The sequence below is a fragment of the Streptomyces sp. NPDC059718 genome, from assembly GCF_042733315.1.
In the GTDB taxonomy this organism is placed as follows: Bacteria; Actinomycetota; Actinomycetes; order Streptomycetales; family Streptomycetaceae; genus Actinacidiphila.
Genome location: NZ_JBHWGA010000003.1, coordinates 165962 through 223632 on the forward strand (window position 1 = coordinate 165962; position 57671 = coordinate 223632).

General features: G+C 72.6%; 47 protein-coding genes, 2 tRNA genes and 1 pseudogene. 28 read left to right on the forward strand and 22 right to left on the reverse strand.

Going from position 1 to position 57671, the window contains the following annotated elements; genetic code table 11:
- The 6 genes and pseudogenes from ACFV3E_RS05515 to obgE form a co-directional block, all read left to right on the forward strand.
- Nucleotides 1-628: pseudogene (locus ACFV3E_RS05515) on the forward strand (hypothetical protein); the annotation flags it as partial.
- Between the two features lie 101 nt (nucleotides 629-729).
- Nucleotides 730-1503, forward strand: coding sequence for a TIGR03936 family radical SAM-associated protein (locus ACFV3E_RS05520; RefSeq protein WP_500533497.1), 774 nt, complete (start codon nucleotides 730-732; stop codon nucleotides 1501-1503).
- Between the two features lie 218 nt (nucleotides 1504-1721).
- Nucleotides 1722-5855, forward strand: a complete 4134-nt coding sequence (locus ACFV3E_RS05525) for an Rne/Rng family ribonuclease (protein ID WP_500533498.1) — start codon at nucleotides 1722-1724, stop codon at nucleotides 5853-5855.
- Between the two features lie 232 nt (nucleotides 5856-6087).
- A complete protein-coding gene (rplU, locus tag ACFV3E_RS05530; RefSeq protein ID WP_018556584.1) occupies nucleotides 6088-6408 on the forward strand; it encodes a 50S ribosomal protein L21 in 321 nt (106 codons plus the stop codon).
- 14 nt (nucleotides 6409-6422) lie between these two features.
- Nucleotides 6423-6677 carry a 50S ribosomal protein L27 gene (gene rpmA, locus ACFV3E_RS05535; protein WP_449706282.1) on the forward strand — a complete coding sequence of 85 codons (255 nt, stop codon included), beginning with the start codon at nucleotides 6423-6425 and terminating at the stop codon, nucleotides 6675-6677.
- A gap of 115 nt (nucleotides 6678-6792) precedes the next feature.
- Nucleotides 6793-8232 carry a GTPase ObgE gene (gene obgE, locus ACFV3E_RS05540; RefSeq protein WP_500533499.1) on the forward strand — a complete coding sequence of 480 codons (1440 nt, stop codon included), beginning with the start codon at nucleotides 6793-6795 and terminating at the stop codon, nucleotides 8230-8232.
- Nucleotides 8233-8330: 98 nt separating this feature from the next.
- Here obgE and ACFV3E_RS05545 read toward each other — a convergent pair whose 3' ends face one another.
- Nucleotides 8331-9347, reverse strand: a complete 1017-nt coding sequence (locus tag ACFV3E_RS05545; protein WP_500533500.1) for a CDP-alcohol phosphatidyltransferase family protein — start codon at nucleotides 9345-9347, stop codon at nucleotides 8331-8333.
- A 480-nt stretch (nucleotides 9348-9827) separates the two neighbouring features.
- On the opposite strand from ACFV3E_RS05545, the gene ACFV3E_RS05550 reads away from it, so the two are divergent.
- Both ACFV3E_RS05550 and galE read left to right on the forward strand, forming a co-directional pair.
- A complete protein-coding gene (locus ACFV3E_RS05550) occupies nucleotides 9828-14225 on the forward strand; it encodes a glycosyltransferase (protein WP_500533501.1) in 4398 nt (1465 codons plus the stop codon).
- Nucleotides 14226-14263: 38 nt separating this feature from the next.
- Nucleotides 14264-15247: a UDP-glucose 4-epimerase GalE gene (gene galE, locus ACFV3E_RS05555; RefSeq protein WP_500533503.1), complete on the forward strand. Its 984-nt coding sequence runs from the start codon at nucleotides 14264-14266 to the stop codon at nucleotides 15245-15247.
- Nucleotides 15248-15325: 78 nt separating this feature from the next.
- Here galE and ACFV3E_RS05560 read toward each other — a convergent pair whose 3' ends face one another.
- Nucleotides 15326-17347 carry a hypothetical protein gene (locus tag ACFV3E_RS05560; RefSeq protein ID WP_500533504.1) on the reverse strand — a complete coding sequence of 674 codons (2022 nt, stop codon included), beginning with the start codon at nucleotides 17345-17347 and terminating at the stop codon, nucleotides 15326-15328.
- A gap of 382 nt (nucleotides 17348-17729) precedes the next feature.
- Between ACFV3E_RS05560 and proB the strand changes: the two genes are divergently transcribed.
- From proB to ACFV3E_RS05585, 5 genes are all read left to right on the forward strand, one after another.
- Nucleotides 17730-18848 (forward strand): glutamate 5-kinase, encoded by a 1119-nt coding sequence (gene proB, locus ACFV3E_RS05565; RefSeq protein WP_500372747.1) that lies wholly within the window; start codon nucleotides 17730-17732, stop codon nucleotides 18846-18848.
- 126 nt (nucleotides 18849-18974) lie between these two features.
- Nucleotides 18975-19421, forward strand: a complete 447-nt coding sequence (locus ACFV3E_RS05570; RefSeq protein WP_500533505.1) for a DUF8830 family protein — start codon at nucleotides 18975-18977, stop codon at nucleotides 19419-19421.
- Nucleotides 19422-19511: 90 nt separating this feature from the next.
- On the forward strand, nucleotides 19512-20837 hold the full coding sequence (locus ACFV3E_RS05575) for a glutamate-5-semialdehyde dehydrogenase (protein ID WP_500533506.1): 1326 nt from the start codon (nucleotides 19512-19514) through the stop codon (nucleotides 20835-20837).
- A 71-nt stretch (nucleotides 20838-20908) separates the two neighbouring features.
- Nucleotides 20909-21397 carry an SCO2584 family spore wall biosynthesis protein gene (locus ACFV3E_RS05580; protein ID WP_500533507.1) on the forward strand — a complete coding sequence of 163 codons (489 nt, stop codon included), beginning with the start codon at nucleotides 20909-20911 and terminating at the stop codon, nucleotides 21395-21397.
- A 65-nt stretch (nucleotides 21398-21462) separates the two neighbouring features.
- A complete protein-coding gene (locus ACFV3E_RS05585; protein WP_500533508.1) occupies nucleotides 21463-22605 on the forward strand; it encodes an SCO2583 family membrane protein in 1143 nt (380 codons plus the stop codon).
- On the opposite strand, the gene ACFV3E_RS05590 is transcribed toward ACFV3E_RS05585, so the two are convergent.
- The gene (locus tag ACFV3E_RS05590) at nucleotides 22526-23647 is read right to left on the reverse strand and encodes a M48 family metallopeptidase (RefSeq protein ID WP_500533510.1); all 1122 of its coding nucleotides are present in this window, start codon (nucleotides 23645-23647) and stop codon (nucleotides 22526-22528) included. The genes ACFV3E_RS05585 and ACFV3E_RS05590 overlap by 80 nt on opposite strands.
- 141 nt (nucleotides 23648-23788) lie before the next feature.
- Between ACFV3E_RS05590 and ACFV3E_RS05595 the strand changes: the two genes are divergently transcribed.
- The 6 genes from ACFV3E_RS05595 (at nucleotide 23789) to ACFV3E_RS05620 (ending at nucleotide 27710) form a co-directional block, all read left to right on the forward strand.
- On the forward strand, nucleotides 23789-23947 hold the full coding sequence (locus tag ACFV3E_RS05595) for a hypothetical protein (protein WP_018556595.1): 159 nt from the start codon (nucleotides 23789-23791) through the stop codon (nucleotides 23945-23947).
- A 34-nt stretch (nucleotides 23948-23981) separates the two neighbouring features.
- On the forward strand, nucleotides 23982-24563 hold the full coding sequence (gene nadD / locus ACFV3E_RS05600) for a nicotinate-nicotinamide nucleotide adenylyltransferase (protein WP_499511856.1): 582 nt from the start codon (nucleotides 23982-23984) through the stop codon (nucleotides 24561-24563).
- 37 nt (nucleotides 24564-24600) lie between these two features.
- Nucleotides 24601-26358 (forward strand): LCP family protein, encoded by a 1758-nt coding sequence (locus tag ACFV3E_RS05605; protein ID WP_500533511.1) that lies wholly within the window; start codon nucleotides 24601-24603, stop codon nucleotides 26356-26358.
- Between the two features lie 86 nt (nucleotides 26359-26444).
- Nucleotides 26445-26882 (forward strand): RsfS/YbeB/iojap family protein, encoded by a 438-nt coding sequence (gene rsfS / locus ACFV3E_RS05610; protein ID WP_499511854.1) that lies wholly within the window; start codon nucleotides 26445-26447, stop codon nucleotides 26880-26882.
- Nucleotides 26879-27532, forward strand: a complete 654-nt coding sequence (locus tag ACFV3E_RS05615) for a histidine phosphatase family protein (RefSeq protein WP_499516831.1) — start codon at nucleotides 26879-26881, stop codon at nucleotides 27530-27532. Before rsfS ends, ACFV3E_RS05615 begins: the two co-directional genes overlap by 4 nt.
- Before the next feature lie 105 nt (nucleotides 27533-27637).
- Nucleotides 27638-27710, forward strand: a tRNA-Ala gene (locus tag ACFV3E_RS05620).
- A gap of 152 nt (nucleotides 27711-27862) precedes the next feature.
- Here ACFV3E_RS05620 and ACFV3E_RS05625 read toward each other — a convergent pair.
- Nucleotides 27863-29137 (reverse strand): glycosyltransferase 87 family protein, encoded by a 1275-nt coding sequence (locus ACFV3E_RS05625; RefSeq protein WP_500533512.1) that lies wholly within the window; start codon nucleotides 29135-29137, stop codon nucleotides 27863-27865.
- Between the two features lie 149 nt (nucleotides 29138-29286).
- Here ACFV3E_RS05625 and ACFV3E_RS05630 point away from each other — a divergent pair.
- Nucleotides 29287-29359 (forward strand) — tRNA-Ala (locus tag ACFV3E_RS05630).
- Between the two features lie 74 nt (nucleotides 29360-29433).
- On the opposite strand, the gene ACFV3E_RS05635 is transcribed toward ACFV3E_RS05630, so the two are convergent.
- From ACFV3E_RS05635 to ACFV3E_RS05695, 13 genes are all read right to left on the reverse strand, one after another.
- The gene (locus ACFV3E_RS05635) at nucleotides 29434-30207 is read right to left on the reverse strand and encodes a dienelactone hydrolase family protein (RefSeq protein WP_500533513.1); all 774 of its coding nucleotides are present in this window, start codon (nucleotides 30205-30207) and stop codon (nucleotides 29434-29436) included.
- Between the two features lie 28 nt (nucleotides 30208-30235).
- A complete protein-coding gene (locus ACFV3E_RS05640) occupies nucleotides 30236-30610 on the reverse strand; it encodes a DUF4873 domain-containing protein (RefSeq protein WP_500533514.1) in 375 nt (124 codons plus the stop codon).
- On the reverse strand, nucleotides 30607-31530 hold the full coding sequence (locus ACFV3E_RS05645) for an AurF N-oxygenase family protein (protein WP_500369607.1): 924 nt from the start codon (nucleotides 31528-31530) through the stop codon (nucleotides 30607-30609). The genes ACFV3E_RS05640 and ACFV3E_RS05645 overlap by 4 nt, the downstream gene beginning before the upstream one ends.
- A gap of 9 nt (nucleotides 31531-31539) precedes the next feature.
- Nucleotides 31540-32397 (reverse strand): HesA/MoeB/ThiF family protein, encoded by an 858-nt coding sequence (locus ACFV3E_RS05650; RefSeq protein WP_500533515.1) that lies wholly within the window; start codon nucleotides 32395-32397, stop codon nucleotides 31540-31542.
- Nucleotides 32394-33311 (reverse strand): hypothetical protein, encoded by a 918-nt coding sequence (locus ACFV3E_RS05655; RefSeq protein ID WP_500533516.1) that lies wholly within the window; start codon nucleotides 33309-33311, stop codon nucleotides 32394-32396. Before ACFV3E_RS05655 ends, ACFV3E_RS05650 begins: the two co-directional genes overlap by 4 nt.
- Nucleotides 33312-33340: 29 nt before the next feature.
- Nucleotides 33341-34615 carry an acyl-CoA dehydrogenase family protein gene (locus ACFV3E_RS05660; protein ID WP_500533518.1) on the reverse strand — a complete coding sequence of 425 codons (1275 nt, stop codon included), beginning with the start codon at nucleotides 34613-34615 and terminating at the stop codon, nucleotides 33341-33343.
- A gap of 46 nt (nucleotides 34616-34661) precedes the next feature.
- The gene (locus tag ACFV3E_RS05665; RefSeq protein WP_500533519.1) at nucleotides 34662-35006 is read right to left on the reverse strand and encodes a hypothetical protein; all 345 of its coding nucleotides are present in this window, start codon (nucleotides 35004-35006) and stop codon (nucleotides 34662-34664) included.
- Nucleotides 35007-35038: 32 nt separating this feature from the next.
- Nucleotides 35039-36595 (reverse strand): GMC family oxidoreductase, encoded by a 1557-nt coding sequence (locus ACFV3E_RS05670; protein ID WP_500533520.1) that lies wholly within the window; start codon nucleotides 36593-36595, stop codon nucleotides 35039-35041.
- On the reverse strand, nucleotides 36592-37263 hold the full coding sequence (locus ACFV3E_RS05675) for an SGNH/GDSL hydrolase family protein (RefSeq protein ID WP_500533521.1): 672 nt from the start codon (nucleotides 37261-37263) through the stop codon (nucleotides 36592-36594). Before ACFV3E_RS05675 ends, ACFV3E_RS05670 begins: the two co-directional genes overlap by 4 nt.
- Nucleotides 37260-37523 (reverse strand): acyl carrier protein, encoded by a 264-nt coding sequence (locus tag ACFV3E_RS05680; RefSeq protein ID WP_500533522.1) that lies wholly within the window; start codon nucleotides 37521-37523, stop codon nucleotides 37260-37262. The genes ACFV3E_RS05675 and ACFV3E_RS05680 overlap by 4 nt, the downstream gene beginning before the upstream one ends.
- A gap of 39 nt (nucleotides 37524-37562) precedes the next feature.
- Nucleotides 37563-38600: a ribonucleotide-diphosphate reductase subunit beta gene (locus ACFV3E_RS05685; RefSeq protein ID WP_500533523.1), complete on the reverse strand. Its 1038-nt coding sequence runs from the start codon at nucleotides 38598-38600 to the stop codon at nucleotides 37563-37565.
- Between the two features lie 154 nt (nucleotides 38601-38754).
- Entirely contained in the window at nucleotides 38755-40446 is a 1692-nt protein-coding gene (locus ACFV3E_RS05690) for an AMP-binding protein (protein ID WP_500533524.1), read from the reverse strand.
- A 298-nt stretch (nucleotides 40447-40744) separates the two neighbouring features.
- A complete protein-coding gene (locus ACFV3E_RS05695; RefSeq protein ID WP_500533525.1) occupies nucleotides 40745-42196 on the reverse strand; it encodes an MFS transporter in 1452 nt (483 codons plus the stop codon).
- A 116-nt stretch (nucleotides 42197-42312) separates the two neighbouring features.
- Between ACFV3E_RS05695 and ACFV3E_RS05700 the strand changes: the two genes are divergently transcribed.
- Nucleotides 42313-42762, forward strand: a complete 450-nt coding sequence (locus ACFV3E_RS05700) for a MarR family winged helix-turn-helix transcriptional regulator (RefSeq protein ID WP_500533526.1) — start codon at nucleotides 42313-42315, stop codon at nucleotides 42760-42762.
- An 87-nt stretch (nucleotides 42763-42849) separates the two neighbouring features.
- Here the strand turns inward: ACFV3E_RS05700 and ACFV3E_RS05705 are convergent, their stop codons facing one another.
- A complete protein-coding gene (locus tag ACFV3E_RS05705) occupies nucleotides 42850-44430 on the reverse strand; it encodes an NADH-ubiquinone oxidoreductase-F iron-sulfur binding region domain-containing protein (protein WP_500533527.1) in 1581 nt (526 codons plus the stop codon).
- Nucleotides 44427-45575, reverse strand: a complete 1149-nt coding sequence (locus ACFV3E_RS05710; RefSeq protein WP_500533528.1) for a hypothetical protein — start codon at nucleotides 45573-45575, stop codon at nucleotides 44427-44429. The genes ACFV3E_RS05705 and ACFV3E_RS05710 overlap by 4 nt, the downstream gene beginning before the upstream one ends.
- Before the next feature lie 336 nt (nucleotides 45576-45911).
- Between ACFV3E_RS05710 and ACFV3E_RS05715 the strand changes: the two genes are divergently transcribed.
- From ACFV3E_RS05715 to ACFV3E_RS05745, 7 genes are all read left to right on the forward strand, one after another.
- Entirely contained in the window at nucleotides 45912-47873 is a 1962-nt protein-coding gene (locus ACFV3E_RS05715) for a S53 family peptidase (protein ID WP_500533529.1), read from the forward strand.
- A gap of 266 nt (nucleotides 47874-48139) precedes the next feature.
- Nucleotides 48140-50995: a leucine--tRNA ligase gene (leuS, locus tag ACFV3E_RS05720; RefSeq protein WP_500533530.1), complete on the forward strand. Its 2856-nt coding sequence runs from the start codon at nucleotides 48140-48142 to the stop codon at nucleotides 50993-50995.
- Between the two features lie 222 nt (nucleotides 50996-51217).
- A complete protein-coding gene (locus ACFV3E_RS05725) occupies nucleotides 51218-51862 on the forward strand; it encodes a hypothetical protein (protein WP_500533531.1) in 645 nt (214 codons plus the stop codon).
- Between the two features lie 102 nt (nucleotides 51863-51964).
- On the forward strand, nucleotides 51965-52810 hold the full coding sequence (locus ACFV3E_RS05730) for a DegV family protein (protein WP_500533532.1): 846 nt from the start codon (nucleotides 51965-51967) through the stop codon (nucleotides 52808-52810).
- A gap of 298 nt (nucleotides 52811-53108) precedes the next feature.
- A complete protein-coding gene (locus tag ACFV3E_RS05735) occupies nucleotides 53109-53843 on the forward strand; it encodes a ComEA family DNA-binding protein (protein WP_500533533.1) in 735 nt (244 codons plus the stop codon).
- Entirely contained in the window at nucleotides 53840-56110 is a 2271-nt protein-coding gene (locus tag ACFV3E_RS05740; RefSeq protein WP_500533534.1) for a ComEC/Rec2 family competence protein, read from the forward strand. The genes ACFV3E_RS05735 and ACFV3E_RS05740 overlap by 4 nt, the downstream gene beginning before the upstream one ends.
- Before the next feature lie 229 nt (nucleotides 56111-56339).
- Nucleotides 56340-56807 (forward strand): hypothetical protein, encoded by a 468-nt coding sequence (locus ACFV3E_RS05745; protein WP_500533535.1) that lies wholly within the window; start codon nucleotides 56340-56342, stop codon nucleotides 56805-56807.
- Between the two features lie 133 nt (nucleotides 56808-56940).
- On the opposite strand, the gene ACFV3E_RS05750 is transcribed toward ACFV3E_RS05745, so the two are convergent.
- From ACFV3E_RS05750 to ACFV3E_RS05760, 3 genes are read right to left on the reverse strand one after another with little or no spacing between them, the layout of a single operon-like run.
- Complete coding sequence (locus ACFV3E_RS05750) at nucleotides 56941-57117, reverse strand: hypothetical protein (RefSeq protein WP_500533536.1); 177 nt, start codon at nucleotides 57115-57117, stop codon at nucleotides 56941-56943.
- A complete protein-coding gene (locus tag ACFV3E_RS05755) occupies nucleotides 57114-57251 on the reverse strand; it encodes a hypothetical protein (RefSeq protein ID WP_500533537.1) in 138 nt (45 codons plus the stop codon). The genes ACFV3E_RS05750 and ACFV3E_RS05755 overlap by 4 nt, the downstream gene beginning before the upstream one ends.
- The gene (locus ACFV3E_RS05760) at nucleotides 57248-57589 is read right to left on the reverse strand and encodes a hypothetical protein (protein WP_500533538.1); all 342 of its coding nucleotides are present in this window, start codon (nucleotides 57587-57589) and stop codon (nucleotides 57248-57250) included. The genes ACFV3E_RS05755 and ACFV3E_RS05760 overlap by 4 nt, the downstream gene beginning before the upstream one ends.
- Nucleotides 57590-57671: the final 82 nt, after the last annotated feature.

Sequence of the window (57671 nt, forward strand, 5' to 3'; positions counted from 1 at the left end):
GGTGGCGCTGTGGCGGTACGTGCTCGTCCCGCTGGGGCGGGCGGCCGGCGCGGGGGCGGTGTGGGCGGTACGGGTGCTGCTGGTGGTGCCCTTGGCGGCGCTGTACGCCCATGTCCTGGTGCCGTTGGCCGCCGGGGCGGCGTGGCTGGCCCGGTGGGCGGTCCGGGTCCTCGTGGTGGTTCCGGTGGTCGCGGTGTACCGCCATGTCCTGGTGCCGCTGGCCGTGGCGGTGGGATGGCTGGTGCGGTGGGTGGTCGTGGCCCCGTTGCGCTTCCTGTGGGGCAGGGTGCTCGTGCCGGTCGCCCGGGAGGTCCGGGACGCCCTGCTGGTGGGCTGGCGTGTGGCGGGGTACGTCTCGCGGGCCGTGGGGCGGGCGCTGAAGTGGCTGGTCACCGTGGTTCTGGTGGTTCCGGCCGGCTGGGTGTGGCGCACCCTCGTGCTGCCCGTGTGGCGACCGGTGCGGCGGGCGGCGGCCGAGGCGGGCCGGGTGGTGCGCGACGCGCTGGCCACCGTGCGGGAGACCGTGCGCGGGGTGCGCGCCGATCTGCGGAGGGCGTTGACCGGCGCGCCGCGACCGGTGGAGCGTGGCGGGCGCCGTGGGGAACCGGAAGGCCGGAACCCCCAGTAATCTGGAAGACACAAGCAACCCCGTCCGGGGTGACCAGACGTACGAGGGACTGAACGACACTGGGCAAGCGACAGCCCGAAGGCCCGCCGCCCGCACCCGCGGTGCAGCGCATCCGACTGCGCTACACCAAGCGCGGCCGCCTCCGGTTCACCAGCCACCGCGACTTCCAGCGCGCATTCGAGCGGGCGCTGCGGCGCGCCGAGGTGCCCATGGCGTACTCGGCGGGCTTCACCCCGCACCCGAAGGTGTCGTACGCCAACGCCGCACCCACCGGCGTCGCGAGCGAGGCCGAGTACCTGGAGATCGCGCTCTCCGAGGCCCGTGAGCCGGAGAAGCTGCGCCTGCTGCTGGACGAGTCGCTGCCGGACGGACTCGACGTGGTCGAGGCCGTGGAGGCCCGTGCCTCGGGGCTCGCCGAGCGGCTGGAGGCGTCCGTGTGGCAGCTGCGGCTGGACGGTGTGGAGCACGTCGCGGCCGAGCGGGCCGTGGCCGCTTTCCTGGCCGCGGGGACCGTCGAGGTCCAGCGCATGACGAAGAACGGCGTGCGGACTTTCGACGCGCGCGAGGCCGTCACCCGGCTCGAAGCGGTCGATCCGCAGGTGGCCGGGGCCCAGGACGGTATGTTCGAACAGGGTGCCGATAGGCCGACGCCAGGAGCTTGTGCGATACTGCGGCTGGTTGTTCGGCATGTGACACCCGCCGTACGACCCGACGACGTCCTGTCCGGCCTCCGTGCGGTGGCCGACCTCGCGCCGCCGGTCCCCGCTGCGGTGACCAGGCTGGCGCAGGGGCCGCTCGACGAGGAGACCGGCACGGTGACCGATCCGCTCGCGCCCGACCGCGATGCCGCGACGGTGCCGGAGGGTTCCGCCTAGGACCGTCGTCGTTGTGCGGCCGATGTATCTGGGGAGACCCGGGTCCGGCAGCACGCATCAGACGAGACTTTCGTCGGCCCGTTAGGGCGGTGCCGACGAGCTACACGACAGCTCCCGTGTGGCGCCCGCGCCCCCGGGCGGCGGAACCGCGAGGACGCGGACCGCCGCGAACCGGACCAGGACGCGGCGCCCGGGAGCGTGACGGGAGAAATGCCCGCATGCTCGAGCACAACGAGCCGAACGAGGCGCCGGAGAACGGCGCCACCGAAGCCGCCTCCGGCGGCACCGACACCGAGGCGACGGTCGCTCCGCGCCGCCGTCGCCGCGCGGCCAGCCGCCCCGCGGGACCGCCCGCGGCCGGCGAGGCCGGTCAGGACGTGACGTCCGGCGCCCCCGCCGGGGCCGCCGAGCCGCCGGCCATACCGGCCGAGGCCCCATCCGCCGATTCCGAGGCCGAACCCGCCCCCGCGCGTACCCGGCGCCGGGCGACCCGCAAGTCCGCCGCCCCGGAGCCGCAGCCTGCCGGGTCCGCCGAGGAGGAGGCGGCCGAGGCCGCCCCCGCTCCGGCGCGTCGCCGCGCGACGCGGAAGGCCACCGCTCCTGCGGCCGCCCCTGAGGCCCCCGCCGCGGAGACCCCTGCCACCGAGACCCCTGCCACCGAGACCCCGGGGACCGAGCAGGCCGAGCAGCCTGCGGCTCCGGCCCGTACCCGGCGCCGTGCCACGCGCAAGGTGACCAGCCCCGAGCCGGTCGCGGGCGGCGAGGAGACGGCCGGCCCCGCGGCCGCCGCCGACACGCAGGCGAAGGAGCTCCAGGCCGACCTGCCGCTGCACGCCGAGGCCGCCCCCGGGGCGGAGCAGGCCGAGCAGCCTGCGGCTCCGGCCCGTGGCCGGCGCCGTGCCACGCGCAAGGTGACCACCCCCGAGCCGGCCCCGGCCGAGGACGTGGCCGCGGCCGCCGCCGACGCGCCCGCGAAGGCCCTGCAGGAGGAGCCCGCGGAGAAGCCGAAGCGGGGCAGGGCCGAGAAGCCCCAGGCCGAGAAGTCCAGGACCACCCGTTCGCGGCGGCGTACCGCTCCGGCCGCCTCCTTCCTCGCCGCCGACGACGGCTCCCGCCGTCTGAAGCCGGGCGCTCTCGCGCCGCGTGACGAGGCGGGGGCCCGGGCCGGGGACGAGGCCGCCGAGGGCGCCGCCCCTGAGCGGCGCACCTACACCGCCAAGGCCGTCCCGGACGGTTCCGGCTGGGCCGTCGAGGTCGAGGACGCCTACGAGATCCGCGGCTACGGCGACACCGTCGAGGAGGCCCGCGTCGCCGCGGTCGCGGCCGTCGCGGAGGCGTTCGGCGTCCCCGCGGACACGATCGTCATCGAGGTCCAGGAGGCGCAGGGCGTCGAGCCCGCCGCGGTCCCCGAGGCCGAGGCCGCCCCTGAGGTCGAGCCCGAGGCGGAGCCCGCCCCGGCGCGAGGCCGTCGCAGGGTCGTGCGGCCGCCCATGGCCGTGTTCCAAGCACCGGTGTTCCAGGCCCCCGCCCAGGCGCAGGCCGGGCAGCCGGCGGAGCCCGTGGAGACCGAGGAGCAGGAGGAGCCCGAGGCCGGGGCCGAGGCCGAGGAGTACGCCGGCGGCACCGCCGGGCGCCGTCGCCGCCGTCGTCGCCGTGGCGAGCCCGCGGAGCCCGCGGAGGCCGTGGAGGCCGCGCAGACGGCCGTGACGGAGCACGCCGACGAGGAGCCCGAGCCCGCCCACGAGGACGAGGCGGAGGCCGAGGCGGAGGAGTCCGAGGCCGACGAGCACGAGGAGGGCGAGCGGACGTCCCGCCGTCGCCGTCGCGGTGGCCGTCGTCGTCGTCGCGGCGAGGCCGCCGAGGACGAGGAGACCTCCGACGAGGACGAGGAGTCCGGGGACGAGTCCGACGAGGACGAGGACCAGGACGCCGAGAGCAGCAGCACCAGCCGCCGCCGTCGCCGTCGTCGCCGCCGTGGTGGCGAGGGGACGGCCGAGGAGGGCCTGGGCGAGGACGCCCCGGAGCGCACGGTCGTCAAGATCCGTGAGCCTCGCAAGGCGGCGGAGCCGGTCGACGAGGTGCAGTCCATCAAGGGCTCCACCCGTCTGGAGGCCAAGAAGCAGCGGCGCCGCGAGGGCCGCGAGCAGGGCCGCCGCCGTGTGCCGATCATCACCGAGGCCGAGTTCCTGGCCCGCCGGGAGGCGGTCGAGCGCGTCATGGTCGTCCGTGAGAACGGCGACCGGACGCAGATCGGCGTGCTGGAGGACGGCGTCCTCGTCGAGCACTACGTCAACAAGGAGCAGGCCACCTCGTACGTCGGCAACGTCTACCTGGGCAAGGTCCAGAACGTGCTGCCGTCCATGGAGGCCGCGTTCGTCGACATCGGCAAGGGCCGCAACGCGGTGCTGTACGCCGGTGAGGTCAACTTCGAGGCGCTGGGCATGGGCAACGGCCCGCGGCGCATCGAGGCGGCCCTCAAGTCCGGCCAGTCGGTGCTCGTCCAGGTCACGAAGGACCCGATCGGCCACAAGGGCGCCCGCCTGACCAGCCAGGTCTCGCTGCCCGGCCGCTACCTGGTCTACGTGCCCGAGGGCTCGATGACCGGCATCAGCCGCAAGCTGCCCGACACCGAGCGCGCCCGGCTGAAGCAGATCCTCAAGAAGATCGTCCCCGAGGACGCGGGCGTCATCGTGCGCACCGCCGCCGAGGGCGCGAGCGAGGACGAGCTGCGCCGTGACGTCGAGCGGCTGCAGTCGCAGTGGGAGGACATCCAGAAGAAGGCCAAGAGCGGCAACGCCCCGTCGCTGCTCTACGGCGAGCCGGACATGACCGTCCGGGTCGTCCGCGACATCTTCAACGAGGACTTCGGCAAGGTCATCGTCAGCGGCGACACCGCCTGGGAGACCATCCACGGCTACGTCTCGCACGTCGCGCCGGACCTGGCCGAGCGGCTGGGCCGCTGGACCTCCGAGGTCGACGTCTTCGCCACGTACCGGATCGACGAGCAGCTGCTGAAGGCGCTGGACCGCAAGGTCTGGCTGCCGAGCGGCGGTTCGCTGGTGATCGACCGGACCGAGGCGATGGTCGTCATCGACGTCAACACCGGCAAGTTCACCGGCCAGGGCGGCAACCTTGAGGAGACGGTCACCAGGAACAACCTGGAGGCGGCCGAGGAGATCGTGCGCCAGCTGCGGCTGCGCGACCTGGGCGGCATCATCGTGATCGACTTCATCGACATGGTGCTGGAGTCCAACCGCGACCTCGTCATGCGCCGGCTGCTGGAGTGCCTGGGCCGGGACCGCACCAAGCACCAGGTGGCCGAGGTCACCTCGCTGGGCCTGGTGCAGATGACCCGCAAGCGGGTCGGCCAGGGCCTGCTGGAGTCCTTCTCCGAGACCTGCGTGCACTGCAACGGCCGCGGCGTCATCGTCCACATGGACCAGGCCACGGCGGCCGGTGGCGGCGGCAAGCGCAAGCGCCGTCGCGGCGGCGCGGCGGAGGAGCCGGCGGTCGCGGAGACCGCCGCCCTCACCGAGGCCGAGGAGGCCGCGGAGGAGGCTCCGGAGCTGGAGCCGGTCGCGGTCACCGAGGCCGAGCTGGTCCCTGCCGTCGGCGGGGACGAGGACTGGTACGGCAGCCCGGCCGAGGCCGAGGCGGCGGCGGGCCGGCGTTCCCGGCGGCGCGCCTCGCGGCGGGTCACCGCCCCGGTGAGCTCTCCGGACGCCACGGCCGAGATCGTCACCGTCGTCCCGGCGGTCGCCCCGGTCACCGAGCCCCAGGCGGCGGAGGCCGCGACGGCCACCGCCCCCGAGGCGCCCGCCGTCGTGGACACCGGCGAGGCGGCGCAGGAGCCCGCCGCACCGGTCCGCGGCCGGCGCCGGGCGACCCGCAAGGCCACCGCGCCGAGCGCCCCCGCCGGTGAGGCCGCCACCGTGGTCGTCCCCGCTGCGGAGACGGCCGTTCCGGCCCCGGCCCCCGAGCCGGAGCCGGTGGCGGAGGTCCAGGCGCCGGCCGCGCCGGTGCGCCGTCGTGCCACGCGCAGGGTGTCCGCCCCCGCGGGTGCGCCGTCCGCCGGCGAGGAGGCCGCGGTCGTGGTCGTCCCCGGCACCGAGGCGCAGCCGCAGGAGACCCCGGCGGCCGAGGCGGGGACGGAGGCCGTCGAGGCCGGGCAGGCGGAGCCGAAGAAGCGGGCCGCGCGCAAGACGGCCGCGAAGAAGGCACCGGCGAAGAAGGCCGCCGCGAAGAAGACGGTCGCCAAGAAGACCGCCACCAAGAAGACGGTGGCCAAGAAGACGACGGCGAAGAAGGCCGCCGCCAAGGCCACGGCCGAGGCGCCCACCGAGGCGCCCTGACCCCGGGTCACCGTCCGCGGGCCGTTCCCCACCGGGGGACGGCCCGCGGCGCGTACGGGGTCGCGCAGGCCCCGGTTTGACCCCATCGGGGACGCCCCGTAACCTTGACCTTCGGCGTTTTGACGCCCATTCCTGAGCATCTTCCTACCGGCCACGGCCGGCAGAGGCCCCCCAGCACCGCAGGGACGGCTGGCGTCAGGAGTGACGATCCGAGCGAGAGAGTGAGTTCCGCGTGTACGCAATCGTGCGCAGCGGTGGCCGCCAGCACAAGGTGGCCGTCGGCGACATCGTCGAGGTTGACAAGATTTCCACTGGCAAGGTTGGCGACGCGGTCGAGCTCTCGACGCTCCTCGTCGTCGACGGCGACGCTGTCACCAGCGACCCGTGGGTGCTGGCCGGGATCAAGGTCCAGGCCGAGATCGTGGACCACCACAAGGGCCAGAAGATCGACATCCTGCGGTACAAGAACAAGACCGGCTACCGCCGTCGTCAGGGTCACCGTCAGCAGTACACGGCGCTGAAGATCACCGGCATCCCCGCCGCTGCGAAGTAAGGGACTGAGGAGAGATGGCACACAAGAAGGGCGCATCGTCCACCCGGAACGGTCGCGACTCCAACGCCCAGCGGCTCGGCGTCAAGCGCTTCGGCGGCCAGGTCGTGAACGCCGGTGAGATCATCGTCCGCCAGCGCGGCACCCACTTCCACCCCGGCTCGGGCGTCGGCCGTGGCAAGGACGACACGCTGTTCGCCCTCGCCGCCGGTGCGGTCGAGTTCGGCACCAGCCGTGGTCGCAAGGTCGTGAACATCGTCCCGGTCGCCTGATCGGCCGCGATACGACTTCACCGAGGGCGGACCCTGTTTCCCGGACCGGGAAGCAGGTCCGCCCTCGGCGCGTTAACCCACAGACATTCCCGTACGCATCTGGAGGAACATCCGCATGACCACCTTCGTGGACCGCGTCGAGCTGCACGTCGCCGCGGGTAACGGGGGCCATGGCTGCGCCTCCGTGCACCGGGAGAAGTTCAAGCCGCTGGGCGGCCCGGACGGCGGCAACGGCGGCCGTGGCGGCGATGTGACGCTGGTCGTCGACCAGTCGGTCACCACGCTCATCGAGTACCACCACCACCCGCACCGCAAGGCCACCAACGGCAAGCCCGGCGAGGGCGGCAACCGTTCCGGCAAGGAGGGCACGGACCTGGTCCTGCCCGTCCCGGACGGCACCGTCGTCATGGACGGGCACGGCAACGTGCTCGCGGACCTCGTCGGCCACGGCACCACCTTCATCGCGGGCCAGGGCGGCCGCGGCGGCCTCGGCAACGCGGCGCTGGCCTCGGCGCGCCGCAAGGCCCCGGGGTTCGCGCTGCTGGGTGAGCCCGGTCAGAGCCGGGACCTCGTCCTGGAGCTGAAGACGGTCGCCGACGTGGCGCTGGTCGGTTACCCGAGCGCGGGCAAGTCCTCGCTCATCTCCGTGCTCTCGGCGGCCAAGCCGAAGATCGCGGACTACCCCTTCACCACGCTCGTCCCCAACCTGGGCGTGGTCACGGCCGGTTCGACCGTCTTCACCGTCGCCGACGTCCCCGGGCTCATCCCGGGCGCCAGCGAGGGACGCGGCCTAGGCCTGGAGTTCCTGCGGCACGTCGAGCGGTGCAGCGTCCTGGTGCACGTCCTGGACACGGCCACCCTGGAGTCCGAGCGTGACCCGCTGAGCGACCTCGACGTCATCGAGGCGGAACTGCGGGCGTACGGCGGTCTCGAGGACCGTCCGCGGATCGTCGTCCTCAACAAGGTCGACATCCCCGACGGCCAGGACCTCGCCGACATGGTCCGCCCCGACCTCGAGGCGCGCGGCTACCGGGTCTTCGAGGTGTCCGCGGTGGCCCACAAGGGCCTCAACGAGCTGTCCTACGCCCTCGCCGGCATCGTGGCCGAGGCGCGCGCGGCCCAGCCGGTCCAGGAGGCCACCCGCATCGTCATCCGGCCCAAGGCCGTGGACGACGCCGGCTTCACCGTCACCGCCGAGGACGGCTTCTACCGCGTCCGCGGCGAGAAGCCCGAACGCTGGGTGCGCCAGACCGACTTCGCCAACGACGAGGCCGTCGGGTACCTCGCCGACCGGCTCGCCCGCCTCGGTGTCGAGGAGCAACTGGTCAAGGCCGGCGCCCGCGAGGGCGACGAGGTCGTCATCGGCGACGAGGACGACGCCGTGGTCTTCGACTGGGAGCCGACGGTGGCGGCCGGCGCGGAGATGCTCGGACGGCGCGGCGAGGACCACCGGTTCGACGCGCCCCGCCCCGCCGCCCAGCGCCGCAAGGACCGCGACGCCGAACGCGACGACGCACAGGAGGAGTTCGAGGGCTTCGACCCCTTCGAATCCTGAGCCCCGGCGACAACGCACAAGGGCCGGTCCCCCTCATCGAGGGGGACCGGCCCTTGTCGTGTGCGTCCGGCCTCCGAGGGGCCGGCAGGCGGGTGGGGTCAGCTCATGGACGCGTGCAGGGGCGCGGTTCCGTCGTTACCGGCGTTCGACCGGGCGTCCTCGTCGAGGCGGGCCATCAAACGCTCGAAGTCGCGGGTGGAGAGCAGCAGCTTGTAGATGATGGCGAACTCGAAGAGCAGCAGCAGCACGGCCGCGGCGATGGTGGTGCCGATGACGGCGCCGGTCAGCGGCGCGATGATGAACACCGCCATCTGGAACTCGATGCCGCTGATGAGGTGCGGCCGCACGCGGTGCCGGATCAGGAAGTCGCGGAAGGCCCCGTAGGAGGCGAAGCGCTTCTTGAAGCTCTGCTGGAGGTCGACGACCGGTGCCTGACCGTCGGCGGGCTCGCCCTGGGCGCCCGCGTCGGCCGTCACCGTCTGGGTGGTGGCGGGCACGGCAGCGCGCTGGGCGGGGACGACGCCCTTCGGCGTCTCGTCGCCGGCCTCCTCCTCGCGGAGCAGGTCCTCCATGAACCGCAGGGACTGCTTCGAGTGCACCTCGGACTGGCGCAGCTCGAGCTTCTTCCGCATGTTGGCGCGGACCTTGAAGATCTGCAGGGCGTCGAGGTACCGCAGCGCGTCGAGGAAGATGACGGCGAGGGCGAGCCACATGTAGATGGAGTCACCGGTGCGGTAGAACTGGCCGCCCATGAGGGCGGCGGCGCAGCACACCACGCGCACGCGGTCGAAGATGTAGTCCAGCCAGCCGCCGAACTCCGAGCCCCTGCCGGTGAGGCGCGCCAGCTTCCCGTCCATGCAGTCGAGGATGAAGCTGAAGTGGTAAAGGACCGCGCCCAGGATCAGCCACTTCCAGTCGGCCAGCGCGAAGCAGGCCGCCGCCCCGAGGCCCAGCAGGAGCGCGCCCCAGGTGATCTGGTTCGGGGTGAGACGGGTCCGCATGGCCGTCCAGCGCACCAAGGGCGTCGCCACCGGGTCGACCAGGAATACGGTCCACCAGGCGTCCCGCTTTTTCTCGGTGAGGCGACGTACTTCCGCGAGGGGCGGTATTTCCATGAAAGAGGACCCTTTCGAGGCGAATTGGGCATCCAGGCGCTTCCGCGGCCTGATCACTTTGACGGCTGACGCAGTAGCGCCGTTGCTGTCGCCGGTGGGGCTGTCGCACCCGCGGTCCCGGCTGATCCAAGGCATCCGCCTGAAATACCATACAGCCTGCGGGCAATGGGAACGCGGGGCCGCCCCTGGCAATGGTCCCTTGGGGGGCTTGAATCGCCGCGATCCGCCGATGTCAAGATGCGTGCACGACCCAGCGGATGTGGCGTAGGACACAGTCCGATTTGTACCGTTGTGCACTTAGGATGGGATGGCCCTGAGGGGTGGCAGGCTATTGTATGTGGTTCGGGGGTCCGCCGGTCCTCCTGTCACCCACTGTTCATGTGGCAGGTGTGAACTCGTCTCCAACGGTTTGGGATGTCACGAGCTTCCAAAGCAGGGGCCAGCCGTGTCCCGGTGAGAAGTTCCTGAAATGGAGGCTTGATGTCCCCGCGCGACGCTCATCCATTGATCACGGTGATCGTGCCCGCATATAACGCGGCGGAGACCGTCGGACGGACCCTGGACTCATTGGCGGTCCAGACATTCCAGGATTTCGAGGTCGTCGTCGTCGACGACGCCTCCGGTGACCCCACCTGTGACGTGGTGGAGGACTACGCCGATCGCGTCCCGGGACTCCGCCTGATCCGCCGGGAGAGCAACAGCGGCGGGGTGGGCGCACCGCGCAACGACGGCATCCGGGCCGCCCGCGGCACCTACGTCATGTTCCTCGACTCCGACGACGAGATCCCCGCCACGGCGTGCGAGCTGCTCCTCGCCGGTGCCGAGCGGACCGGGGCGGACATCACCGCCGGGCGTGCGGAGCGGGTGAACCTCGGGCGCGGCACCATGACGACCTGGCAGCCCGCCCTCTACACCTCGGACCGCCACGTGGCAAGCGTCACGGAATGGCCCGAGCTGCTGAACGACCCCATTGCCGCGGCCAAGCTCTACCGCCGTGAATTCCTGGTGGACAACGAGGTCTTCTTTCCGGAGGGCGTGTTCTACGAGGACACATATTTCTCGGTGAAGTCCTACCACCGGGCCAGGGGGATATCCGTTCTCGCGGAGCCGGTTTACCACTGGATCTGGGAGGACAAGGCGACCGATACGGGCGACGCGGCTTCCATCACGAATAGGCGTGGTGAGATCCGGAGCATATCCGACCGTGTTCGTGTGCACCGCATGGCGGACGCCTATTTGCTGGAGAACGACGCCCGGGAGCTGAAGCTCTACAAGGACGCGAAGTTCATCAGCCACGACGTCCGGCTCTACATGAAGGAACTGCGCCAGGCAGACGAGACCTACCTGGCGGAGTTCGGCCGGCTGGTCTCGGGCTACCTCGGCGGCATCGACGAGGAGGCCTACGGCCTGTGCGCGCCGCTGGACCGGGTGAGGGCCTTCTACCTGCGCCACACGATGATCCCCGAGGCGCTCACCGTCGCCGACTTCGAGCAGCGCCGCGGTGTCGTCTCCACGGACCTGCACACGGAGGGCGGGCGCGTCTACTGGTCGGGCAGCCACCTCTCCCTGCCGGGCGCCCGTACCTTCCTCGACGTGACCGAGCTGGGACTGGAGAACGAGAGGTTCGAGAGTTCCCGGATGTTCAACCAGGCCGTCTCGCTGGACCTGACGGGGCGCACCCTCGCCTTCTCCGGTGAGATCGTCAACCAGTTCGGCCGCGTGGCCGCGGGCGACAAGCTGGAGCTGGTCCTGTTCAGCCGCTCCAAGGAACTGGGGAAGAAGACGATCGGCCGGGTGGCCGACGTCCGTGTGACCCCCTCGACGATCGGCTACACGGCGTCGCTGACCCTCGACGAGCTGGTCGGTGAGTTCCCCGCAGAGGGAACCGTGAACGTGATGTGCCAGCTCGTCTGGAAGGACCGCAAGCACACCACCGCCGTGTGCGTCCGCGGCCGGGACCTCGGCGCCCTCAACCGGACGCTGAGCGAGAACGGGTTCGAGGCGTACACGACGGCCAGCGGCAACCTCGCCCTGCGTCGCTTCACCGGCCTCGACGGAGCGGGCTTCGCCCGTCTGCGCGTGCACGAGGCGGACTGGGGCTGGTGGCGCGAGCGCCCGGCTCCGGCCGCAGCGGTGGCACCGCAGTCCCCGTCCGTCACGGTGGTCGTCCCGGCCGGCGAGGAGCCGGAGGCGCTGCGCGCCTGCCTGAGCTCGGTCGTCCTCCAGGACGAGTTCCCCCGGGCGCAGGTGCTGGTCGTGGGCACCGGAGCCGGGGCCGTCGCGGACGTCGTGGCGGCGCACGGCAACGTGAGCGTCGTCGACGGCGCGGCGGGCAGTTCCGCGGAAACGGTCCTGGAGCAGGCGACCGCCCCCTACGTGATCTTCCTCGACGGTTCCGGTGTCCTCGCCGAGGGCGCACTCGGCCGGCTGGTCGCCGTCGCCGCGCGGCACTCGGCGGACGTCGTGCTCGGTGACCTCGACCGGGGCCCCCGCGCCGAGGACACCGCCCCCGAAGTGGCCTGGAAGCAGTACTTCGGCACGGGCCAGGAGGTGTTCGAGGGAGCCGCCGCCGCCCCGGAGCTGGTCTTCGCCACGGATCTCGCCAACAAGCTGTTCAGCGCCGGGACGCTGCGCGGCCTGACGGCCGACCTGGGCCCCGACGGGCGGTCGGACCGGGTCCGCCTCGGTGTCTCCGCCCTCCTGCGGGCCGAGCGGATCGCGCTCGTCGACGCCCATGTGTACGGCACCGCCGCGGCCGTGTCCGGGGACGAGGCGGCCCCGGTGATCCGTGACCGGCTCTCCGAGGCCCGGCAGCTGCTGACGCTGTGCACGTCCCTGCTGTCCGACCCGCTGCCGGCCGACGCGGGCAGCCGCGCGCTGCTGCAGCGTTTCGTCGCGGGTTCCTTCGAGGCGTGCATGACCACGCTGCCCAAGATGCTGAACCGGGCGGGCCTGGCCGAGATCTACGCGGACGTCCGCGCGTTGTACAAGGACATCCCGGACGACGTGATCCTCGACTACGCAGTGACCGAGCGCTCCCGGCTGCTGCACCACGCCGTGAAGTCGGGCAGCCTGTCGGTCTTCTGCGCACCCGGCGACGCGCCGGTGTACGTGCCGCGGCTGTTCATCACCGGCGAGGCGGTGCACCGCCGGCTCGAGGGGGACATCGAGCCCTCCACGATCCTCCAGGTCGAGGGGCGGGCCGCCCTTCTGGAGTCGATCCGGCCGGTCGACGGCGACCTGCAGGTCGAGGGTCTGCTGCAGCTGAGCGGCGTCGACCTCACCCCGCTCCTGGAGAACGAGCTCACGCTGGACCTGGAGACCGCCTCGCACCGTGTGTCGGTGCCGGTGGTCCAGGTCTACCGGAGGGACCGCTGGCACGCCCGCAAGCGCCAGGACCTCCACGGCGGCTGGCGCGCGGTGCTGACCCCCGCGGACCTGTCCGCGCTGAAGGGCGGCTCCTACTCGCTCACCCTCCGGGTGCACGACGGCGACGCCTCCGTGGGCATCCCTTTGACGGCGCGCCCCGTGGCGCACCGTACCAAGGGCACCGAGCGGATCGGCCGCTTCCGTTACGAGGTCGGCATCGGCGCGGACAACACGCCGAGCCTTAAGGTGGCCCGCGCCGGGTCCGTCCGGCGGATCGGCCACTCCCTGAACCGCCTGTGGTCCGAGACGGCAGACGTCCTCGCGCGCCGGCCCGGGTGGCTGCTGCGGCTGCTCTACTGGATCAGCCGCCCCGTCCTCGGCCGCAGGGACATCTGGGTGGTCGGGGAGCGCCACGACACCGCCCAGGACAACGGCTACCACTTCTTCCGGTACATGCGGGAGAACCACGCGCGGCGGAACGTCTACTACGTGATCGACGCCAAGGCGGCGGACCGCGCCAAGGTCGCGCCCTTCGGCAACGTCGTGGCCCGCGGCACGCTGCGGCACCGTCTGTACCTCCTCAACGCGACGCGGCTGATCTCGCCGTACGACCTCGAGGCCTACCTCGCGCCCCCCAACATCTCCAAGCCGGAGTTCCTGCGCCGCTTCGGCGACCTGCTCCACTACCGCCGGGTGTTCCTGCAGCACGGAGTGACGTACAACGACGTGTCGCAGTCGGCGCACCGTCAGTTCACCAACGTGGACCTCTTCGTGGCCGTGGCGGAGAGCGAGGCCGACTACATCTCCCGCGAGATGGGTTACGGCAAGGACGAGGTCGTCGCGCTCGGCTTCCCGCGCTTCGACAAGCTGGAGCCCGCGGAGGCGGACCGTCTGACGATCCTGCTGATGCCGACCTGGCGGCGTGACATCGTGGTGCCCTCCTACAACCGCAGTCGGCGCCCGACGGTGCAGTTCGCGGCCTCCGAGTACTTCCGCTTCTACTCGCGGCTGCTCGCCGACGAGCGACTGCGCGGGGCGCTCGAGCGCTCCGGCGTGCGGCTGGAGTTCTACCCGCACTACGAGATCCGCCCCTACCTGCGGCACTTCCAGGTGGACCACCCGAGCATCGAGGTCGCCGACCAGACCAAGCGCGGTGTCCAGGAGGCCATGAGGGAGTGCTCCCTCCTGGTCACGGACTACTCGTCGGTCTTCTTCGACGTCGCCTACATGGGCAAGCCCGTGGTCTACGTGCCCTACGACGAGGAAGAGTTCTACACCCAGCACTACCGGCGCGGTTACTACAACCTCACCGAGGACGGCTTCGGCCCCGTCTGCCACACGGTCGACGACGCGGTCGACGAGATCATCGCCGCCATCGACGGTCGGTTCGAGGTGAGCAGTCCGTACCGCGAGCGGGTGAACTCGTTCTTCGTCCACCGGGACAGGGACAACTGTGCCCGCGTGTACGACGCGGTGAACCGGCTCGGCGCGAAGGCCGGCCGCTCCTGACGGACGGTCCTGAAGGGCCTGTGGAGAGGATGAGAACGATGACGTGGCTGATCACCGGCGGCGCCGGCTACATCGGCTCGCACGTGGTGAAGGCGATGGTCGACGGCGGCGAGCAGGTCGTGGTCGTGGACGATCTGAGCACCGGCGACCCGCAGCGGCTGCCCGCCGGCGTGCACCTGGAGAAGGGCTCCGTACTCGACGCGGAGCTGCTCGACCGGGTGCTGCGGGAGCACTCGGTGCGCGGCATCGTGCACATCGCGGCGAAGAAGCAGGTCGGGGAGTCGGTGGAGCGTCCGCTCTACTACTACCGGGAGAACGTCCAGGGCCTGCAGACCGTCCTGGAGGCCGCGGTGCGCGCGGGGGTGACCAGCTTCCTGTTCTCGTCCTCCGCCGCGGTCTACGGGATGCCCGACGTCGACCTGGTGACCGAGGAGACCCCGTGCGCGCCCATGAGCCCGTACGGGGAGACCAAGCTCGTCGGCGAGTGGATGGTCCGGGCGACGGGTGCTGCCCACGGCATCGCCACCGCCTGCCTGCGCTACTTCAACGTGGCCGGCGCGGCCACCCCCGAGCTGGGTGACGCCGGGATCTTCAACCTCGTGCCGATGGTCTTCGAGCGGCTTTCCCAGGACAAGCCGCCGCTGATCTTCGGTGACGACTACGAGACCGCCGACGGCACCTGCATCCGTGACTTCATCCACGTCGAGGACATCGCGTCGGCCCACGTCGCCGCCGCGCGCCGGCTGGCGGAGGACCCGACCGCCGCCCTGGTGCTGAACATCGGCCGTGGCGAGGGCGTCTCGGTCGCCGAGATGGTGGGCATCATCGGCTCGGTCACCGGCCGCACCGACGCGACGCCTCAGGTCATCGAGCGCCGCCCCGGCGACCCTGCCCGTGTCGTCGCCTCCGCCTCGCGGATCGAGGAGGAGCTGGGCTGGACGGCCCGCCACGAGGTGCGCGAGATGGTCGCGTCCGCCTGGGCGGGCTGGTGCCTGCGCCACCCGGAGTCGGCCCGGGGCTGACCCCGCGACCTGACGGACGGGGCCTCCGGCCGAGCGGCAGCGCTCGGCCGGAGGCCCCGTCCGTTGCGTCGCCACTGCTCACAGGGCGTTGGCGCGCTGCTTCGGTACCGCCTGCGCGGTGCCGCCGGCCGTCCTGGCGCGTCGTTCGTCGGCCCGGGCGGCGAGCGCCTGCACCGCGTCCCGGAAGCGCTCGGAGGAAGGCGGCGCGGCCGGGCCCAGCAGGTGCCCCTTCAGGTCCAGACGGGCCGCTGCCAGGGTGTCCTCCGCCTTGCCGCGCACGACGGCCAGCAGTTCGCCGAGACCCGCCGCGTCGGGGGTGAGCACGGTCCCGGCCCGGACGGTGGGGAACGCCTTGCGGAACCCGGCCTCGGTCAGGTCGGTGGTGTTGGTCACGGCGTAGGGCTTGCCGCTCATCAGGAACTCGGAGATCACGCTCGACACGTCGGTGATCAGCACGTCGCAGTGGTTGAAGCAGGAGTAGAGGCCGGGGCGCTCATCGACGATCACCTGGTGCTCCTCGGCGGGGTGCACCGACCAGTACGCCGTCTCCCACGAGAGGGTCGCCCGCTGCACGGCCTCGGCGATGCTCCCGTCCTGCGTCCTGCCGCGGTCCGCCATGCGCTCCAGGTCGTCGGCGTCGGTCAGCGACCAGGCGTCGGTCAGCCGGCCCAGCTCGCGCTCCATGCGGTGGAGCAGCTCGCGCTGCGCGGGCAGGGGCGGGGCCGGGGGACGCTCGTGGTTGGCCTTCTCGATCAGCGCGACGATCCGCCGGTGGGCGGCACCCGCCCGCGGGTCCACGGTGCCGGTGAGCGGATGCGGCCGGTAGACCAGGCGGACGCCGGGTTCGGCCAGCAGCCGGCTGACGAGGGCTTCCCCGGCCAGCACGATCGAGGTGTTGCCCGGGTCCTCGGTCCAGCCCTCCCAGGTCGGCGCGTAGAGCACCGTGACCGGGTCACCGGGCGCGGGCGGCCCACCGTACGGCAGGATGCCCGCCAGCTGGGGACGGCCGACCTCCGTGACGTCCTCGTCCGCCACGCCGACCGAGGCCAGGGCGTAGCGCTCGCGGGCCGCGGGGCCGGCCACCCAGACCTCGTCGTAGGCCTTGGCGTACGGGTTGCAGCTGGACAGCTTGTCGCTCTCGCCGTGGTTGACGAAGGCGTGCATGATCGTCGGGATGCGCAGCACCTGGGAGGTCTTGGCCGCGTTGGCCGGGTGGATCATCACCTTGAGGCTGGAGTCGTTCAGCCGCAGCAGGTGGGCGACCTTCGGGAGGCACACGATGGGGACGTCGGTGGGGCCGATGCGCTGCACCATCGTCCGCTCGCGCAGCACGATGACCGGCCGGCCGTCCATCTGGGCCAGGGCGGACAGCCACATGTTGGCCTGATACGCGGAGTTGGCGCTGCCGGAGAAGTACATGCCGACCGTGGGCTGGTAGCGCTCCAGCCAGCGGTCGAACCACTCGAGGACCTCGTCCTGCCGCGGCGGGCGCCGGCCCGGCAGCAGGGACCGGCCGAGCACCGCGAGGGCCACGGAGGCCAGGACCGCGGACAGCAGGATTCCGTCGGCGGCGAAGACGTTGGTGCCGGTCGCCGCGGTGACGGTGAGCCCGGTGGTCGCGGGGAGCCCGATGAGCAGCAGCCGCAGTCCGGGCTGACGGGTGATCAGGGCCGGGGGCGGTGCGGGCAGCGGCAGTTCGGAGGTGTCGATGTTCCGGGTGATGACGGGCAGCCGCCGGGCGCGCTGCACCAGGATCGTTCCCGCCTGGAGCCCGATGTGCGCGCCGTGGACGTACAGCAGGCCGGCCAGGCACACGAGGTGGAACCACGTCGACGCCGGGTGGTCCAGGCGCAGCAGTCCGATGACGAGCAGCAGGTCGCGCAGTGACTGACGGGTGATCGCCTCCGCCTGGAGCAGGCCGAGGACCCGGGTCGGAGGTCGCTGCCCCGAGTACAGGCAGACGTCGGCGACGTAGCCCACCGCCGCGGCGCCGGCCAGCAGGTACGCGTTCGGCAGGACCACGCCCGCGGCCTGGGCGATCAAGGCGCAGGCCTGGACCAGCAGGAGGCCGAACTGGTGGACCTCCGGCCCGCTCCCCATGGCACGTTTCACAGCAGCAACTTCCCATCGTCGTACGTGCGCTGGCCCGACGGAACCGCAGCGGAGCGCAGGCGTGCACACTCCGTCCGGGGCCGCGGGCCGCCGTTCACGTGCACGCTGCCCCCTGTTCGATTCCAGTGGCAAATCGTTCCCATTGATCGGCGATGTCCGACCTGAACGATTACGAATCGAAGAGTCGTGTTATGGGAACTTCCTACCTCTCCGTCAGGCCCCGCGTACAGGTTTCCCACGCACCTGCCCCGGTCCGCGCGTCCCACTCCCGGTCCGGTGGGTGGAAGGCGGCGGCGCCGGGTCGCCCGACTGCCGTAGATTGCGAAGCCGGGAGAGGGAAGGGACGGACGTGGCGAGCGCGAGGCAGGACGTGGCGGAGGCCCGGCGGGTCGTGGTCAAGGTCGGGTCGTCGTCGCTGACGACGGCGGCCGGGGGCCTGGACGCCGACCGGGTGGACGCCCTCGTGGACGTGCTGGCCAAGGCGCGCGGGACCCAGGAGGGCGCGGCCGCCAAGGAGGTCGTCCTGGTCTCCTCCGGCGCCATCGCCGCCGGCCTGGCACCGCTCGGGCTCACCCGGCGGCCCCGGGACCTGGCGCGGCAGCAGGCCGCCGCCAGCGTCGGCCAGGGTCTGCTCGTCGCCCGCTACACGGCCTCCTTCGCCCGGTACGGCGTACGGGTCGGCCAGGTGCTGCTCACCTCCGACGACATGAGCCGCCGGGCGCACTACCGCAACGCCTACCGCACGCTGGACAAGCTGCTCGCCATGGGCGCCATGCCGATCGTGAACGAGAACGACACGGTGGCCACCGACGAGATCCGCTTCGGCGACAACGACCGCCTCGCCGCCCTCGTCGCCCACCTGGTCCGCGCCGACCTGCTCGTCCTGCTCTCCGACGTCGACGGGCTCTACGACGGCGACCCCGCCCTCCCGGGCACCTCGCGCATCGAGGAGGTGCACGGGCCGCGGGACCTGGAGGGCGTCTCCATCGGCAGCGCGGGCAAGGCCGGCGTCGGCACCGGGGGCATGGTCACCAAGGTCGAGGCCGCCCGGATCGCCGCCGGCGCCGGCATCCCGGTCGTCCTCACCTCCGCCTCGCAGGCCGCGGACGCCCTGGCCGGACGGCGGACCGGCACCGTCTTCCACGCCACGGGCAAGCGCTCCGCCGACCGGCTGCTGTGGCTGGCCCACGCCTCCACCCCGCTCGGCGCGCTGATCCTGGACGACGGCGCCGTGCAGGCGGTCGTCAAGCGCCGCACCTCACTGCTGCCGGCCGGCATCGCGGCGGTCGAGGGCCACTTCACCGCCGGCGACCCGGTCGAACTGCGCGACACCTCCGGCCACGCCGTCGCGCGGGGCCTGGTGAACTTCGACGCCAAGGAGCTGCCCCGGCTGCTCGGGCGCTCGACCCGCGAACTGGCGCGGGAGCTCGGCCCCGCCTACGAGCGCGAGGTCGTGCACCGGGACGACCTCGTACTCCTGCACCACTGAGGCGGACCTCCTTCGTGGTTACTTCGTGAAAACCGCCCCGCGCCCGCGCCCGGGCTGCTGGACTTTGAGGGCGGAGCACGGAATCCGGCCAGGGACGCGACGACAGGGACGACAGGGAGGCCGCCGGTGAGACGAGGGCGCCCAGGGGCATCGTCGTCCCGAGGGACGGCGGAGCGGACACTGGTGAGCGTGACGAGCGACGACACCGCCCCGCCGGCGCGGGAGCGCCCCGTGTCCCGGCTCTGGCACGTGACGCTCAGCGTCTCCGGGCCCGAGGCCCCGCTCGCCGAGGTGCGGCGCGCGCTGGAGCAGCTCGCGAACGACCACCCCTTCCTGCTGACCAGCCGGTACGCGGCCGACCACGCCGAGATCCGGTACTGGGAGGAGGCCCGCGACCTGCACGACGCCGCCGCGATCGCGCTGCGGCTGTGGGGCGAGCACCGCTCCTCCGCCAATCTGCCGCCCTGGGAGACGGTGGGCCTGGAGGTCATCGACCGCGGCACCTACCACCAGCGCCTCGCGGAGGGTTACGGACCGCCCCCGGCGGCGCCCGTCGGCGTGCACCCCTACTGAGCCGCACCGGCCCGGCCGCCGTGCGCGGCACGGTCTCACCCGCCGGAAAGCCGCCCCGCCGGCCGGCGCCCACGCCGTACCCTGGCCGCTATGAGCAGCCGCAGCCACAGCAACGACGACCTCGCCGCCTCCCTGCCCTCGCCGTGGCCGAAGAGCCCGGTGCTGCAGGCCGCCTACCGCGCCCGTGCGGCCGCCGAAGACCTCGCGCCGCTGCCGCGCTCGGTGAAGGACGACGCGCTGCTGGCCATCGCCGACGCCCTGGTCGTCCGCACGCGGGAGATCGTCGAGGCCAACGCCGAGGACGTCGCCCGCGCCCGTGGGGCGGGCACCGACGAGGCGATCGTGGACCGGCTGACACTGACCCCCGAGCGGGTCCGCGCCATCGCCTCCGACGTGCGGGACGTGGCCGGCCTGCCCGACCCGGTCGGCGAGGTGGTGCGCGGCTCCACGCTGCCCAACGGGCTGGACCTGCGCCAGATCCGCGTGCCGCTGGGCGTGGTCGGCATCATCTACGAGGCCCGGCCCAACGTCACCGTGGACGCGGCCTCGTTGTGCCTGAAGTCCGGCAACGCGGTGCTGCTGCGCGGCTCCTCCTCCGCGTTCCACTCCAACTCCGCGCTGGTGACGGTGGTGCGCGACGCGGTCGGCGGCGCCGGACTGCCCGCCGACGCCGTCCAGTTGGTGCCGGGGGAGAGCCGGGAGTCGGTGCGCGAGCTGATGCGCGCCCGCGGCATGGTCGACGTGCTCATCCCGCGCGGCGGCGCCTCCCTCATCAAGACGGTGGTCGAGGAGTCCATCGTCCCGGTGATCGAGACCGGCACCGGCAACTGCCATGTGTACGTGGACGCGCAGGCCGACCTCGACACGGCCGTCGCGGTCCTGCTCAACTCCAAGGCGCAGCGCCCGAGCGTGTGCAACGCCGCCGAGACGCTGCTGGTGCACCGGGACATCGCCGCCGACTTCCTGCCGCGCGCCCTGGACGCGCTGGCCGGGGCCGGGGTCACCGTGCACGCCGACGAGCGGGTGCGGGAACTGGCCGAGAAGAGCGGCACCAAGGCCACCGTCGTCCCGGCCACCGCGGAGGACTGGGAGACGGAGTACCTGAGCTACGACATCGCCGCCGCCGTGGTGGACTCGCTGGACGCCGCCGTGCAGCACATCCGGCTGTGGTCCTCCGGGCACACCGAGGCCATCGTCACCACCTCGCAGCCGGCCGCCCGCAGGTTCACCCGGTTGGTGGATTCCGCGGCCGTCGCCGTCAACGCCTCGACCCGGTTCACCGACGGCGGGCAGTTCGGCTTCGGCGCGGAGATCGGCATCTCCACCCAGAAGCTGCACGCCCGGGGGCCGATGGGCCTTCCGGAGCTGACCTCGACCAAGTACGTCTACACCGGGGACGGCCACGTCCGGGGCTGACCCGCCCCGGCGGACGGACGGAGTTTCCGAGCGGCCTGCCCAATCCGCGTCATCGGCCCTATTCTGGACGGGTGCCGGACGAACTGGGGGGCAAGCCGTTCCCGGACGGCGAGGACCACGGTGGCGCGGATGACGAATTCGCGTCCGTGGTGCTCGACGAGGCCTTCATACGGGCGGCCGCCTTCCATGAACCGAGCGCCCACGAGCGCATGCTCGCCGCCGCCACGGCACAGGCCGAGGCCGAGGCGTCCCGTCCACGTGTGCTGGGCGGGGAGGACGGCGGCGGTCCGTACGCCCGGGAGGAGGCCGAGCACTCCGCGGAGGACGAGGAGTACGAGGACCTCTACGCCCAGCGCCGCCCGTACCGGGGGCACGGCCGCTGGCACCGGACCGTGGCGTGGGTGCTCGCCGTGGTGATGGGCATCGGCGTCGTCGCCCTGACCTTCGCGGCGGTCTACCGGGGCGCCGGAGGGGCCCGCCAGCCCTCCGTACCGCCCTCCCCGACCGGCCGGATCGGAGCCCCGTCGCTACCCCCGGTGGCGGTCAGCCACACCCCCTGAACGCCTCTCGAACTTGTCTCGTACCAGGACGTTTTAAAGGGCCCTGACAGACCTACGCTTGTTGTATGGCCGGGCCTGGAGACCCACCGGAGGGGAACCCCGAGGGCTCCCCGGGAGGTGGTGAGGACGAGTACCGATCCGTCGTCTTCGACGAATCGTTCGTCCGCGCTGCCCGGATACAGGAGTTCTCCGCGCGGGAGCGGCTGGACGGATCGGCCCGCTCGGTGCGCACCCGCCGGCTCTGGGCCCGCGGCGGCGCCCCGCGCCAGGCCCTGGTCCTCGTCCTCCTGATCGCCGTGGCCTTCGGCACCGCCGTCTACCTGGGCATACGCAATCCCTACGACCAGCCCGCCCCTCCCGTGGCGCAGTCGCTGCAGATCACCCTGCTGCCGCTCGCCCCCACGGCCGCGGTGGCCGCCGTGGACCGGGCCCGGCCGTTCGCCGGGCAGCGCGCCGAGCACTACCGGGCCGGCGCGACCGGGTACGCGCTGCCGCCGGCGCGCCGCACCGCGCACTTCAGCGAGAGCCAGGTCATGCAGGCCCTGGTCTCCGCCAAGGACTACCTGGTCGCCTCCTCCGCCGATCCCGACGCGCTGACCGGCGGGGACATCCGCACGGTGCGCACCATGCTGGACCCCGGGCAGCTCGACCAGTTCGACCGCAGCCTGGAGCGGCCCGCCGACGACGGGCGCCACGCGGCGACCGGCTGGCTGGTGCGCTTCGACCCCACCCGCGTCGCCCTCGCCGATGACGAGGTCAAGGTGCGCGGAACCATGACCGTGGCCGAGGCGGGGGAGGGGGCCCTGGAGGTCGTCACGGACCACACCCTGGTCTACGCCGTGCAGGCCGCCACCGGGGGCAGCGGCCAGGCCTCGCTGTTCACCGTGCGGCGCGAGCTGCGGCTGCGCTTCGACCGCGCCGACCTGCGCGACAAGCACGTGGAACTGCTGCAGGCCGCCGTCGAGGCCGGGCCGCTGTCCTGCGTGACCGCCCCCGTGGCGCACTTCCTGCCGCTGCTGGCCGGGCAGCGGCCGCCGGTGCAGCCCGGGGTCGACCCCTACGACCACCACCACGAGATCAGCTCGGTGTGCGGGGTGCTCGCCCCGGCCCCGGCGGCCGGACCGGCGATCAGCCCTCCGGCGGCGGGTCCTGCGAGTCCTTCGGCGGGCGCCCCGACGGGCCGGAGCCCGAGCCCGGCGTCCCGGTGAAGCGGTCGCGCAGCCGGCCGCCGACGTCTCCGGCCCCCGACCCGATGTCGGAGAGCAGCTTCATGAGCGGGTCCTTGCTCGTCTTCACCGTTTCGGCGTAGTGGCTCGCGGATTCCTTGAACGAGTCGTAGACCGAGGTGTCCTTGTCCTCGCTGCGCCGCGGGTAGTGGCCGTCCATGATGCGCTGGTGGTCGCGGCTCGCGGCCCACTTCTTCAGCTCCGCGGCCCGCACCGTGGTGAACGGGTGGCTGCGCGGCAGGACGTTGAGGATCTTCAGCACGGAGTCGCGCAGGTCGCCGGACTCCTCGTACTCCTCGGCCTGCTTCAGGAAGGCGTCCACGTTCATCTCGTGCAGGTGGTTGCCGCCGGCGATCTTCATCAGGCCGCGCATCGAGGCCTGCAGGTCCTGGCCGACCAGGAGTCCGGCACGGTCCGCGGAGAGCTCCGACTTGCGGAACCACTCGCGCAGTGCGGTGACGATCGCCATGATCGCGAGGTTGCCGAGCGGTATCCACGCCACCCGCAGCGCCAGGCCGGTCAGGAAGAGCAGGATCGTGCGGTAGACGGAGTGGCCGGACAGCGCGTGGCCGACCTCGTGGCCCACGACGGCCCGCATCTCCTCCTCGTCCAGCAGCTCCACCAGCCCGGTGGTCACGACGATGATGGGCTCGTCCAGCCCGATGCACATCGCGTTGGGCTGCGGGTCCTGGGTCACGTACATCGCCGGGACCTTGGGCAGGTCGAGGATGTAGCAGGCGTCCCGCAGCATGTCGTTGAGGTGCGCGAACTGCTGGTCGCCGACGCGCACCGAGTCCGAGAGGAACAGCAGCCGCAGCGAGCGCTCCGGCAGCAGGCCGCTGAGCGCCTTGAAGACGGTGTCGAAGCCGCTCAGCTTGCGCAGTGCCACCAGGGCGGAACGGTCCGCCGGGTGTTCGTACGCGCGCGAGGAGATGCCCTCGAAGCGCCGCCGGTTGCGTCCGGGCAGCCGCTCCCCGTCGTTCGCGCCGCCGCTCGCACCACTCGAATCGTTCGGACCGGACATATGTCCCCGCCCCCCTGTTCGGCCGTTGGGTACCTAGTGAGGACGCGCGGAGCCACCGCGAAGTTCCACCCCGGCCGCCCGTACGATGTTGCCGAGTCCTCCGCCCGTCGACGGACCCCGAAGCCACCAAGGGACAGCCGAATGACCTCCTACGCGACCGCCGCCGTTCTGACCACGCTCGCCGAGGGCGAGGGCGGCGGCAACCACGAGAGCCTGAGCCCCTACCTCACGGGCGGCGGCGCGCTGTTCGCGCTGCTGCTGCTGCTCTTCATCACCACCCGCTTCAACCGCGACCGCTGAGCTCGATCAGGCGATGCGGGTAGGGTCTATCCGCATGAAGGAGCGAATCGGTGTGATGGGTGGGACGTTCGATCCCATCCACCACGGCCACCTCGTGGCGGCCAGCGAGGTGGCGCACCTTTTCCAGCTGGACGAAGTGGTCTTCGTGCCCACCGGCCGGCCCTGGCAGAAGAGCGAGCAGAAGGTGTCGGCGGCCGAGGACCGCTACCTGATGACGGTGATCGCCACCGCGTCGAACCCGCAGTTCTCGGTCAGCCGCAGTGACATCGAGCGCGGTGGCCGCACGTACACCATCGACACGCTCCGCGACCTGCGGGCCGAGCACCCCGAGGCGGAGCTGTTCTTCATCACGGGTGCGGACGCGCTGGCCCAGATCTTCTCCTGGCGCAAGGCCGAGGAGCTGTTCTCGCTGGCGCACTTCATCGGCGTCACCCGCCCCGGGCACACCCTGTCCGACCCCGGCTTCCCGGCCGGCGGGGTCTCCCTGGTGGAGGTGCCCGCCCTGGCGATCTCCTCGACCGACTGCCGTCAGCGGGTCGCCAAGGGGGAGCCGGTCTGGTACCTCGTGCCCGACGGCGTCGTTCGCTATATCGACAAACGCAGGCTGTACCGGTAAGTGATCAGCGGCTGATCGGCAACTGGAGGGGTCCCCAGTGAACGACTACCCCCGATGGCAATACGCCGAGGGAACACCCGAGCGGGGCGGTCAGGACCCCTACGGAGAAGACCCCTACGCACAGCAGCCGGGCGACTACGCAAACGGTTACGGCAACGAGTACGGGCAGTACGACCCGTACGCCCAGCAGGCCGGTGAGCAGACCGGCCAGCAGCAGTCCTACCAGGACCGGCAGGGGTACTCCGGGCAGCCGTACTACCCGCAGGAGCAGCAGCAGCAGTACCAGCAACCGCAGCCGCCGCAGCAGCAACCCCAGCACCCCCAACAGCCCCAGCAGACGCAGCAGTACCAGGGGTGGATCCCGCAGCAGCCGCAGTACCAGGAGCCGTACTACGAGCAGCAGCAGTACGGACAGCAGCCGCCGGCACCCCCGCAGACCCCGCCGCAGGCCCCTCCGGCCCAGCGGCAGCCCGCCTACGAGGAGCCGCCGGCCCGGCCCGCCGCCGGCCGCTCCGCCGCGGCCGAAGCCGACTACCACACCGGCCAGTTCTCCTTCGTCGACGAGGAGACCGAGGAGTCGGAAGAGGTCATCGACTGGCTGAAGTTCACCGAGTCCCGCACCGAGCGGCGCGAGGAGGCCAGGCGCCGCGGCCGCAACCGCGTGGTCGCCGCGGTCGTCGTCCTGGTGCTGGCCGCCGTCGGTGGCGTCGGCTACCTGTGGAAGGCCGGCAAGATCCCCGGCCTCGGCGCGGACTCCGGGACCGCCCAGCAGGCCGCGGGCGGCCAGAAGCGCGACGTCATCGTGCTGCACCTGCGCCCGGTCGGCAGCGAGGCGACCTCGACCGCGCTGCTGGTCAGCAACTCGACCACCAAGAAGGGCACCACCGTCCTGCTGCCGAACTCGCTCGCCGTGAGCAGCGACGACGGCGGCAGCACCACGCTCGGCAAGTCCGTCGTGGAGAACGGTTCCGCCCCCACCCGTGAGGCGCTGGAAGGCCTGCTCGGCACCAAGATCAGCGGTACCTGGCGGCTGGACACCCCGTACCTGGACAACCTCGTCGAGTCCCTCGGCGGAGTCCTCGTCGACACCGACGCCACGGTGAAGGCAGGCAAGAAGCAGGACGGCAAGACCCTCGTCAAGCCCGGCAAGCAGCAGGAGCTGGGCGGCCAGGCCGCCGTCGCGTACGCCATCTACCGGGGACCGGGCGAGGGGCCCGACAAGCAGCTGGCCCGCTTCGGGCAGGTCGTCCAGGCCGTGCTGAAGAAGATGTACAGCGACCCGGACCTGGCGACCAAGACCGTCGAGGGGCTCAACCAGGTCATCGAGCCCCCGCTGACCGAGAAGGACCTCGGCAGCAGCCTCGCGGCCCTGTCGGAGGAGGCCAAGGGCGGCGACTACACCACCGAGACGCTGCCGGTGGAGCCCGACGGCACGCTGAGCGAGAAGGCCACCGAGGACGTGGTCAAGAAGGTGCTCGGCGGCACCGTCACCAACACCGACTCCGACGGCATCCCCCGGGTCACCCTGCGCAACGCCACCGGCGTCGCCGCCAACACCGGCGAGGCCCAGGTGCAGATCGTCGGCGGCGGCTACACCTTCGTCTCCGGCGCCACCGCGGACACCCAGGCCACCTCGCAGGTCCTGTACGCCGACGCCGGCCAGAAGACGAACGCGGAGGAGCTGGCCAAGACGCTGGGCCTGTCCGCCAAGGCCGCCAAGAAGGGCGGCGTGGCCTCCAACGCCGACATCACGGTCGTCCTGGGCCAGGACTACAGCCCGCCGGAGAAGACCTGACCGGGGGCGGTCCATAACCGGTCGGGGACCGAGCGCGGTCCGTGAGACCCTGGACGTACGACGTCCCCGACCGGAAAGCCTTACCTGTGACCGCCACGGACCGCTCCATCGAGCTCATTCAGACCGCCGCCCAAGCGGCCGCCGACAAGCTCGCGCACGACATCATCGCCTACGACGTCAGCGACGTCCTCTCCATCACCGACGCGTTCCTGCTGGCCTCCGCGCCCAACGACCGCCAGGTGAAGGCCATCGTCGACGAGGTCGAGGAGCGGCTGCAGGAGGAGCTCGGCGTCAAGCCGGTGCGCCGTGAGGGCGAGCGCGAGGGGCGCTGGGTCCTGCTCGACTACGTCGACATCGTGGTGCACGTCCAGCACTCGGAGGAGCGGGTCTTCTACGCGCTGGAGCGGCTCTGGAAGGACTGCCCCGAGCTGGAGCTCCCCAAGGACGCCGTCGCCACCCGCGGCAAGGCCGAGGAGCACGCCCGCGCCACCGCGGCCGCCGACGAGGACGGAGAGCTGATCTGAACGGCCACACGCGCGGTCGCGGCCGCCGTGTCGTCTTCTGGCGGCACGGGCAGACCTCCTGGAACGTGGAGGGCCGCTTCCAGGGCTCCACGGACATCCCGCTGACCTCGACCGGCGTCGCGCAGGCCAAGCGCGCCGCCCGGTTGCTGGCCGCGCTGCAGCCGGACGCGATCGTCTCCTCCGACCTGCAGCGCGCCGCCGACACCGCCGCCGAGCTGGCCGCCGTCACGGAGCTGGACATCTCGTACGACGAGGGGCTTCGGGAGACCTACGCGGGCGTGTGGCAGGGCCTGACCCACGAGGAGATCACCGAGCGGTACGGCGAGGAGTACGCGGCCTGGAAGCGCGGCGAGCCCGTGCGGCGCGGCGGCGGCGAGCTGGAGACCGAGGTGGCCGACCGGGCCGCCCCGGTGGTGCTCGCGGCGGCCGACAAGCTGCCCGACGGCGGTGTGCTGGTCGTCGTCAGCCACGGCGGCGCCATCCGCACCACCATCGGCCGGCTCCTCGGGCTGGACCCGCGCAGCTGGGAGGCGCTCGGCGGGCTGTCCAACACCTGCTGGTCGGTCCTCGGTGAGGGCGCCCGCGGCTGGCGGCTGCTGGAGCACAACGCCGGGACCCTGCCCGAGCCGGTGCTCGGCGACGACGACTGACGGGGCCGGGAGCCGGGGCGGGGCCGGGGCGCAGCCGATTTCAGGAATCCGGCCCTGACCGGCTAAGCTTCTTCTCGTTCGCCGGGCGGAAAGCCCGAGGACAGCGGGGCTATAGCTCAGTTGGTAGAGCGCTTGCATGGCATGCAAGAGGTCCGGGGTTCGAATCCCCGTAGCTCCACAGTCGCATCGGATCCCGTCTCCCCCCAGGGGAGGCGGGATCTTCGCGTTCGCCCCGCCGTGCCGCGGGCGGGCGCCGGTGAACCGCCGGGGCAGCGGGAAGCGGCCTTTCCGGTCGGCCTGTTGGGGGTCGGCGGCCCCGGGCCGGGCGCCTCAGGCGGGGGCCGTGGCGCGGTTCCCCCGGCCGCGCCACGCGACGGCCGCCGCGAGGCACAGGAACGCCGCCCCGGCGGCCGGGTAGACCGCCGACAGGGCCATCTGGGGCACGGACTGGTGGAGTTCGGGACGTGCGACCCCGTCGCCGTGCGGCGTGAGCCACAGCGCGTACGAGCAGAAGAGCAGGCCGTACAGCGCGGTGCCGCCCCACCAGAGCGCGGGACGGCGGCTGCGCGGGGCACGTCCGGCGAGGAACACGACCAGGGGGACCGCCCACACCCAGTGGTGCGACCAGGAGACGGGGCTGACCAGGAGGCCCGTCACGGCGCAGGACAGCACCGCCCAGGCGTGCTCCCCGGCCCGCAGGTGCGCCGTGGCGACGGCCAGGCCCGCGCAGGCCGCGAGAGCGGCCGCGACGAGCCACCAGCCGCCCGGGTCGCCGGTGTGCAGCGCCCGCGCGAGCACCCCCCGCAGGGACTGGTTGGCGGTGTCCTCGGCCTTGCCGGCGCGGTCGGCGGAGAAGACGACCCCGCCCCAGAAGCGCCCCGAGTCGCGCGGCAGTACGAGCGCGGAAAGGCCCACGGTCGCGGCGAAGGTGACGCACGCCACGGCGGCCTGCCGCAGCCATGGGTTCCACCGCGCGCGCCGCCGCCAGGCCACCGCCGCTCCGCCGACGGCCAGGAAGACCACGAACAGCAGCGGGGTCAGCTTGATCCCCGCGGCGATGCCGATGCCGATCCCGGCCGCCCGGCTCCCGCGCCGGGTGAGGTCCCACAGCACCAGGACCGCGAGCAGCAGGTTGATCTGCCCGTACCGGAGCGTCGTCCACACCGGCTCGCACCACACGGCGGCCGCCGCCACGCCGAGCGCGGCCGCCGCCGGGGGGAGCCGTCGCGGCAGTGCGGCCAGCCGGAGCGACAGATGGCAGAGCGCCACCAGCAGGCCCAGGTTGAGCAGGGTCGCCGCGATCCGGCAGGCGCCGGTGCCGAGCAGCGTCAGCGGCGTGAAGAGCAGCGCCGCGAACGGCGGGTAGGTGTTGGGCAACTGTGCGTGGGTGACGCGCATCGCGTAGAGGTCCCCGCCGTTGCGCACCGTCCAGCCCTCGGCGCGGTAGACGGTGAGGTCGATCATCGAGACGTGTGCGGCGCGTTGGGCGGCCCAGAAGGCCGTGAAGGAGACCAGGCAGGCGAGTGCCGCAATGAGGACGGCCCGCCGCGCCGGGAGGCTCCGGGGCGCGTTCTCGGCGGTGGCCCTGGGCTGTGTCGCGGTCACGGCGGCCTGCTCCGCTCTCGGTCGGTGAGGGGGTCAGCCGACAGTACCGGGAGCCCTGTCGCGACGGCCAGGAATGGATTTGGCGAACCGCCCCCAGGGCCGTGTAATGTATGCCAGGTCGCCGGGGGAACCCGGGGAAACGACAGCGCGGGGCTATAGCTCAGTTGGTAGAGCGCTTGCATGGCATGCAAGAGGTCCGGGGTTCGAATCCCCGTAGCTCCACTTCCACAGTGTGACGGGAGCCCGTCCGATCGCCGCGATCGGACGGGCTCTTCGCGTTGCGCGGCGGCCGTCCCTCACCCGGCGGCCGCGCGCCCGGTGAAGGCCAGCACCCTGCGCCAGGCGTCGGCCGACGCCTCGACGTGGTCGCCCTGCTTCACGTCGAAGAAGCTGTGCGGGGCGCCGGGGTAGCTGACCACCTCGTGCTCGATCCCCGCCTCGGCGAGGGCGCGCTCGAAGGCGTCGACGTGGCCCTGCGGGATGCCGGGGTCGTCGCCCGCCATCAGCGCGAGCACCGGGGCGGTCAGCTCACCCGCCCGCTGGGTGGGGCCGGGCGCGCCGTCCGGGCCCGGGGCGGGCCAGCAGTAGAAGCCCACCGTCCCGGCGAGGCCGTGGCCCGCCCTCTCCGTGCCCGCGAGGACGGCCAGCCGGCCCCCGATGCAGAAGCCGGCGGTGACGATCCGGCGCCGCTCGCCGCCCTCGGGGGAGCGCAGGTGCGCCACCGCGGCGGAGAGGTCGTCGTACAGGCCGCGCGGCGTCAGCCGCACCATGTGCTCGTTCACCGGGAAGTCCGTCCCCCGCTCGCCCACCCCCGCGGTGCGGCCGTAGTAGTCCACGACCACCGCGTGGTGGCCGTTCTCGGCGAAGCGCCGGGCCAGCTCGATGTAGAAGCGGTAGAGCCCGCGCACATCGGGCAGGATGACGACGCCGAGGCCGGAGGGGTCCTCCGGTACGGCCTCGAAGGCGGCGAAGCGGGTTCCGTCCCGGGCGGTGAGCGTGATCCGGTGGTCCCGGGCGAGGGCCTGCGGCCCGTGGGGCACCGGAGGCGCGGAGTCGGCGTCGAAGCACATGGTGCGGCTCCCTGGAGGTTCTCGCGGGTCAGTTCTCGGGGCTGGGCATGGCCATGGCGGTGAACGGGGGCGTACTGGTGCCCTCGACCCGCATCCGCTGCCACAGGTCGCGGTCGCGGAGCTCGCCCTCGGCCCGGCCGTGCGGGGTGCACACGGTGACCGGGACCGGCCGGCCGTCCACCAGCGCGGACAGCCGCGCGTCGGGGGCCAGCCGGCCGTACCAGTGGTAGCGGCCGTCGAGGGGCTGGAAGCAGCCGGTCAGCCGGATCTCGACGTCGAGGGTCCGGCCGTCCACCAGCAGGGTGGCCGGTCCCGCGTAGCCGTCCTCGTCGTGGGCGTGGGCGTGGGCGTGGGCGTGGGCGTGGGCGTGGGCGTGGTCGGGCTCGGGGCCGTGGGCGGTCACGACAGCCAGCCGGCCTCGCGCCAGACCTTCTCCGTGGGGCCGCCGATCAGCCCTATCTGGTGGTAGTACGCGGCGATCCGCTGACCCCCGTACTTCGCGTTCTCGATGTTGTGGGGGTTGGCGCGGGCCGCCGCGATCGCGGTCTTGGGGTCGAGTCCGGCCCGCTGGTACATCAGCGGGTTGTAGCGGTCCTTGCGCATGCCGGCGACGATCCCCGCGAGCAGCCGGCGCAGGGCGCCGAGCCGGGCCTTGGACAGGGTGGGCACGAACCGCTCGAGCTCGGTGCGGGCGAAGGAGATGTGCCGGGCCTCCTCCACCACGTGGATGCGGGCGACCGCGCGCACGACGGGCTGGATGGTCTCGTCCCCCGACTGCTCGCGCTGGAAGCGGTCGAAGAACTCCTCGGTGAGCAGGATCAGCGCCCACAGCGCCGGCACCGGCGCGAAGGTCTTGAGCAGCAGCCCGCTCCGCAGGGTCTTCGGCGGCGTCGGGTAGATCTCGGCCCCGATCTTCTCCACCAGCTTGGCGAACATGATCATGTGCCGGACCTCGTCCGCGACCTCCGTCAGGGCGAACTGCACCTGCGGGGTCGACACGTCGCGCTTGTAGACGTACCGGGAGACCAGGTGGAGCAGGACGTGCTCGGTCCACACCCCGACGGCGACCGAGGCGGCCAGTTCCTCACGGCTGAGCAGCATCCGCTGCTCGGCGCCGAGCGAGTCCCACAGCTCGGTGCCGTAGAGCGAGCAACGCTTCTCCGCGAGGAACCACTTGCCCTCGACGAGCGGCGCGTCCCAGTCGATGTCCACCAGGGGGTCGTACGAGTGCCGGGCGGACGCGATGAGCAGCTGGGCCGCCTTCTTCGTCTGGCGGGCGACCGGATCGGCCTTGAGATCGGGCTTGAGCAGTTCGGACGTCATTTCTTCCTCCTAGGACTGCGGTCGGACAATCTGGTGGACGTCCAGCGACAGCGCCTCGCGGACGGGACGGCCGGCCAGCACCTCGACGACGTAACGGGCCGTCAGGACTCCGAAGAGCAGCGAGGTGTAGACCAGCTGCGGAACGCTGTAGTCCGGCTCGTCGCGGTGGGCGCGCACATCGGCCAGCAGGTCCTCGGGCACCAGCTCGCGCGGCACGATCCGCAGCAGCAGCTCCCACACCGACTCGGAGGCGACCTGCTCCGCGGTGACCTCGCCGGCCAGCGGCGGCAGCCCGAGGCGGTAGTCGTAGTAGCGGATGTACTGGGTGCCGGACATGTCGTAGCCGGAGACGACGGGCCGGCCCTGGGCGGCCGCCTCGGCGTGCAGGGCGTACTTGGCGCGCCAGCCCTCCGGGGTGGTCACGTCGACGCCGTCGACGACGATGTCGCAACCGGCCAGCAGCGCCGCCACGTTCTCCGGCCGGATCCCCTCCGGGCGCACCTCGGCGACCGCGTGCGGGTTGACCGCGCGGACGCGCTCGGCGGCCACCTCGGCCTTGTTGCGGCCGATGTCGGCGTGCGCCGCGTGCTGCCGGTTGAGGTTGTTCAGCTCGTACGCGCCGGGCTCGGCGAGGACGAAGCGCTGCACGCCCAGCCGGGTCAGCGGATCGACGGCCGCCCCGCCCGTCGATCCGCAGCCCGCGACGAGCACCACGGCCGTCCGCAGCGCCCGCTGCGCGGCGTCCGGGATCAGGCCGCGGTTGCGTTCGGTGAACGCGGCGTAGAACGCGTCGGGGGCGCCGTCCGTCCCCATGGCGCCGGTCGCGGCGACGGCCGGGACGGGCGCGGTCGTGTGGATGCCGGTCATACGTGAACCCTCCGCAGGCGGCCGCCGACCGTCTCCACCAGGCCCTTGAGGGCGTCCAGCGGATTGCGGTCGGTCAGGGCGCGGTCGATGTGTCGGATCAGTCGCTGCAGTTCCTCGCCGTGCGGAGCCCGCGCCACGAAGGGCTTCACCACGTCGCGCTGCGTGTAGAGCGGGAACATCAGGTCGTCGGCGGGCAGCGAGGGCCGGGTGCCCTCCAGCACCGTGATGTCCTTCAGGCTGCGCAGCAGCCTGCGGATGGCGACGCCCTCCTCGCCGTCCCCCACGAGCACCTCGGGGGCCGGCTCGATCCGGCCCAGCGCGGTGTAGAAGCCGAGCATCAGCTCCAGCGTCAGGCGGAGCCGCGCGTGGGCGCTGGAACGATTCTGCTCAGCACGGTGGACCAGCCGCTTGACCTCCCACACGCGGCTGGTGTCGAGGTCGCCGTCGCACTCCACGTGCTCGAAGAGATTGACCCCGTGGGCGACCTCGCACGGGAAGAGCGACCGTGCGGGGTCCTTGAGGCGCAGGGGCACCGGGTCGGTCGAGCCGACCAGCGAGAGATAGCGCAGGATCGCGCCGCTCGGCCCGTCGAGGGCGAGCACGTGGATCTCGTTCCGGTGGCCGCCGTGGGGTTCGGTCACCAGCGAGCGCCGGAAGGCGAGATCCGCGCTGGCGAACCTCAGGCGCAGGTACTGGGCGAGCCGGAAGCCGTAGATGCCGTGGCGGTACGGCTCCGGCAGCCCGTCGTTGCGCACGGCGAGGACGGTCGGGCCGCCGGGCCGCTCGCAGTGGTACAGGAGGCTCTCCGCGGGCACCTGGGCGGCGAGCCCCGTGAAACTGGTCAGGCTGTGCACCATCTGCACCTCGGAGGCGTAGACGTCGGTGCTCCGGGCCCGTTCGAGTGTCTGCTCCATCGCGATGGCTCCCTCGGCCGGATCGTGGATCAGGCGCGGTGGCCGTAGAGCGCGCCCGTGACGGCCAGCGCGAGGACCTCGGGGGTGCCCTCGTAGATGCGGGCCCCGAAGGACTCGCGGACGAACTTCTCGACGTCGTACTCCCGGCAGTAGCCGCGGGCGCCGAGCATCGACATGGCCTCCTCGGCCACCTCGATGGCGATCCGGTCCGCGTAGAGCTTGGCGGCGGCCGGGCCGTAGGTGGGGGCGGGCAGCATGTTGTCGGCCTGGTGGGCGGCCTGGAGGTAGAGCAGCCGGGCGGCGTCGATCTTCACGGACATGTCGGCGAGCTTCCGCGCGCTGAACTGGTGGCGGTACAGCGGCACCCCGGCCTGGACGCGCTCGCCGCACCACTGCTTGGCGATCTCGAACGCGCCCCGGGCGACACCGGTGGAGATCGCGGCGACGGTGGTGCGGGCCTGGTTGGACTGCATGGTGAGGAAGTTCCAGCCGTTGCCCTCGCCGTGCACCACGTTCGCGGCGGGCACACGGACGTCCTCGAAGACCAGGGTGGTGCCGAGGCAGGCGCGGTAGCCCATCTTGTCCGCGACCGGGCCGCGGGTCACGCCCTCGCTGTCCAGCGGGACGACGAAGGTGGTCAGGCCGTCCGCCCCGGGATGTCCCTCGAGGTTGGCGAAGACGGTGCACCACTGCGCGACCTTGCCGTTGGTGATGAACCGCTTGATGCCGTTGAGGACGTAGCCGTCGCCCTCCCGGCGGGCGGTCGTCACCTCCTGCGCGTGCGGGGAGTTCTCCGGGATGAGCAGGTCGCAGCCGGCCACCTCCTCGGTGATGGCGTTGCAGGCGAGCACCGGCTCGGCGCCGAGGAACCCGGGGATGAACCGGGCCTGGAGGCCGGGGTCGCCGGAGGCGAGCACGCTGCTCTGGCCGAGCAGCGACGCGCCGAAGACCAGCGCGGTGCTGGCGCAGACGGCGGCCAGCTCCTCCAGGGCGACGGCGACCCCGAGCACCCCCACGCCGCGGCCGCCGAACTCCCGGGGCAGGGTCATCCGCAGCAGCCCCAGCTCGTGGCCCTTGCGGACGATCTCCCAGTCGAAGTCGCCGTGCGGCGCGAGGTCGTTGTCGAGCACCCGGGGCTTGACGACGGTGCGCGCGAACTCGCGGACCTCGTCGCGCAGCCGCTCCACCTCGGGCGGCAGCGTGAACAGGGAGGGCATGGCGGCCGCACTGAGGGCGGCCGCGTCGGACAGGGTCGGCGCGTTGGTCACGATGCCGGTGCTGACGGCGGCGGTCATGGCGGTCATGCCTTTCATCGATGTCGTACGGTGGTCGAACGCGTCTCGGACGGGGTCAGGCGGACAGCTCCGCGTATGTGGCGGCCACCGCCGGCAGCAGGTCGGCCAGCTGCCGGACCTGGGCGACCGGGCCCTTGATGGTCAGCCGGCGCTCCACCACGGCGTTCATCAGCGGCAGCCGGCCGCTCCACACCTCGTGGGCGGTGTCCGGCCCCATTTCGAAGCGCAGGGTGGGGGGGAAGGGCGGCTCGCCCGTCACCACGCCGTCGGAGGAGACGAAGACGGCGGCGGCGGGCTCGGGCTGGACGAAGAACAGCGAGAGCCCGCGGTCCTTCAGCTTGGCGGTGAAGTCGTCGTCGGCGAGCAGGGCGCCGAACAGCGTCCGGTGGTCCACGGTCATGGCGGAGTGCCTCTCGGTTCGTCGGGCTCGGATCAGGCGGTGCGCAGCAGGTCGGCCGCGCGCTCGGCGAGCATCACGGTCGGGGCGTGGGTGTGCGCGCGGGGGACAACAGGAAGTGCGCTGGCATCGACGACGCGCAGTCCCGCGGTCCCCCGCACGCAGAACAGGGGATCCACGACCGACGCCTCGTCCGCCCCCATGCGGCAGGTGCCCACGGGGTGGTAGAGCGTCTCCGCGTGGCGTCGCACGAGGGCGGCCACGGCGTCGGCGGAATCGTCCAGGACCCCGGCGACCAGCGGCTCCCCGAGCCACGGCGCCAGCGGTTCCCGGCGGAGGATGTCCTGGGCCCGGCGGACGCCCGCGGTCAGCGTGGCCAGGTCGGCCCCGCCCGGGTCGGTCAGGTAGCCGGGGTCGATCAGGGGTGCCGCGGCCGGGTCGGCGGACCGCAGCGTGATCCGGCCGCGGCTCTCGGGCTGCAGCAGGACGACGCTGAGCGTCACCCCGTGCCCGGGGTCGCCGCGCCCGTGGTCGAGGAACGGCACGGGCATCCACAGCAGTTCGACGTCCGGGGCAGCCGACCGCTCGTCGGTGCGCAGCCAGACCACGGCCTCGGCGAGGTTGGAGCTCAGCTTCCCGGTGCGGTGGCGGAAGTACTGCATCACGTCCTCGCCCTGGTCGCCGATGCCCGGCGAGACCGGTTCGCGGGCGGCCAGCGCGAGCGGCGCGAAGAGGTGGTCGCTCAGCCCCCGGCCCACGGCCGGCAGTTCCACGGCGACCGGGACGCCGTGCGCGCGCAGCTGTTCCGGGTCGCCGACGCCGGACAGCATGAGCAGGTGCGGGCTGCCCACGGCGCCCGCGGCGAGGATCACCTCGCGCGCCGCCGCCACCGTCCGTACGCCCTCCGGGGTGGCGACCTCGACGCCGGTCGCGCGGGTCCCGTCGAGCACGACCCGCCGGGCGTGCCCCGCGGTGAGGACGGTCAGGTTGTCCCGGCCGAGGGCCGGGCGCAGATAGGCGTCGGCGGTGCTCCAGCGGCGGCCGTTGCGCTGGGTGACGCGGATCGGTCCGCAGCCCTCGGGAGCCGTCCACTCGGTGTCGCCCATCGGGGGGACGCCCGCCTTGGCGCAGGCGGCGAGGAAGTCGGCGGTGGTCGGGTTGGGATCGCGCAGGTGCCGGACGCCCAGGGTCGCCTCGGCCCGCCGGAAGTACGGCTCCACCTCGGTGAAGCCCCAGCCGGTGAGGCCGGCGGCAGCCCAGCCGTCGTAGTCCGCGCGGTGACCGCGCGTCCAGATCTGGGCGTTGAGCGAGGAGGAACCGCCCAGGGTCCTGCCCCTCGGCCAGAAGACCTCACGGCCGCTCAGGGCCGGCTGGGGGGCGGTGGAGAAGGCCCAGTCGTACTCCGTGCCGAACAGCTTGGGGAACGCGGCCGGGATGCTGATCTCCGCCTTGCGGTCGGGTCCGCCCGCCTCGACGAGGACGACCCGCACCGAGGGGTCCTCGCTGAGCCGCGCGGCGAGGACGCAGCCGGCCGAGCCGGCGCCGACCACGACGTAGTCGGCGCCGGCGACCGAGGCGGCGGGCCCGGTCACGCGATGTCCTGCGCGAGGTTGCGGATGATCTCGGACGCGAGCACCGCGTGCCCGTGCATCGAGAAGTGGATCCCGTCCCCGCTCATCAGCGTGGGCTCGTTCCGGACCGGATGCCGCTCCATCTCCACGACGGTGGCGTCGTAGCGGCCGGCCACCGCCCTGATCCGCTCGTTCAGCGCGGCGATCCTGGTGCGGAACTCGGCCAGTTCGGGGAAGGCGTCGAAGATGTCGGCGACCGTGAACGCGAAGATGTGCGCCTTCTGCTCGTGCAGCGCGCGGTAGATGGCGTCGAGGTCGGCCTCGACCGCGGCCAGGTCGGGCTCCGGCACGAAGAGGTCGTTGCCGCCGGTGGCGACGTTCACCAGGTCGGGGCGGAACGCCAGCACCCGCTCCAGCTGGGTCTCGCGCACCTGGGCGGTGCGCAGCCCCGTCTCGCCGGTGTTGAGGTACTCCAGGCCGGGCCGGGTGGCCCGCAGGGCGCCCGCGACCCGCTCGGGCCAGGGCACGTCGGCGTAGCCGGGGCACGGGCCGCCCACACCCTGGGCGAAGCTGTCGCCCATCACGGCGAACCGCTGCCAGGGTGCGGGGCGCAGCAGCTCCGCCGCCGCCTCCTTCGCCAGGCAGTGCCGGTCGGCGCGTTCCTTCGTCGGGGTCACGGCGGCGCTCACGCGGCGTCGATGGGGGTGGCGAGGGCCTGTACGACCAGCTCCTCGACGTCCTGGACGGTGGTGATGTCGGGCACCGTCCCCTGGCTCATGGAGCTGAGACCGAAGGCGGACTCGATCTGCAGCGACAGCTCGATCACGGCGAGGGAGTCGTAGCCGAGGTCCTCCACCAGGAGGTCCGCAGGGGCGACGTCCCGCTTGCCGCTCGGGCTCATCTCGCCGACGATCTCGCGGACCTTGGCGCGCGTGGACTCGTTGGACATGCCGAACTCACTTTCCTGAGAGGGGTACTGACGGGTGGGTCACCGGGCGGCGGCGCGGGCCGCGGCGGCACGGATCGGGTGCGGCGCCGACCACCGCTCCTCGTAGGCGGACAGCGCCTTGCCGATCTCCTCGCGCCAGGCCCGCTGGGCGCGGTCGGCCAGTTCGGGCAGGCCGATCAGGCGCAGTTGCTTGACAAGCCGCTCCTCGCCGATGTCGACGGAACCCTGCAACTGCGCGGCCCGGCTGGCGAGCGCGGCGGGGATGGCGGGCGAGGGGTTGTGCCGGGCGGGGCCGATGAGCACCCAGGCGGCCATCCCGATCGCCTCGAAGTGGGCGTCCTCGACCACCCGGCCGAAACCGCGCGCCACGCCGTCCTCGGCGGCCCGCAGCCCGAACGAGACGTGCCGCGACTCGTCCCGCGTGACGTTGGTGAGCCCCTCCTCCAGGGCGGCCAGCCGCAGCCGCCGGGCGAGGAAGCGGGTGGTGCGCAGCGCGGTGGCGGCCAGTACGCCCTCGGTGATCAGGTGGTAGTAGACCAGGGCGCGGTACCAGGACTCGGTGTCGCCGCTGCGCCGGACCTCCGTGGTGACCCTGGTGAGCTCGGGGGCGAAGACCTTGGCGTAGTCGGCCGCCGCCTCCAGGTCGCCACCCTCCGCGGCGTCGAGGTCGATACCGCAGGCGTCCTCCAGGTAGGTCTGGAAGAACCGCACGTGGCGGGCCTCGTCGGCGAGCTGGGTGCACAGGTAGATGCGGTCGTCCTCGGTCGGCGGGCTGTCGATCAGCGTGCCGAGGGTGTGGGTCACCGCGACCTCGCCGACCTCCAGTTCGGCCAGCGCGCCCAGCATCTGCTGCCGCATGAACGGAGTGAGGGCGTTCCAGCGCTCCACGTCACGGGCGGGCCTGACCTCGGCGACGCTCCACTGCTGCCGTTCCCAGCGGCGGTACAGGTCGGCGGAGGTGGCGAGCCGGCCCTGCCGGTCCTGGCCGGGTCCGTGCTCGTCGGTGCCGGTTTCCGCGGTGATGTCGGGGACGTAGCCCTGGCCGGGTCCGGTGTCCGTGGTGGCGGCAGTCGTCATTGCACTCGTCTCCTCATGGGAATTCACGTCGTCAGGGCATGCGTGACCGCGGCGGGAACGCGGCGGAATTCACGGATGACGGAAAAGGAATCACTGCAACTGCGGCGCGCGTGCCGGGGACGCCGGGCGCGCCGGATGGGCGGGACGCGCCGGCTCAGCCGGTGACGGGGGTGGCGGGAGCCGTGCCGTGCACGACCTCCCCGATGGCCTCCCCGTCCTGGAAGCGGCGCCAGAGCAGGCGCCGGCGCGGCTTGCCGCTGGAGGTGCGGGGGATGCCGCCCCGCGCGGTGCGGACCACGGTGACCCTGACGGTGTCGTCGGTGGCGGCGCGGACCACGGCGAGCGCGCCGTCGAGCCAGCCGGCCTCCCCCGATTCGACGACGGCCACCACGTGGTGGGCCTCACCGGTCGTGCCGAGGGCGACGGCGCACCGCCCGGACGGGATGCCGTCGATCACGGTGAGCGCGGTCTCGAGGTCCTCCGCGTGCACCTTCCGGCCGCGGACCTTGATGCTGTCGCCGACCCGGCCGACCACGAACAGTTCGCCGTCCAGCAGGAATCCGGAGTCGCCGGTGCGCAGGCCGCCGTCCGTGAAGTTCGACGAGGCGTCCGGTACGGAGGAACGGTAGCCGCTCGCCACGGATGCCCCCCGGACGCGGATCTCGCCGAAATGCCCTTCGGGGAGCGGCACACCGTCCTCGTCGACGATGTCCACGGTGGCGCCCGGCACCGCCGGGCCGCAGGACGTCAGCCAGTTCGCCCCGCCGTCCGGGTGGGCGGTCCCGAGCCGTCCCCGGCCGGTGGGTACGACCGGCCGGGCGGTGTGCAGTCCGCCCTCCAGCCGTACGGTGCGTGCCCCGGTGCCGGGCGTGACGCCGGAGACGGCCAGGGTGGCCTCGGCGAGTCCGTAGCAGGGGGCGAAGGCCGTGGTGCGGAAGCCGTGGGGGGCCAGCAGTGCGCCGAACGCGGCGGCGGCCCGGGGATCGATGCGCTCCGCTCCGTTCATGGCGACCCGCCAGCGGGAGAAGTCCATTCCCTCCAGGTCCTGCGGACGGACGCGTTTGGCGGTGTAGCCGTACCCGAAGTTGGGGGCGGTGGTCACGGTCGCGCCGTGCCGGCCGTGCGCCTCCAGCCAGCGCAGCGGGTCCCGCACGAAGTCCAGGGGCGACATGAGCCACAGGTCGATCTGGGCCGTGAGCGAACCGAGGAACGTTCCGATGAGTCCCATGTCGTGGTAGAGCGGGAGCCAGGAGGAGCAGGAGTCGGCGGCGGTTATCCCCAGCCACTCGTGAATGCTCCGGACGTTCGCCACCAGATTGTCCTGGGACACCCGGACCCCCTTCGGGGTGCCGCTGGATCCCGAGGTGAACTGCAGGAGTCCGAGGTCCGCCGGCGCGCGTCGCGAGGAATCCTCGATCGATAATTCCGCCGAACCCTCGAGGAGTACCACGGAGCCGCCGTCCAGCTGCGTTGAGCTTTTCTCGGCTATTTCCGAGAGGGACGCGTCGGACAGTATCAGGGCCGGTTCCGCGACCTTCAGGATGTCCGTGACGTGCTCGGTGTAACGGTCGTTTCCCTGGAAGGTGAGGGGCGAGGCGATCGGTGCCGGTGTGAGGCCGGCGAGCATGGTGCCCAGGAAGGCGGGTGCGAAGTCGCGTACCTCGCTGACCAGTAGAGACACCACGTCGCCGGGCTGTGCTCCGTGGGCGTGGAGTAAGGAGGCCACTTGGTGCGCCTCGCCGGCCAGTGTGGTGTAGGAGACGAACGACCAGCCGGTCCCGGAATCCGAGAAATGGATTCCCCGATCGTTGGCGGCATGGTCGAGCCAGTCAAGAACGGTGTGCATCAGGTCCCCCCGCGGTCACTGATCTACGAGCCGGAACATGGTCGTTTTCGAAGTTCCGGCCCTGCCGCGTTCGAGTCTGCCATGGGGAGGGGTTGACTGCAAGAAAATTATTTGCGCCGACCCGCCGGTAATGATCGGTGAGAGCGGATTGGTTTATTCCTTGAATTGTTTCCGAACGATTTACTCCGCCATGCGGTGAGCAATGGTGGGGAATGTTGAGGGAAAACGGGAGGGCGGCGGCCGGGAGAACGATTCAACGTTCTCCCGGCCGCCGGTTTCCCGGCTCCGGGCGGGGGTCTCAGGAGCCGGGGACCTCCGCCGGTGCCGGCGTGCCCGCCTCCTGCCGCGGGGCGGCCGCGGGAGCCCGGTCGGTGAGCCCCAGGGCGGCGAGCGCCGCCACGACGGTGACGGCCGTGCACACCCGGTACAGGTCGTGGAAGGCTTCGACGCCCGGCGCCGAGTGCGCGGCCATGATGGCGGCCAGCATCGCCGTCCCCAGGGCGCCGCCGATCTGGCGCGCGGTGAGGTTCATGCCCACGCCGGCCGCGAACTGCAGCGGCGGGAGCGCGGTCGCCGCGATGGACGACAGTGAGGTGACGGCGAAGCCGAGGCCGCCACCGCCCAGGAGTCCGGTCGGGACCCAGGCTCCCCAGAAGTCGGGCTCGGCTCCCAGGAAGTCACTGCCCATCAGCGCGGTGCACACGGCGAACATCGCCGCGCCGAGGACCACCAGCCAGCGGTGCGTCGCCGGTTTGGAGACCCGGCCGGCGGCGGTCGAGGTGATCATGGAGGCGACCGCGCCGACGCTCATCGCCCCGGCGGCCTCCATGATGCTCCAGTGCCACACCCCGGTGGCGAACAGCGCGCCCGCCAGCAGCCAGGCGAACATCGACACGCCGAAGACCGCGGAGACGCCGTTGACCACCGCGTACTTCCGGCTCTTCCACAGATCGGTGGCGATGGCCGGGGACTCGTGCCGCCGCGACCTCAGCACCGCGAACGCGCCCAGGGCCAGTCCGCCGGCGAGCAGGCCGAGGGTGCGGGCGCTCGTCCATCCCCATGAGTCGCCCTCGGTGAGCGAGGCCACGACCAGTCCGATGCCGAGCGCGAGCGCCGCGGTGCCCACGATGTCGGGAAGCCTGCTGCCCGTCGCGGGCTGGTGGCGGGGGAGCGCCCTCAGCCCGGCGACGGCCAGCAGGACGCCGATGGGCACGTTGATGTAGAAGACCGCGCGCCAGCTGAGCTGCTCCACGAGCACGCCGCCGATGGCCGGGCCGACCACCGCGGAGAAGCCCGCCACCGCCGACCACGTGCCGATCGCCTTGATCAGCTTCTCCAGCGGGGTCGAGGACATGATCAGGCTGAGCGCCGAGGGGATCATCCCCGCCGCCAGCGCGCCCTGCGCGAACCGCGCCACGATCAGCCACTCCGGGCCCGTGGCCGCGCCGCAGGCCAGTGAGGCGAGCGTGAAGCCGGTCAGCGACCAGAGGAAGACCTTGGTGCGCCCGACGGTGTCGGCCAGCCGTCCCGCCGGCGTCAGTACGGCGGCGAACATCACCGCGTAACCGCTGACCACCCAGGTCAGCGTGGCCATCCCGGTGTCCGGGAACTTCTCGATGATCTTGGGGAACGCGATGTTCACGACGGACAGGTCGAGGAACGCCATGAAGGTCGCGCCCGAGCAGAGGAGCAGCACCAGGCCCGGATTGACCTCGGGCTCTCCCTGCCCACTCCTTAAGTGTTCGGACATAGTGCGGCACACCTCCGGTGAGCGGGTACGACGGAACTGCTGCGGACCGGCCGTCTCGGGTAAGATGGACAGGGTCCTTACGTTCTTAGCGTGCCAAGAACGTAAGGTTCCTGTCAATGCGAGGGGAGACCGTGGTGGACGCCGACAGCGATGAGCTCTGCCTGAGCTTCCTGGTCCGTCAGGCGTGGCTGAACATGCGCGGGGCCATGGACGGCGCGTTGTCGGGGCTCGGGCTGTCCGTCGCCCAGTACGCCTCCCTGCTCGTGCTGGCGGACCAGCCGGGCATCACCATCGCCGACCTGGCCCGTGCCGTCGCCAGTACCCGCCAGTCGGCCAACGAACTGCTCGCCGGGCTTGCGGACCAGGGTCTGGTGGAACGCCGGCGGCACCCCACGGACGGCCGCAGCCAGCAGGTCTTCCTGACCGACGCCGGGCGCGAGCGCCTGGAGAAGGCCCGGCCCGTGGTGCGTGAGCGCGAACGGGAGCTCGAGGCCGGGTTCAGCGACGAGGAACGCCGCCTGGCCCGGCAGTGGCTGCGGCGCATGACCGGTGACCGCGCGGAGTGAGCGCGGGGTGCCGGCCCGACGGCCGGCGCGGACGTACGAGGGGCCCGGCACCGCGACGGTGCCGGGCCCTCCTGCGTGCGGCCGGGGTCAGCGGCGGCCGCCCTCCTCCATGCGCAGCGCCAGTGCGGGGCAGCGGGCCACCGCTCGCTGCGCGGCCGCGTCCAGGTGCGGTGGGACGGGCGTGCCGGCGATGTCGGGGTAGCCGTCCCGGTCCAGCCGTACGATCTCCGGGAGGACGCCGGCGCACAGGCCGTGGCCCTTGCACAGCGTCCAGTCGACGTTCAGCCGCTTGTTGCTGGTCTGCGCGCCCGCGCCGGCGGGGGCGCCGCCGCGTGGCGCCGGCGGGTCGGACTTCAGCAGCGGCAGCACGCCCACGGTGGGGCGGCCGCAGCCGCCGCCGAGGACGTGGGCGGCGAGGTCGTCGGTGAAGGCGTTGATGGTGGACATCACGAAGCGCATCGAGCCGTCGGGGTGCTTGCACACCCCGCGCCCCTTCACCGCGACCGCGGTCTGCCGCAGTTGCTCCAGCGCGGCCTGCCCGCCGCCGTTGAGCACGTCCTGCAGCAGTCCGGCCATACGGGGCAGCCCGAGGCGGCACGGCCCGCACTGCCCGGCCGTCTCGGCGGCCAGCCACTGCGCGACCCGCAGCGACTCGCCCAGCGGGCACAGGCCCGGGTCCAGCGGGAGCAGGGCGCCCGCGCCCAGGGTGGCCTTGTGGGCCTCCAGGCTCTCTCGGGCGATGGTCACCATCGAGGCGACGCTGGGGTCGATCCAGTTGCCGTGGTAGCCGCCGACGAGCACGCCCTGCCCCGGGTTCCCTCCGCACATCTGCAGGATGTACGACATCGGCACACCCGTCGGGGTCTCCACGACCGTCTGCCGGGGCACCGAGCCGGACACGGTCAGCATGGCCGTACCGGGCTCGCCCGGGGCGCCCGCGGAGCCGAAGCGGATCGCCCCCATGCGGGCGCCGATGGCCAGTTGGGTGAAGGTCTCGGTGTTGGAGAAGAGCGTCGGCATGCCGCCGAGGCCGGACTCGCTCGCGCTCACCTTCTTGCCGGGCGGCAGGGGGAGGCCGCCGTTGGCCGCCGAGATGATGCCCGAGGACTCGCCCGACACGAAGCGCTCCGGCATGCGCACGATCCGGGCCCTCAGCTGGCGGCCCCGCTTGGTGCCCAGGCCGCGCTCGGCCAGGGCGTCGCGCACGGACTGCTCGTTGGTGTCGCGCGTGACGCTGATGACGAGTTCGCGTGCGCCGAGGATCTCGGCGCACAGCAGGGCCCCGTCCAGCATGAGGTGCGGGGCGCGGCGCAGGATGACGGCGTCCTTGCGGCAGGCCGGTTCGCCCTCGCAGCCGTTGACCATCACCGCGGTCGGCGAGCCGCGCCGGCGCGCGGCCTCACCGACGGCCTTGAGCTTCTTGTAGAAGGGGAAGCCCGCCCCGCCGCGGCCGCGCAGGCCCATCAGCTCGGCGAGGTCGAGCAGTTCGCCCTCGGTCATGCTCGGCATGGAGCCGTGCACGTTGAGGTGGGTCACCCGGTCCAGGCGCTCCACCTCGTCGAACCCCGCGGTGATCCGGGGCAGCCCGACGGTGCGCACGTCGGGGAGCACATCACCCGCCCCCGAGCGAGGGGCGGGTGACCGGTCCGGTATGGCGGGAACGCTCATCGTTGTCCTTCATAGGGTCCGGGCGTGGACTGCTGCCAGGCGATCGGCTGGAGCCTGTCGGCTCCCAGCGGATCCGCGCCCTGCCTGCCGTCCGGCACCGGGGTACCCCATGCGGGAGTGCCGTCCCAGCCGGTCTGCTGGGGTTGCTGCTGGTACGGCACCTGCGGTTGCTGCTGGTACGTCGCCTGGGGGTCGGCGGGCACCTGCGGCAGTTGCATCGTGGCGGCCGCGGGATCCATGCCGAGGGTACGGTCCGGGGCCGGGGGAGGAACAGCCGTGTACTGCTGGGCGGTGGGGAAGTTGGGCAGCGGCGGCAGCGGTTCGCTGTAGGCGCTGGCCAGGCTGGGCCCGGTCTCCTCCCGGGGCACGGCACGCCGGCGGCCGGAACCGCCCCGGGCCGCGGCCCGTTCGCCGCCGAGCTTGCGGTAGGAGGCCGAGCGTTCCCGCGTCTCGGGGAAGAGCGCCTCGCCACGGGTCCTGCGGAGCCGGTAGATCAGCCCGATGGCGACACCCACCAGGCAGATCCCGTAGGCGACGATGATCCAGGTCTTGGCGGAGCGGCCGGACTGCAGGCCGTGGATCAGCGCCATGCACCAGGACGCGTAGGCGGTGCTGTGCAGGATGCGCCACCGCACGGGGTGCCGGTTGGCGGCGAAGACGCTGCGCATGGCGCCCGTGGCGGCGGCGAGGATCATCAGGTAGGCGGCGAGCACGCCGAGGGAGATGAGGCCGTCCCGGCCGGTCACGCCGAGGGGGAGGAAGGCGCCGGAGGTGGCGACCCGGGCCTCGACGACCTTCGTCGTCACGTGCAGGACCAGGAATCCGATCGCGGCGACGCCCAGACCGCGGTGGATGCCCTGGGTGAGCAGGCGTTCGCGGGGCCCGAGGAAGACGGTGTCGGTGGACACCAGGCCCCAGATGACGGTGCAGCTCAGGGAGACGAGGGTGAGGACGCCGGCGCCGAAGTCCAGGAACGCCCGCAGGTATGGACCCGCGGTGACGGCGAGGACGAGCAGGGCGGCGGCGGTGCCGGCGATCGCCCAGGCGCGGGGCGACCGTGCGGCGCGAAGGGCCCCGGACAGGATGTCGCTCGCCGGTATCGGGGGGGTCCGGCGACCGTCCGGGGACTGTCGGTTGGTGCGCATGCGGCAGACGCTAACCCGTACGGGTGGCCGGAACGATCGTCTTTCGACAACCCGGGATGAGGATCATTACGAACTGCTAACGTTGGTTTGTTCGGGCTCCGTTCGGTAAGGATGATCGGTCCTTTACCGGAACGTCCGCTCTCCGGCACCATATGTCCGCATTCCGGATCGGATTGCCGTCCCAATTGCCCTTTCGTGGGCCTTCCTTGAGTCCTTCTTGGCGAACGCATGTCCCTGGCATGAGCTGTTCACCGCGAGAGTGGCGTGGCGGTCCACGCGCGCTGCCGTTTCCGGCGCGCCGCCACTCCGCGCGAACTTCACACAGCAGGGGGTTTCATGAGCTCAACCCGCTCGAGAAAGCGGGCCGGCCTGGCCCTGGCAGCGACACTGCCTCTGGTCGCCGGTGCGCTGGCGATGGGCATACCCACCGCCCAGGCCGACGCACCGCACGGACGTCACAGCCTCGCCGGCAGCAAGCCGGCGTGGGCCACCGCCAAGGCCGACAAGGGCGCCACCGCCGACTCGGCGGAGGTCACCCTCCGGGTGTACCTGGCCGGCCGTGACGCCCAGGGCCTGGCCGCCTACGCCCAGGCCGTGTCCGACCCCGGCTCCACCTCGTACGGCACGTTCCTCTCGGCGAAGCAGGCCAAGGCCCGCTTCGGCGCCTCCGCGCAGCAGATCGCGCAGACGCGGCAGTGGCTGGAGTCCTCCGGGCTGAAGGTCACCGGCGTCGACGAGCACTACCTGACCGTGACCGGCGACGTCGCCGACGCGGAGCAGGCGTTCGGCACCCAGCTCCACAACTACGCGAAGGGCGCCAAGACCTACCACGCCCCGACCGGGACCGCCTCCGTCCCCGCCTCCCTGGGCGGCGCGGTGCTCACCGTCACCGGCCTGGACAACTCCCCGCGGCGCGCGCAGCACCAGGACACGCTGCCGCCGCCCGGCGCCGTCTTCAAGAACTCCGGCCCCTTCTCCACGTACTACGGGTCGAACACGAACAAGAAGCTGCCGGTCGCCTACGGCACGCGCGCCCCCTACGCCGTCAAGGGCTACACGGGCGAGCAGTTGCGCGCCGCCTACGGCGCGGGCTCGTACAACGGCAAGGGCGTCACCGTCGCCATCACCGACGCGTTCGCCTCCCCGACGATCGTCGCCGACGCCAAGAAGTACGCAGCCCGCAACGGCGACGCGGCCTACAAGCGCGGCCAGCTCTCCCAGGTGCTGCCGGCCGACTACCGCTACACGAGTCCCGACGAGTGCGACGCCTCCGGCTGGTACGGCGAGGAGACCCTGGACGTCGAGGCGGTGCACGCGGTCGCCCCGGCCGCCGACATCACCTACGTCGGCGCCTCCTCCTGCACCGACGACGACCTGCTCGACGCGCTCGGCAAGATCGTCGACCACCGGCTCGCCGACATCGTCTCCAACTCCTGGGGCGACATCGAGAGCAACGAGACCCCGGACATCGCCGCCGCGTACGACCAGATCTTCCAGATCGGCGCGGTCGAGGGCATCGGCTTCTACTTCTCCTCGGGCGACGCGGGCGACAACGTCGCGGCGCACGGCGCGAAGCAGGTCGACACCCCGGCGAACTCCCCCTGGGTCACCTCCGTCGGCGGCACCTCGCTCGCCGTCGGCAAGGGCGACACGTACCAGTGGGAGACCGGCTGGGGCACCCTGAAGGCCACGCTGGCCGAGGACGGCTCGAGCTGGACGGCCTTCCCCGGCGCCTACACCTCCGGCGCCGGCGGCGGCACCAGCAAGCTCTACGCGCAGCCCTTCTACCAGCGCGGCGTGGTTCCCAACTCGCTCGCGCTGGCCAACGGCGGCACGGTCAAGCAGCGCGTCGAGCCGGACATCTCGGCCGTCGCCGACCCGAACACCGGCTTCCTGGTCGGCCAGACCCAGGCCTTCCCGGACGGGTCCTTCCAGTACAGCGAGTACCGGATCGGCGGCACGTCGCTCGCCGCCCCGGTGATCGCGGGCGTCCAGGCGTTGGCGCAGCAGGCCCGGCACGGCGTGCCGATCGGCTTCGCCAACCCGCTGATCTACGACCGCTACGGCACCGGCGCGTACCACGACGTGACCGACCACCCGCTGGGCCGCGGCAAGGACCTCGCGGTCGTCCGCGTGGACTACGCCAACGGCTTCGACGCGGCGGACGGCACGATCACCTCGCTCCGCAGCCTCGGCAAGGACAGCTCGCTGTCCGCGGTCGCCGGCTACGACGACGTGACCGGCGTCGGCACCCCGGCGCGCGGCTACCTCGACTCGTACCTGCCGCACCACCGCTGAGCCGCACCACCGCTGATCAGCGGTGGGAACGGCAGGGAAGGGCCCGCACCGGGGGGAACCTCGGTGCGGGCCCTTCCCGCTCTGCGGTACCCTGACCCCATGCGTGCCGTACGCCTTCTGCTTAGCAAGCCGCGCTGACCACGATCGATGTCAGTGCGGCGCCCCTCCTGTGCGAGGGGCTTTTTCGTTTCCGCAGTTGCGCAGGCAGATGTCCGTACGGCGGCCGGGCCGCAGGCCGTCATGACAGCGATGGAGTACGAAGGACGATGAGCGAGACCACCCCCGCCGCGGAGGCGGCTGCGCCCCACCGCTACACGGCCGCCCTGGCCGCCGACATCGAGAGCCGCTGGCAGGACTTCTGGGACGAGCACCAGACCTTCGCCGCGCCCAACCCCACCGGTGACCTGGCCGGGGACGGCGAGCTGGCCAAACCCAAGAAGTTCATCATGGACATGTTCCCGTACCCCTCGGGTGCGGGACTGCACGTCGGCCACCCCCTGGGCTACATCGCCACCGACGTCTTCGCCCGCTTCCAGCGGATGACCGGGCACAACGTGCTGCACACCCTGGGCTTCGACGCCTTCGGCCTGCCCGCCGAGCAGCACGCCGTGCAGACCGGCGAGCACCCTCGGGTCACCACCGAGGCGGCCATGAACAACATGAAGTCCCAGCTGCGCCGGCTGGGCCTGGGCCACGACAAGCGCCGGTCGTTCGCCACGATCGACCCGGACTACTACAAGTGGACCCAGTGGATCTTCCTGCAGATCTTCAACTCCTGGTACGACCCCCAGGCCGACCGCGCCCGCCCCATCGGCGAGCTGGTCGAGCAGTTCGAGAAGGGCGAGCGGCGGACGCCCGACGGGCGCGCCTGGGCGGAGCTGAGCCCTGTCGAGCGCGACGCCGTCCTGGGTGAGTACCGCCTGGCCTACGCCTCGGAGTCCCCGGTCAACTGGTGCCCCGGCCTGGGCACCGTGCTGGCCAACGAGGAGGTCACCGCCGACGGCCGCTCCGAGCGCGGGAACTTCCCCGTCTTCAAGGCCAAGCTGCGCCAGTGGATGATGCGCATCACCGCTTACGCGGACCGCCTGCTGGCCGACCTGGACGCGCTGGACTGGCCCGAGGCGATCAAGCTGCAGCAGCGCAACTGGATCGGGCGCTCAGAGGGCGCCAGGGTCGACTTCGCGGTCGAGGGCCACGGCGAGAGCCCGATCACCGTCTTCACCACGCGTCCGGACACCCTGTTCGGCGCCACCTACATGGTGCTGGCCCCCGAGCACCCGCTGGTCGACACCGTGGTGCCGGCCGCGTGGCCGGAGGGCACCAAGGACGCCTGGACCGGCGGCGCGGCCACCCCGGCCGAGGCCGTCGCGGAGTACCGCAAGCAGGCCCAGTCCAAGTCGGACGTCGAGCGGCAGACCGAGGGCAAGAACAAGACCGGCGTCTTCAGCGGCGCGTACGCCGTGAACCCGCTGACCGGCACCCGCGTCCCGGTCTTCGTCGCGGACTACGTCCTGATGGGCTACGGCACCGGCGCGATCATGGCCGTCCCCGGCCAGGACGAGCGCGACTGGGAGTTCGCCACCGTCTTCGACCTGCCCATCATCCGCACCGTCCGGCCGCCCGAGGGCTGGGAGGGCGAGGCGTACACCGGCCAGGGCCCGGCGATCAACTCCGCCAACGACGAGATCGACCTGAACGGCCTGGAGGTCGCCGACGCCAAGCGCAAGGTCATCGCGTACCTGGAGCAGCGCGGCATCGGCGAGGGCACCATCAACTTCCGCCTGCGCGACTGGCTGTTCAGCCGCCAGCGGTACTGGGGCGAGCCCTTCCCGATCGTCTACGACGAGGACGGCGTCGCCCACCCGCTGCCCGAGTCGATGCTGCCGCTGGAGCTGCCCGAGGTCGAGGACTACTCCCCGCGCACCTTCGAACCGGACGACGCGGACACCGAGCCCGAGACCCCGCTGTCCCGCAACGCGGAGTGGGTCCACGTCGAGCTGGACCTGGGCGACGGCCGCGGCGTGCGCCCGTACCGCCGCGAGACCAACACCATGCCCAACTGGGCCGGTTCCTGCTGGTACGAGCTGCGCTACCTGGACCCGCACAACGACCGGAAGCTGGTCGACCCCGAGATCGAGCGGTACTGGATGGGCCCGCGCGAGGGGCAGCCGCACGGCGGCGTCGACCTGTACGTCGGCGGCGCCGAGCACGCGGTGCTGCACCTGCTGTACGCGCGCTTCTGGTCCAAGGTGCTGTTCGACCTGGGCCACGTGTCGTCGGTGGAGCCGTTCCACAAGCTGTTCAACCAGGGCATGATCCAGGCCTACGTCTACCGCGACGGCCGCGGCTTCCCCGTTCCGGCGGCCGAGGTCGAGGAGCGCGACGGCGGCTGGTGGTACGGCGGCGAGCAGGTCAAGCGCGAGCTGGGCAAGATGGGCAAGTCCCTGAAGAACGCCGTCACCCCGGACGAGATCGCCGCCGAGTACGGCGCCGACACCCTGCGCCTGTACGAGATGGCGATGGGCCCGCTGGACGTCTCCCGGCCCTGGGACACCCGCGCGGTCGTCGGCCAGTACCGGCTGCTGCAGCGGCTGTGGCGCAACGTCGTGGACGAGACGACCGGCGAGGTCACGGTGACCGGCGCCGAGCCGGACGAGGACACCCTGCGCGCCCTGCACAAGGCGATCGACGGCGTCCGCCAGGACCTGGAGGGCCTGCGCTTCAACACCGCCATCGCCAAGATCACCGAGCTGAACAACCACCTGACCAAGGCGGGCGGCCCGGTGCCGCGCTCGGTCGCCGAGCCGCTGGTGCTGCTGATCGCGCCGCTGGCCCCGCACATCGCCGAGGAGCTGTGGCGGCGCCTGGGACACGACGGGTCGCTGGCGCACGAGGACCTGCCGGTGGCCGACCCGGCGTACGTGGTGGACGAGGCCGTCACCTGCGTCGTCCAGATCAAGGGCAAGATCAAGGCCCGTCTGGAGGTGCCGCCGACGATCTCCGACGCCGACCTGGAGGCCCAGGCCCTGGCCGACCCGGCGGTCGTGGCCGCGCTGGACGGCGCGGGGGTCCGCAAGGTGATCGTGCGGGCGCCGAAGCTGGTGAACATCGTTCCTGCGTGATGCGTGCCGGCGTGATGACGCGCTCGGTCGGATGGGCTGATGGCGTGCTCGGCTCGGGCCTGATGCCCGGCTGGTCGCCCGGTCCGCGCAGGTCGGTGTAAGGGGCGGGTAGGGGTTCTCCCGGAACCCTTGCCCGCCCCCGTCCGTTTACGGTGGGCATACAACCGATCGAGCAGATCGGCCCGGTCGGACGGACCGGGCCGACCGGGCAGAGGAGCCGCCGTGGATGTCGCCGTCGCCGTGATCCTGCTGCTCTTCGCCTCCTTCGTGGCGCTCGGTGTCGTCGCCGCGGTCAAGACGGCGCGGGCGGTCAAGCGCGGGGTGGAGCGCACCAGCATCGAGGCCCGCCGCGTGGTCGAGGACACCGGTCTGAAGGCCCGCCGCTACAGCCGGCCCGGGCCCGCCGGGAAGCTCGCGGAGCTGCGCCTGGCGCTGCGTACGTCCGTCACGAGCACGGAAGCGGCGCTGGAAGGGCAGGCCGCCGTCGACCCGTCGCTGAGCGAGGCCGTCGCGCTGCTGGCCAGGCTGAGCTCCCACGCCCGGGAGCTTGACGCGGAGCTGCGGCTGCTGGAGCGCGAGCCCGACCGCTCCCGCATCGCGGCCCGGATCGGCGAGCTCGAGGAGCGTACGCGGCGCATCACCCACTCCGCGGACTCGCTGCGCTGGGCAGCCCAGGACCGGGCCCGCCGCTTCGCCGACGACGACCTCGCGGCGCTGGGCCGCGACATCGACCTGGAGGCCGGGGCGTTGCGGCACTGGGCGCCCTCGGCGCTGCCGGAGCCGGAACCGGAACCGCGCACTCAGCCGGGGACGCGGCGCGAGCGGATGCCCGAGCCGGGCACCGGACAGCCACCCAAGGCGCTGTGAGGGGCCGGGCGCGGCCGGGACATGCCGCGGGGACGTTCACCGGGGTTCACCTCGGCGGAGCCGTACTGTCGCCCGGCCTTCGGCGCGGGTAACCTCCCGCACATGTCGTCCCATGTCGCTATCGTCACCGATTCCACGGCCTACCTGCCGCAGGAGGCCCTGACCCGGCACCGGATCACCGTGGTGCCCCTGGCGGTGGTGATCGGCGACGAAGCGCTGGAAGAGGGCACCGAGGTGTCGGCGCCCGCGGTCGCCCGCGCCCTGCAACGCCGCAAGCCCGTCACCACGTCGCGGCCGAGCCCCGAGGAATTCGCCACCGCCTACCGCGCGGTGGCGGAGTCGGGCGCGACCGAGATCGTCTCCCTGCACCTGTCGGCGGAGTTCTCCGGCACCTACGACGCCGCGCTGCTCGCGGGGGCGGACGCGCCCGTGCCGGTGCGCGTCGTGGACACCGCGATGGTCGCCATGGCCCTCGGGTTCCCGGTGCTGAGCGCCGCCGAGGCGGCGGAGGGGGGCGGCTCCGCGGACGAGATCGTGGCGGCGGCGGAGAAGCGGGCGTCGGACACGTCGGCGTACTTCTACGTGGACACCCTGGACTACCTGCGCAGGGGCGGACGCATCGGCGCGGCGCAGGCGCTGCTCGGATCGGCGCTCGCGGTGAAGCCGCTGCTGCAGCTGGACGAGGGCCGCATCCAGCTGCTGGAGAAGGTGCGTACGGCCTCCAAGGCGCTGGCGCGGCTCGAGGAGATCGTCGTCGAGCGGGCGGGCACCCGTCCGGTGGACATCGCCGTCCACCACCTCGCCGCCGCGGACCGCGCGTCCGCCCTGGCGGAGCGGCTGCGGGCGCGGGTCCCCGGGCTCAACACCCTCGTCCTCAGCGAGGTCGGCGCGGTGATCGGCGCCCACACCGGGCCCGGGCTGCTGGGGGCGGTCGTCTCCCCGCTGTGACCCCTTTCGGGCGAGGGGGTTATCCACAACCTCTGGACAGTCCACAGGACTTGAGCAAGATCATCTTGTTGGCGCCGGTCCGCCTACCGTCCCTGACATGGGATCGACCACCGCAACTCCTCGCCACCGCAGGCACCCGTCCGCACGCGTGCCCGCACCCGGGCCCGCCGCCGACGCGGTCCGGGAACGGGCCGCAGCCCTCTTCGACCGTCCGCCGGCCCGTCCCGCGCCACGGGGTGGGGCGGGCGCGGCGGCACCGGATCCACCGGAACGACCGGATGCGCCGGAGCGGTTGGCCGTGCCGGAACGGCCGGCCGCGCCGGATCCGCCGGGACGCCGCGCCGGGGGCGCCTGGCGCCTGGCCCTCACCGAGCGCCTACCCACCTGGCTCTCCGTCCGCTGCGGCATCGAGGCGAAGACGGCGGCCGCCCTGGCCGTCGTCCTCCTCGTCGCGCTCGCCTTCGCGGTGCACCACTTCCGGACCGGCCGGCCGCGCACCGTGGCGGTGCCGCCGGTCGCCGCGGCGCTGCCCGCCGCGGCCGAGGCCCCCGCCGCCGCGCGGGCTTCCGCCGCGGCCGGGCCACGGGTGCCGAGCCCCGCGCCGGGGGCGAAGCCGGTGCTGGTCGTGGACGTCGCCGGCAAGGTCAGGAGGCCGGGGTTGCGCCGGCTGCCCGAGGGGTCCCGGGTGGCGGACGCCGTGGACGCCGCCGGGGGAGCGCTGCCCGGTACGGACACCAGCGCCCTGAACCTGGCCCGCCTGCTGGCCGACGGGGAGCAGATCGTCGTGGGCCGCCCCGCCCCGCAACCGGCCGCCGGGGGCGAGGGAACCGCCGCGGCGAGCGGTCCGGTCAGCCTCAGCGCCGCCACCGCCGAGCAGTTGGACGCCCTGCCCGGTGTGGGGCCGGTGCTCGCCCGGCACATCATCGACTACCGCGGCCGGCACGGCGGTTTCACCTCCGTCGAGCAACTGCGTGACGTCAACGGCATCGGGGACCGCCGGTTCTCCGACCTCAAGCCACTGGTCACCCCATGAGCGCGCCCCGCCCGGCGGTGCACGCGGCCGCCGCCTCACCCCGGGGCGCGTCGAACCCGCGCCAGGAGGCCCCGCCGGACCTCCGTCTGGTGGCCCCGGCCCTCGCGGCCTGGCTCGCCGCGGGCGTCGCCCTCGCGGCGCCGGGGCGAGCCGTGGTGGGGGCGTGCGCGCTGGTCGTCCTGGTGGCGCTCGCGTCGTTCGTACGCCGGTGGACGTCGGTGGCCACCGTGGCGCTCTGCGCGGCGGCGTCCGCGGCCGTGGCGGGGCTGCACTGCGCGGACCTGCACCGTGGCCCGGTGCCCGCCCTGGCGGCCGAACACGCGCATGCGAGGGTGGAGTTGCGGCTGACGGCGGATCCCCGGCTGATCCGCCCGCAGGTGCGCGGGGCCGTCCGGGCGCCGGACGCGGTGCTGGTGGAGGCCGAGGCCGTACGCGTGGCGGCGAGGGGCACGACGACCGCCGTCCGCACACCGGTGCTGCTCATCGCCCGGCAACCCGCCCGTATCTGGCTGACGTTGCTGCCCGGCACGCGCGTCGACGCGGAGGCCCGGCTCGCCCCGGCGGCGGGGCCGGGCGACCGGATCGCCGCGGTGCTGTCGGTGCGAGGGCCGCCGCGCGTCGTGGGGCCGCCCGGCCGTGCGCAACGTGTGGCCGGCGGACTCCGCGCGGGGCTGCGCGAGGCCACCGAGGGCCTGCCGCCCGACGCCCGTGCCCTCCTTCCCGGACTGGTCGTCGGGGACACCTCCCGTATCCCGGTGGAGTTGCACGACGCGTTCGAGGCCACCGACCTGACCCATCTGACCGCGGTCAGCGGTTCCAACCTCTCACTCGTGCTGATCCTGCTGATCGGTCCGCCCGGTCTCGCGCTGCGCGCCGAGCGCGGCGGCCTGGCACCGCGGCTGGCCCTCCCGCTCCGCGTGACGGCCGTGCTCGGGGGAGTGCTCACCGTGGCCTTCGTCGTCGTGTGCCGGCCGGACCCGAGCGTGCTGCGCGCGGCCGCCTGCGGGCTGATCACCCTGCTGGCCATCGGCACGGGCCGCCGCCGCAGCCTGCTGCCCGCGCTGTGCGGGGCCGCCCTGCTGCTCCTCCTCCACGATCCCTGGCTCGCCCGCTCGTACGGCTTCGCGCTGTCCGTGCTGGCCACCGGTGCGCTCCTGGTCCTCGCCCCGCGCTGGAGCACCGCCCTGCGGCACCGGCGGGTGCCACCGCGCCTCGCGGAGGTCCTGGCCGCGGCGGCGGCCGCGCAGGCGGTGTGCGCCCCGGTGGTGGCGGTGCTGGCCGCCCACGTCAGCCTGGTCGCCGTCCCCTGCAACCTGCTGGCGGAACTCGCGGTGGGCCCCGCCACCGTCCTCGGCTTCGCCGCCCTGGCCGCGGCGCCCTTCGCCATGCCCGTCGCCAAGGCCCTCGCCTGGGTCGCGGGCTGGCCCGCCGGCTGGATCGCGGCGGTCGCCCGGCGCGGTGCCGCCCTGCCCGGGGCGACGCTCGACTGGCCCGGCACCTGGGCGGGCGCCCTGCTGCTGGCGGCCGTCACCGTGGTGGTGGTCGCGGCGGGGCGCCGCCTCCTGCGCCGTCCCTGGCTGTGCGCGGCCGCCGCGCTGCTGCTCGTGCTGGCCGTCGTACGTCCCGCGCCGCTGCCCCGCTCGGTGACCGGCTGGCCGCCCCCGGCCTGGCGGCTGGTGGCCTGCGACGTAGGCCAGGGCGACGCGCTGGTGCTCTCCGCGGGCGACGGCGCCGCCGTCGTGGTGGACACCGGCCCGGAGCCCCGCCTCGTCGACCGCTGCCTGCGTTCGCTCGGGGTCACCGCGATCCCGCTGCTCGTCCTCACGCATTTCCACGCCGACCATGTCGCCGGCCTCCCCGGGGTCCTGCGCGGCCGTTCCGTGGGCGCCATCGAGACCACCACCCTCGACGAACCCTCCGACCAGGCCGCCTTCGTACGCCGTCAGGCGGCCGCCGCCCGCGTTCCCCTGCTGCGCGCGACGCCCGGGGAGCGCCGCCGCCTGGGCCCCCTCGACTGGCGTGTGCTGTGGCCCGCCGCGCCCTCCCTCTTCGCGGGCACCGACGACGCCAATCCCAACGACGCCAGCGTCACCCTGCTGGTCCGCACCGCAGGACTCACCGTGCTCCTCCTGGGCGACCTGGAGCCCGCGGCCCAGCACGCGCTCCTCACCGCCGTCCCGGACCTCCCGCGCGTCGACGTCCTGAAGGTCGCCCACCACAAATTCCTTAGAGGACACCTACTTGAGACTTTGGGAGCCTCGCCCTGAAGATCGTCGGTGGCTCGGGAGCCCCTAGGCCGCTCGTGGGGCGGGGCACCTGGGTGACGTTCCAGGGTAGTGGGTGGAGTTTAAAATGCATCGACTTCAGCATTCTTGGAGTGGACTGAGCGGGCGGCTCATGAACCACTCCTAGGATTCCTGTATGTCCTATGAGACCCCTACAGGAATCCCGCCCGTGCCCAGTCGCCCTCCGCAGATGCGGGGCTTCTGGAGGGCGATGTCCTCGCGTAAGAAGATCGCCTTAGCGGCCCTGTGTGCCATCGTGGCCGGTGCCGGTGGTGCAGTCGTCAACGCCCAGCTCAGCACGGGTGACACGGCCGTCATCGCCCCCACGGAAAACGGGGAGAGCGTCGCGGATACGGCCCTCGACGCCCTCCAGGGATGTGCTGACAGTTGGAATGACAGAAACGCCAACAAGGCCAACGTCGCGTCAATTACAACGGCAGCACAAAAAGCCGGGAGCGCATCCGCCTACGTCAATGTGGGATTCAGCGCAGCATTCCCGGATCTCTGCATGATCACGGTCGCCAACCCGGCGACGCTCTACGCCCAGCAGTACCTGGAGGAGCCCGGCCGGGTGTGGTCCCTCGCGCCCGCCTGGACGGGGCAGGTCAGCCAGCTCGACTCATCCGGCCTCCCCTGGAACGCGAGGATGGCGCAGGACGGAACGATCATCGTGCTCTGACGAGACGCCCGGGGCGCCGTCGGTCACCGACCACTCGAAGACGAGGGTGTCGACCCTCCGGAGGAAGGTCGTGCGGCTACCGGCGCCCTGGGCGATGGCGAGCAGCTCGCCCAGGAACTCGTACGCCTCCTCGTCAGTCAGCGCTCGGAGCCACGGGAACGTCGTGCTCTCCACGGCTGCCCTCCTCGGTGGGGGCGGGGAGGGTCCAGTCGGACTTCCGGTCCATGGCCACCCCGTGCTCGTCGCAGTAGGCGCCCCACTCGTCGTCCACCGGGAAGTCGTGGTTGCCCCCGGGGCACCTGGCGGTCATCGCGCCTCCCGCTCGGCCTGACGCAGGGCGTCTCCCTCGGGGCAGGAGCCCGGGAAGCAGTCCGCGTGATCCGTCAGGTGGTCCAGCAGGGCGCCGTACGCCCGCTGATGCTCGGTCATCTCGGTCGTGCTCACTGGTCCTCCGAGGTGAGCTGGGCCCAGACCCCGAGGCCGTCGGTGTTCAAGCCGTAAAGGGTGGACAGGGCGCTGACGATGGCGAAGCCGGGGCCGTGGCTGTGTCGGAGAGACATCTCGATCGAGCCGGCCGCCGTGATGCGGCTCCGGCGCCCTGCCGTCGACAGGGTCATCTCGACCCGGGGGCTCCCCGTGGACAGGACGCTGACGAACAGCTCGTTGGCGACCTGGGCCGCGTCCGGGTGGTCCAGGCGTAAGGAGACCCACTCGCGGACCATGGGGGCCTCGGTCGGCTGCGCGGCGAACTCTATGCGCCACGTGTGTCCTGTTTCGGGCATGTACGACCCCCGGCTTCGCGGCTTTCTGTCTAACAGATAGAGAGTTTCTGTTGCACAGATTGGAGGGCGGTGTTGGCCAGGG

Coding starts and splice junctions, on each gene's coding strand:
- ACFV3E_RS05715 (WP_500533529.1), top strand. CDS start 45,912: ATGAGCTCAACCCGCTCGAGAAAGCGGGCCGGCCTGGCCCTGGCAGCG.
- ACFV3E_RS05635 (WP_500533513.1), bottom strand. CDS start 30,207: ATGTGCTTCGACGCCGACTCCGCGCCTCCGGTGCCCCACGGGCCGCAG.
- galE (WP_500533503.1), top strand. CDS start 14,264: ATGACGTGGCTGATCACCGGCGGCGCCGGCTACATCGGCTCGCACGTG.
- obgE (WP_500533499.1), top strand. CDS start 6,793: ATGACCACCTTCGTGGACCGCGTCGAGCTGCACGTCGCCGCGGGTAAC.
- ACFV3E_RS05690 (WP_500533524.1), bottom strand. CDS start 40,446: ATGCACACCGTTCTTGACTGGCTCGACCATGCCGCCAACGATCGGGGA.
- ACFV3E_RS05550 (WP_500533501.1), top strand. CDS start 9,828: ATGTCCCCGCGCGACGCTCATCCATTGATCACGGTGATCGTGCCCGCA.
- ACFV3E_RS05680 (WP_500533522.1), bottom strand. CDS start 37,523: ATGTCCAACGAGTCCACGCGCGCCAAGGTCCGCGAGATCGTCGGCGAG.
- ACFV3E_RS05705 (WP_500533527.1), bottom strand. CDS start 44,430: ATGAGCGTTCCCGCCATACCGGACCGGTCACCCGCCCCTCGCTCGGGG.
- ACFV3E_RS05525 (WP_500533498.1), top strand. CDS start 1,722: ATGCTCGAGCACAACGAGCCGAACGAGGCGCCGGAGAACGGCGCCACC.
- ACFV3E_RS05585 (WP_500533508.1), top strand. CDS start 21,463: ATGGCCGGGCCTGGAGACCCACCGGAGGGGAACCCCGAGGGCTCCCCG.
- ACFV3E_RS05700 (WP_500533526.1), top strand. CDS start 42,313: ATGCGAGGGGAGACCGTGGTGGACGCCGACAGCGATGAGCTCTGCCTG.
- ACFV3E_RS05665 (WP_500533519.1), bottom strand. CDS start 35,006: ATGACCGTGGACCACCGGACGCTGTTCGGCGCCCTGCTCGCCGACGAC.
- ACFV3E_RS05545 (WP_500533500.1), bottom strand. CDS start 9,347: ATGGAAATACCGCCCCTCGCGGAAGTACGTCGCCTCACCGAGAAAAAG.
- ACFV3E_RS05560 (WP_500533504.1), bottom strand. CDS start 17,347: ATGGGGAGCGGGCCGGAGGTCCACCAGTTCGGCCTCCTGCTGGTCCAG.
- nadD (WP_499511856.1), top strand. CDS start 23,982: ATGAAGGAGCGAATCGGTGTGATGGGTGGGACGTTCGATCCCATCCAC.
- ACFV3E_RS05750 (WP_500533536.1), bottom strand. CDS start 57,117: ATGACCGCCAGGTGCCCCGGGGGCAACCACGACTTCCCGGTGGACGAC.
- ACFV3E_RS05590 (WP_500533510.1), bottom strand. CDS start 23,647: ATGTCCGGTCCGAACGATTCGAGTGGTGCGAGCGGCGGCGCGAACGAC.
- ACFV3E_RS05575 (WP_500533506.1), top strand. CDS start 19,512: ATGAGCAGCCGCAGCCACAGCAACGACGACCTCGCCGCCTCCCTGCCC.
- ACFV3E_RS05695 (WP_500533525.1), bottom strand. CDS start 42,196: ATGTCCGAACACTTAAGGAGTGGGCAGGGAGAGCCCGAGGTCAATCCG.
- ACFV3E_RS05730 (WP_500533532.1), top strand. CDS start 51,965: ATGTCGTCCCATGTCGCTATCGTCACCGATTCCACGGCCTACCTGCCG.
- ACFV3E_RS05760 (WP_500533538.1), bottom strand. CDS start 57,589: ATGCCCGAAACAGGACACACGTGGCGCATAGAGTTCGCCGCGCAGCCG.
- ACFV3E_RS05710 (WP_500533528.1), bottom strand. CDS start 45,575: ATGCGCACCAACCGACAGTCCCCGGACGGTCGCCGGACCCCCCCGATA.
- ACFV3E_RS05660 (WP_500533518.1), bottom strand. CDS start 34,615: ATGACCGCCATGACCGCCGCCGTCAGCACCGGCATCGTGACCAACGCG.
- ACFV3E_RS05645 (WP_500369607.1), bottom strand. CDS start 31,530: ATGACGTCCGAACTGCTCAAGCCCGATCTCAAGGCCGATCCGGTCGCC.
- ACFV3E_RS05655 (WP_500533516.1), bottom strand. CDS start 33,311: ATGGAGCAGACACTCGAACGGGCCCGGAGCACCGACGTCTACGCCTCC.
- ACFV3E_RS05650 (WP_500533515.1), bottom strand. CDS start 32,397: ATGACCGGCATCCACACGACCGCGCCCGTCCCGGCCGTCGCCGCGACC.
- ACFV3E_RS05740 (WP_500533534.1), top strand. CDS start 53,840: ATGAGCGCGCCCCGCCCGGCGGTGCACGCGGCCGCCGCCTCACCCCGG.
- ACFV3E_RS05745 (WP_500533535.1), top strand. CDS start 56,340: ATGTCCTCGCGTAAGAAGATCGCCTTAGCGGCCCTGTGTGCCATCGTG.
- ACFV3E_RS05685 (WP_500533523.1), bottom strand. CDS start 38,600: ATGACGACTGCCGCCACCACGGACACCGGACCCGGCCAGGGCTACGTC.
- leuS (WP_500533530.1), top strand. CDS start 48,140: ATGAGCGAGACCACCCCCGCCGCGGAGGCGGCTGCGCCCCACCGCTAC.
- ACFV3E_RS05595 (WP_018556595.1), top strand. CDS start 23,789: ATGACCTCCTACGCGACCGCCGCCGTTCTGACCACGCTCGCCGAGGGC.
- rpmA (WP_449706282.1), top strand. CDS start 6,423: ATGGCACACAAGAAGGGCGCATCGTCCACCCGGAACGGTCGCGACTCC.